The organism is Streptomyces sp. CC228A (genome assembly GCF_021390935.1).
Taxonomy (GTDB): Bacteria; Actinomycetota; Actinomycetes; order Streptomycetales; family Streptomycetaceae; genus Streptomyces.
This window is the reverse complement of sequence record NZ_JAJPUI010000009.1, coordinates 173,015-229,801: the sequence shown is the minus strand read 5'-3', so window position 1 is coordinate 229,801 and position 56,787 is coordinate 173,015. Positions and strand designations below refer to the sequence as shown.

The 56,787-nt window shown below is 70.8% G+C and carries 53 protein-coding genes and 4 pseudogenes (1 of these 57 running past the window's edge); 13 read left to right on the top strand and 44 right to left on the bottom strand.

All coding sequences use genetic code 11. The annotated features are described in order from the left end of the window. Positions 1–122: 122 nt before the first annotated feature. Positions 123–398, bottom strand: coding sequence for a hypothetical protein (locus tag L6E17_RS24560; RefSeq protein WP_236242883.1), 276 nt, complete (start codon positions 396–398; stop codon positions 123–125). A 16-nt stretch (positions 399–414) separates the two neighbouring features. Between L6E17_RS24560 and L6E17_RS24555 the strand changes: the two are divergent. Then, a pseudogene (locus L6E17_RS24555) lies at positions 415–1,380 on the top strand (tyrosine-type recombinase/integrase); the annotation flags it as partial. Between the two features lie 203 nt (positions 1,381–1,583). On the opposite strand, the gene L6E17_RS24550 reads toward L6E17_RS24555, so the two are convergent. Both L6E17_RS24550 and L6E17_RS24545 read right to left on the bottom strand, forming a co-directional pair. Next, on the bottom strand, positions 1,584–2,222 hold the full coding sequence (locus L6E17_RS24550) for a hypothetical protein (RefSeq protein WP_236242882.1): 639 nt from the start codon (positions 2,220–2,222) through the stop codon (positions 1,584–1,586). An 11-nt stretch (positions 2,223–2,233) separates the two neighbouring features. After that, positions 2,234–9,916, bottom strand: coding sequence for a ricin-type beta-trefoil lectin domain protein (locus L6E17_RS24545; RefSeq protein ID WP_236242881.1), 7,683 nt, complete (start codon positions 9,914–9,916; stop codon positions 2,234–2,236). A gap of 751 nt (positions 9,917–10,667) precedes the next feature. On the opposite strand from L6E17_RS24545, the gene L6E17_RS31185 reads away from it, so the two are divergent. From L6E17_RS31185 to coaA, 3 genes are all read left to right on the top strand, one after another. Further along, complete coding sequence (locus L6E17_RS31185; RefSeq protein ID WP_236242880.1) at positions 10,668–14,120, top strand: FG-GAP-like repeat-containing protein; 3,453 nt, start codon at positions 10,668–10,670, stop codon at positions 14,118–14,120. Positions 14,121–14,194: 74 nt separating this feature from the next. Further along, positions 14,195–14,902: a hypothetical protein gene (locus L6E17_RS24535; RefSeq protein ID WP_236242879.1), complete on the top strand. Its 708-nt coding sequence runs from the start codon at positions 14,195–14,197 to the stop codon at positions 14,900–14,902. Positions 14,903–15,369: 467 nt separating this feature from the next. After that, positions 15,370–16,392: a type I pantothenate kinase gene (gene coaA / locus L6E17_RS24530; RefSeq protein ID WP_236242878.1), complete on the top strand. Its 1,023-nt coding sequence runs from the start codon at positions 15,370–15,372 to the stop codon at positions 16,390–16,392. 107 nt (positions 16,393–16,499) lie between these two features. Here coaA and glmM read toward each other — a convergent pair whose 3' ends face one another. From glmM to L6E17_RS24510, 4 genes are all read right to left on the bottom strand, one after another. Then, positions 16,500–17,858, bottom strand: coding sequence for a phosphoglucosamine mutase (glmM, locus tag L6E17_RS24525; RefSeq protein WP_236242877.1), 1,359 nt, complete (start codon positions 17,856–17,858; stop codon positions 16,500–16,502). Between the two features lie 139 nt (positions 17,859–17,997). Beyond that, a complete protein-coding gene (rpsI, locus tag L6E17_RS24520) occupies positions 17,998–18,516 on the bottom strand; it encodes a 30S ribosomal protein S9 (protein WP_236242876.1) in 519 nt (172 codons plus the stop codon). 41 nt (positions 18,517–18,557) lie between these two features. Further along, positions 18,558–19,001 carry a 50S ribosomal protein L13 gene (gene rplM, locus L6E17_RS24515; protein WP_236242875.1) on the bottom strand — a complete coding sequence of 148 codons (444 nt, stop codon included), beginning with the start codon at positions 18,999–19,001 and terminating at the stop codon, positions 18,558–18,560. 624 nt (positions 19,002–19,625) lie between these two features. Then, a complete protein-coding gene (locus L6E17_RS24510; RefSeq protein ID WP_236242874.1) occupies positions 19,626–21,248 on the bottom strand; it encodes an ABC-F family ATP-binding cassette domain-containing protein in 1,623 nt (540 codons plus the stop codon). A 77-nt stretch (positions 21,249–21,325) separates the two neighbouring features. On the opposite strand from L6E17_RS24510, the gene L6E17_RS24505 reads away from it, so the two are divergent. Continuing rightward, on the top strand, positions 21,326–22,417 hold the full coding sequence (locus L6E17_RS24505; RefSeq protein WP_236242873.1) for a hypothetical protein: 1,092 nt from the start codon (positions 21,326–21,328) through the stop codon (positions 22,415–22,417). On the opposite strand, the gene truA is transcribed toward L6E17_RS24505, so the two are convergent. From truA to L6E17_RS24335, 34 genes are all read right to left on the bottom strand, one after another. Next, positions 22,379–23,254: a tRNA pseudouridine(38-40) synthase TruA gene (gene truA, locus L6E17_RS24500; protein ID WP_236242872.1), complete on the bottom strand. Its 876-nt coding sequence runs from the start codon at positions 23,252–23,254 to the stop codon at positions 22,379–22,381. The two genes, L6E17_RS24505 and truA, sit on opposite strands and share 39 nt — an antisense overlap. Before the next feature lie 129 nt (positions 23,255–23,383). Beyond that, positions 23,384–23,878, bottom strand: coding sequence for a 50S ribosomal protein L17 (rplQ, locus tag L6E17_RS24495; protein WP_236242871.1), 495 nt, complete (start codon positions 23,876–23,878; stop codon positions 23,384–23,386). A gap of 164 nt (positions 23,879–24,042) precedes the next feature. Beyond that, positions 24,043–25,065 (bottom strand): DNA-directed RNA polymerase subunit alpha, encoded by a 1,023-nt coding sequence (locus tag L6E17_RS24490; RefSeq protein ID WP_071273206.1) that lies wholly within the window; start codon positions 25,063–25,065, stop codon positions 24,043–24,045. 205 nt (positions 25,066–25,270) lie between these two features. Then, on the bottom strand, positions 25,271–25,675 hold the full coding sequence (gene rpsK / locus L6E17_RS24485; RefSeq protein ID WP_003956432.1) for a 30S ribosomal protein S11: 405 nt from the start codon (positions 25,673–25,675) through the stop codon (positions 25,271–25,273). Between the two features lie 73 nt (positions 25,676–25,748). Next, on the bottom strand, positions 25,749–26,129 hold the full coding sequence (rpsM, locus tag L6E17_RS24480) for a 30S ribosomal protein S13 (protein ID WP_236242870.1): 381 nt from the start codon (positions 26,127–26,129) through the stop codon (positions 25,749–25,751). Between the two features lie 192 nt (positions 26,130–26,321). After that, the gene (gene rpmJ / locus L6E17_RS24475; protein WP_071273200.1) at positions 26,322–26,435 is read right to left on the bottom strand and encodes a 50S ribosomal protein L36; all 114 of its coding nucleotides are present in this window, start codon (positions 26,433–26,435) and stop codon (positions 26,322–26,324) included. Positions 26,436–26,491: 56 nt separating this feature from the next. After that, positions 26,492–26,713: a translation initiation factor IF-1 gene (infA, locus tag L6E17_RS24470; RefSeq protein WP_003956442.1), complete on the bottom strand. Its 222-nt coding sequence runs from the start codon at positions 26,711–26,713 to the stop codon at positions 26,492–26,494. 177 nt (positions 26,714–26,890) lie between these two features. Beyond that, a complete protein-coding gene (map, locus tag L6E17_RS24465) occupies positions 26,891–27,727 on the bottom strand; it encodes a type I methionyl aminopeptidase (RefSeq protein WP_236242869.1) in 837 nt (278 codons plus the stop codon). A 125-nt stretch (positions 27,728–27,852) separates the two neighbouring features. Then, positions 27,853–28,512, bottom strand: a complete 660-nt coding sequence (locus L6E17_RS24460) for an adenylate kinase (protein ID WP_236242868.1) — start codon at positions 28,510–28,512, stop codon at positions 27,853–27,855. Next, positions 28,512–29,831: a preprotein translocase subunit SecY gene (gene secY / locus L6E17_RS24455; protein WP_236242867.1), complete on the bottom strand. Its 1,320-nt coding sequence runs from the start codon at positions 29,829–29,831 to the stop codon at positions 28,512–28,514. The genes L6E17_RS24460 and secY overlap by 1 nt, the downstream gene beginning before the upstream one ends. Positions 29,832–31,120: 1,289 nt before the next feature. Next, positions 31,121–31,576: a 50S ribosomal protein L15 gene (gene rplO, locus L6E17_RS24450; RefSeq protein ID WP_236242866.1), complete on the bottom strand. Its 456-nt coding sequence runs from the start codon at positions 31,574–31,576 to the stop codon at positions 31,121–31,123. A 2-nt stretch (positions 31,577–31,578) separates the two neighbouring features. Continuing rightward, on the bottom strand, positions 31,579–31,761 hold the full coding sequence (rpmD, locus tag L6E17_RS24445; protein ID WP_023587020.1) for a 50S ribosomal protein L30: 183 nt from the start codon (positions 31,759–31,761) through the stop codon (positions 31,579–31,581). Next, positions 31,761–32,366, bottom strand: a complete 606-nt coding sequence (gene rpsE, locus L6E17_RS24440; RefSeq protein ID WP_016645168.1) for a 30S ribosomal protein S5 — start codon at positions 32,364–32,366, stop codon at positions 31,761–31,763. The genes rpmD and rpsE overlap by 1 nt, the downstream gene beginning before the upstream one ends. A gap of 40 nt (positions 32,367–32,406) precedes the next feature. Next, positions 32,407–32,790 carry a 50S ribosomal protein L18 gene (gene rplR, locus L6E17_RS24435; RefSeq protein WP_236242865.1) on the bottom strand — a complete coding sequence of 128 codons (384 nt, stop codon included), beginning with the start codon at positions 32,788–32,790 and terminating at the stop codon, positions 32,407–32,409. A gap of 3 nt (positions 32,791–32,793) precedes the next feature. Then, the gene (rplF, locus tag L6E17_RS24430) at positions 32,794–33,333 is read right to left on the bottom strand and encodes a 50S ribosomal protein L6 (protein ID WP_071273178.1); all 540 of its coding nucleotides are present in this window, start codon (positions 33,331–33,333) and stop codon (positions 32,794–32,796) included. A gap of 21 nt (positions 33,334–33,354) precedes the next feature. Further along, positions 33,355–33,753, bottom strand: a complete 399-nt coding sequence (gene rpsH / locus L6E17_RS24425; RefSeq protein WP_071273175.1) for a 30S ribosomal protein S8 — start codon at positions 33,751–33,753, stop codon at positions 33,355–33,357. Between the two features lie 209 nt (positions 33,754–33,962). Then, on the bottom strand, positions 33,963–34,148 hold the full coding sequence (locus L6E17_RS24420; RefSeq protein WP_003948630.1) for a type Z 30S ribosomal protein S14: 186 nt from the start codon (positions 34,146–34,148) through the stop codon (positions 33,963–33,965). A 5-nt stretch (positions 34,149–34,153) separates the two neighbouring features. Beyond that, a complete protein-coding gene (gene rplE, locus L6E17_RS24415) occupies positions 34,154–34,711 on the bottom strand; it encodes a 50S ribosomal protein L5 (RefSeq protein WP_019329632.1) in 558 nt (185 codons plus the stop codon). Further along, on the bottom strand, positions 34,711–35,034 hold the full coding sequence (gene rplX / locus L6E17_RS24410; RefSeq protein WP_071273172.1) for a 50S ribosomal protein L24: 324 nt from the start codon (positions 35,032–35,034) through the stop codon (positions 34,711–34,713). Before rplX ends, rplE begins: the two co-directional genes overlap by 1 nt. 2 nt (positions 35,035–35,036) lie before the next feature. After that, a complete protein-coding gene (gene rplN / locus L6E17_RS24405; protein WP_003956455.1) occupies positions 35,037–35,405 on the bottom strand; it encodes a 50S ribosomal protein L14 in 369 nt (122 codons plus the stop codon). A 151-nt stretch (positions 35,406–35,556) separates the two neighbouring features. Beyond that, positions 35,557–35,844, bottom strand: a complete 288-nt coding sequence (gene rpsQ / locus L6E17_RS24400) for a 30S ribosomal protein S17 (RefSeq protein WP_071273169.1) — start codon at positions 35,842–35,844, stop codon at positions 35,557–35,559. Further along, positions 35,844–36,068 (bottom strand): 50S ribosomal protein L29, encoded by a 225-nt coding sequence (gene rpmC, locus L6E17_RS24395; RefSeq protein WP_071273166.1) that lies wholly within the window; start codon positions 36,066–36,068, stop codon positions 35,844–35,846. The genes rpsQ and rpmC overlap by 1 nt, the downstream gene beginning before the upstream one ends. Next, on the bottom strand, positions 36,068–36,487 hold the full coding sequence (rplP, locus tag L6E17_RS24390; RefSeq protein WP_029380975.1) for a 50S ribosomal protein L16: 420 nt from the start codon (positions 36,485–36,487) through the stop codon (positions 36,068–36,070). The genes rpmC and rplP overlap by 1 nt, the downstream gene beginning before the upstream one ends. A gap of 5 nt (positions 36,488–36,492) precedes the next feature. Continuing rightward, positions 36,493–37,320, bottom strand: a complete 828-nt coding sequence (gene rpsC, locus L6E17_RS24385) for a 30S ribosomal protein S3 (protein ID WP_071273163.1) — start codon at positions 37,318–37,320, stop codon at positions 36,493–36,495. Beyond that, positions 37,320–37,667: a 50S ribosomal protein L22 gene (gene rplV, locus L6E17_RS24380; protein ID WP_236242864.1), complete on the bottom strand. Its 348-nt coding sequence runs from the start codon at positions 37,665–37,667 to the stop codon at positions 37,320–37,322. Before rplV ends, rpsC begins: the two co-directional genes overlap by 1 nt. 44 nt (positions 37,668–37,711) lie before the next feature. Further along, complete coding sequence (gene rpsS / locus L6E17_RS24375; protein WP_071273157.1) at positions 37,712–37,993, bottom strand: 30S ribosomal protein S19; 282 nt, start codon at positions 37,991–37,993, stop codon at positions 37,712–37,714. 12 nt (positions 37,994–38,005) lie between these two features. After that, on the bottom strand, positions 38,006–38,842 hold the full coding sequence (gene rplB, locus L6E17_RS24370; protein ID WP_071273154.1) for a 50S ribosomal protein L2: 837 nt from the start codon (positions 38,840–38,842) through the stop codon (positions 38,006–38,008). 41 nt (positions 38,843–38,883) lie between these two features. Continuing rightward, positions 38,884–39,207: a 50S ribosomal protein L23 gene (gene rplW / locus L6E17_RS24365; RefSeq protein WP_071273151.1), complete on the bottom strand. Its 324-nt coding sequence runs from the start codon at positions 39,205–39,207 to the stop codon at positions 38,884–38,886. Next, positions 39,207–39,860: a 50S ribosomal protein L4 gene (rplD, locus tag L6E17_RS24360; RefSeq protein ID WP_236242863.1), complete on the bottom strand. Its 654-nt coding sequence runs from the start codon at positions 39,858–39,860 to the stop codon at positions 39,207–39,209. Before rplD ends, rplW begins: the two co-directional genes overlap by 1 nt. A gap of 8 nt (positions 39,861–39,868) precedes the next feature. Beyond that, a complete protein-coding gene (gene rplC, locus L6E17_RS24355; protein WP_071273227.1) occupies positions 39,869–40,513 on the bottom strand; it encodes a 50S ribosomal protein L3 in 645 nt (214 codons plus the stop codon). Positions 40,514–40,526: 13 nt separating this feature from the next. Next, complete coding sequence (gene rpsJ, locus L6E17_RS24350; RefSeq protein ID WP_003948644.1) at positions 40,527–40,835, bottom strand: 30S ribosomal protein S10; 309 nt, start codon at positions 40,833–40,835, stop codon at positions 40,527–40,529. A gap of 723 nt (positions 40,836–41,558) precedes the next feature. Further along, positions 41,559–42,536, bottom strand: coding sequence for a hypothetical protein (locus L6E17_RS24345; protein ID WP_236242862.1), 978 nt, complete (start codon positions 42,534–42,536; stop codon positions 41,559–41,561). Positions 42,537–42,815: 279 nt separating this feature from the next. Continuing rightward, a complete protein-coding gene (locus L6E17_RS24340) occupies positions 42,816–43,025 on the bottom strand; it encodes a DUF397 domain-containing protein (RefSeq protein ID WP_236242861.1) in 210 nt (69 codons plus the stop codon). Beyond that, the gene (locus tag L6E17_RS24335; protein WP_236242860.1) at positions 43,022–43,882 is read right to left on the bottom strand and encodes a helix-turn-helix transcriptional regulator; all 861 of its coding nucleotides are present in this window, start codon (positions 43,880–43,882) and stop codon (positions 43,022–43,024) included. Before L6E17_RS24335 ends, L6E17_RS24340 begins: the two co-directional genes overlap by 4 nt. A gap of 157 nt (positions 43,883–44,039) precedes the next feature. On the opposite strand from L6E17_RS24335, the gene L6E17_RS24330 reads away from it, so the two are divergent. From L6E17_RS24330 to L6E17_RS24305, 7 genes and pseudogenes are all read left to right on the top strand, one after another. Next, on the top strand, positions 44,040–44,594 hold the full coding sequence (locus L6E17_RS24330) for an ATP-binding protein (protein ID WP_236242859.1): 555 nt from the start codon (positions 44,040–44,042) through the stop codon (positions 44,592–44,594). A 140-nt stretch (positions 44,595–44,734) separates the two neighbouring features. Continuing rightward, complete coding sequence (locus L6E17_RS24325) at positions 44,735–45,568, top strand: helix-turn-helix domain-containing protein (RefSeq protein ID WP_236242858.1); 834 nt, start codon at positions 44,735–44,737, stop codon at positions 45,566–45,568. Next, the gene (locus L6E17_RS24320; RefSeq protein WP_374109136.1) at positions 45,568–45,870 is read left to right on the top strand and encodes a hypothetical protein; all 303 of its coding nucleotides are present in this window, start codon (positions 45,568–45,570) and stop codon (positions 45,868–45,870) included. The genes L6E17_RS24325 and L6E17_RS24320 overlap by 1 nt, the downstream gene beginning before the upstream one ends. Positions 45,871–45,880: 10 nt before the next feature. Beyond that, positions 45,881–46,765: a hypothetical protein gene (locus L6E17_RS24315; protein ID WP_236242857.1), complete on the top strand. Its 885-nt coding sequence runs from the start codon at positions 45,881–45,883 to the stop codon at positions 46,763–46,765. Further along, positions 46,659–47,423, top strand: a pseudogene (locus L6E17_RS31645) (RNA ligase family protein); the annotation flags it as partial. The gene L6E17_RS24315 and the pseudogene L6E17_RS31645, both read left to right, overlap by 107 nt. Positions 47,424–48,160: 737 nt before the next feature. Then, positions 48,161–48,607 carry an AAA family ATPase gene (locus tag L6E17_RS31640; protein WP_374109135.1) on the top strand — a complete coding sequence of 149 codons (447 nt, stop codon included), beginning with the start codon at positions 48,161–48,163 and terminating at the stop codon, positions 48,605–48,607. A 4-nt stretch (positions 48,608–48,611) separates the two neighbouring features. Next, positions 48,612–51,589: pseudogene (locus L6E17_RS24305) on the top strand (RNA repair domain-containing protein). A gap of 244 nt (positions 51,590–51,833) precedes the next feature. Here the strand turns inward: L6E17_RS24305 and L6E17_RS24295 are convergent. Beyond that, entirely contained in the window at positions 51,834–52,433 is a 600-nt protein-coding gene (locus tag L6E17_RS24295) for a MarR family winged helix-turn-helix transcriptional regulator (RefSeq protein WP_236242854.1), read from the bottom strand. Positions 52,434–52,767: 334 nt separating this feature from the next. Here L6E17_RS24295 and L6E17_RS24290 point away from each other — a divergent pair. Then, a pseudogene (locus tag L6E17_RS24290) lies at positions 52,768–54,815 on the top strand (PIG-L family deacetylase). Between the two features lie 344 nt (positions 54,816–55,159). On the opposite strand, the gene tuf reads toward L6E17_RS24290, so the two are convergent. Further along, positions 55,160–56,353 (bottom strand): elongation factor Tu, encoded by a 1,194-nt coding sequence (gene tuf, locus L6E17_RS24285; RefSeq protein WP_236242853.1) that lies wholly within the window; start codon positions 56,351–56,353, stop codon positions 55,160–55,162. Positions 56,354–56,511: 158 nt separating this feature from the next. Continuing rightward, positions 56,512–56,787: the 3' portion of an elongation factor G gene (gene fusA / locus L6E17_RS24280; RefSeq protein WP_236242852.1), read on the bottom strand. 1,851 nt of this gene lie beyond the right edge of the window; the window shows 276 of its 2,127 coding nt (coding positions 1,852–2,127); its start codon lies off the right edge, out of view; the stop codon is at positions 56,512–56,514.

Sequence of the window (56,787 nt, the reverse complement as noted above, 5' to 3'; positions counted from 1 at the left end):
TGCTTCTTCGCTGGTCAACGCGGGTATTGCGTTCCGCTGGTGTCCGTGGGTGTGCGGGGAAATCCGTGGGTGTTGCCGTCGCTACTGCCGTCACGGGAGCGGGTGGCCTGCGCGGCCCCCGGTTACTGCCAGGCGCCAGGTTCCGCGCGGAGGGTGGCGCGGGTGGTGCGGTGGTAGAAGTCGTGGCCGGTCTCGGCGCAGTGTTCGGCGATCCAGCGGGTCAGTTCGTCCTCGGTGTGGAGCTCGCCGGAGGTGGCGCCGCAGTCGTGGTCTTCGCCGGTGACGCAGACGGCCGCGAAGGTGGGCAGGGTCATGGGGTCCACGACGGCGGTCACGTGGTACTCGCGGAAGCGGTAGCGCCTGCGGACCGGGGTGCCGGTGTGTGCGGAGTCAGACATGCTCGTCCGCCTCTTCCTGGGCAAGAAGAAGCTCACCAAGCTCACGGCCAAGGACGTCCGCACCTGGCTCAACCAGCTCCGCACCACCTGCCAGTGCTGCACGCGCGGCATCGACGCCCGGTGTGATGAGCCCCGTTGCTGTGCCGTCGGGCAGTGTTGTCGCAAGCTGCTCTCCCCACTGACACTCACCTACATCCACTCCGTGCTCAAGTCCGCCCCGGGACACGGCGTCCGCGAGGAGGAGATCCCGCGCAACGTCGCCCGCAACGTCCGCACGGGCACACCCCGGCCCCGACGGTTCGAACCCCTCACTGCCGATGAGGCCCGCCAGGTCCTCACAGCCGCAGGAGGTCACCGGCTGCACGCGCTGTTCGAACTCGCCCTCAACACCGGACTACGCAAGGGCGAACTCCTCGGTCTGTGCTGGGAAGATCTCGACCTCGACACGGGCACCGCCGCAATCTGCCGCACCCTTCAGCGGACCGCCGCAGGCGGGCTCACCATGCTACCCACCAAGACCCGGGCCTCCGAACGCCGTATCGCCCTCCCCACGCGGTGTCTCCAGTCCCTGGAGCTCCACCGCGAGCAACAGCAGCGCGAACGTGAGGCCGCGGGCACCACGTGGCAGCACAGCGGGCACGTGTTCACCACCGCGCAGGGCAGAGCGATCGATCCGACCAACCTCACCCGCGCCTTCATCACGCTCCTCCGCAAGGCTGGCCTCCGCCGCATCCGCTTCCACGACCTCAGACATTCGACCGCCACCCTGCTCCTGGAACAGGGAGTCGAACTCGTCGTGATCAAGGAACTCCTCGGCCACGCCCACATCGGCGTCACCGCCACCGTCTACGCACACGTCCGACTCCGCCTCCAGCGTGACGCCATCGACGCCCTCGGCACCGCGCTCGGAAGCCCCACGATCACCGAAACAACCAACGGCGGTGGCGACGAACCGCCACCCTGCGCCGCCCTCGTCCGCTGACGTTGCCGTCAACTACTGCCGTCATGCCACGCAGAAGCCCCGCCAGGACATACCTGGCGGGGCTTCAAATTTGCGACCGCTACCCAACATGGTTTGCGTCGCCTCGGATGGCGAGGCTGCACCTCGCCCTCCAACCGACGTAGCCCCCCGGCGGCAGGTGCCGCACCGCCAGTAGGCATCAAGGGGCAGTCCGGCGGAACCCCTCAGGGCAGACGCAACCGATCCACCTTCAGCACCAACTTCATCTGCTCTGCGAGAGCAAGGTTCGCAGCCCCAGCCCGACGCATAAACCGAGTCGCGGGAAACTCGTCAGCGGGAAACTCCCCAAGGAAATCCACATCGCCCTTGGTTTCGGCTAGGGATGCTTCCCCGGCCTCGTCACCCTTCAGGAAGTACTCCACTTCGGCACTCTGATATTCCGCCAGGAATTCAGCGATCTCCGAGCGGATTTCGGCGATCGAGATCGCCGAGTTCACTGCGGACTCTGGATCTGCCTCAAGGAAGCTTGACATCGCGGACACCGATACGGAGATGGCATCCGCTGCGAAGCCGGCTGCTTCTCCGCCGACATCCTCAAGGCGAGTGATCCAGCGCTCTGCCTCCTCTCGGACCCGCGTGAGATCCGACGCCGAGGCCTGCTGGATACCGCGCAGGTCCAGCCACACCGCATCCAGTCCGTTGTTGATCCGGTAAAAGGAGTCTCCCTCTCCTGAATCATGAAGGAACGCCATGGATACCGATCGCACCTTCGTCGCACACAGAGCCGTGACGGCCAGCCGTTGGCGTGGGGTCAGCCGTGCGCACTCCACACGGACGACTTCGACGTCTTCGAGAAATCCCATCTCACTTCACCTCACGGAGTCCAAATCGCCTGTGTATCGCTGACCAGGGTCGCACCCTTGCCCTGCAGGAAACCCCGACATGCTGGGCAGAACGGTCTATTCACTGCCAGGCCTGTCGGCGTTAGGTCAAGATGGACTGCTGTCTCCCAGAGCTTGACCTCTGCATGCGGGAAGTTACCTGATGCGTCCACGCCGGTGCGTGATATCCCGAGCTCGTGAGGGAGGAGCTGTGCACGTTGAATCTGAGAGATATTCTTCCGTGCTCCAACGGCCACAACGTCGAGAGATTCCGGTCCACTGCCTACCGCGTGCATGACTCCAGTGGTCGCCCTGTCGTTCGCCTTCCCCGCCGGGATGAGCGCGTGCAGGGTGTCGGCTCGGTCTTGCAGGTTGTCAAGATCGAGAGCGCCGCCGCCGCAATTGTGAACGAGGACCGGCGCAGCCCCCGCAAGCACATAGTACGTGTGGTGGTTGGTGACGGTGAGGTTGTGGACTGCGGCACGCTGCGCGGTCCAGCGCTGGATGGAGGTGATCTGGACGTAGGTGCCGGCGCTGGTCTGGAGCCACTGGCCGTTCTTGAGGTCGGTGGCGTCGATCCATTCGCCGAATTCCGGCACCCAGAAGGGGTGGCCGTCGGTGGCGGTGACCGTGGCTGTGGCGTCGCCCTGGTCACCGTCGGTGTCGATGGTGACCTTGACCAGGTGCTTCAGGCCTTCGCCCTTGATCTCGGCGGTGACCGTTTCGGTGGTGGTCTCGCCGATCTCGGGGTCGGTGGCCAGGACCTTGTCGCCGTTCTTGACGTCCTCGATGGGCTTGGTGGTGCCGTCCGCCATCAGGACGAGCGTGCCGGGAGTGAAGCTGTTATTGACCTTGCAACCGCTGCTCCCGGCCTTCCCGGTGACCTTGTCCTTTACCTTCCGGGCGCCGCTCTTGATCTTCTCGCCGGCCTTGGAGAGGGACTTCGCCGCCTTCTGTTTCGCGTTGCCGACCTTCTTGTTGGCCGACTTCAGCGCCCTGGTGGCGGACTTCTTCGCTTTGTCGAGCTTGGCCTGAGCCGCCTTCGCCGCCGCGGCCTTCTTCGCCGCCGCTGCCTTCTTCGCGGCCTCGGCGGCCGCCTTGGCCATGGCGACGATCTGGCGGGCCTTCGCCTGGGCGGAGCGCCAGGCGCTGATCGCGTTGAAGGTCATCTCGACCGCGCGCCAGATCTTCTTGCCCTTGCTGAACACCGACGTCCATGGGATGGCGTCCATGATCAGGCTGCCGCAGGACCACAGGTCACCGCGGGAGAAGCAGCTCACGACGTCGTTCCAGCCGACGAACTCCTTGAGCACCGCCCAGCCGACGCTCATGATGATGTCGGACATGGACGTGTTCAGCTGCTTGTTGGCCCACGCCACCTCGGACGTCGACGGGCCGCCGTAGTCGCCGGTGGCGCCCGGTGCCTCGGAGGCGAGGCCGGTCGGGTCGGCGTAGGTGACCGGGTTGTTCTCGCTGTAGACGTAGCCGTTGAGCTGGACCGGGTCGTTCAGGTCCAGGACGGGGTCGGCCGACAGGAAGCGGCCCGCGTGGGGGTCGTACTCGCGGGCGCCGAGGTGGACCAGGCCCGAGCCGGCGTCGTCGTCGCCACCGACGTATCCGCGGTGTGCGCGCCAGTTGTCGTCCTGGGCGCGCTTGACACCGAACGGGTCGGTCTTGGAGATCTGTACGCCGTTGCCCTCCGCCAGCATCACGTTCGTGTACGCGGTGCCGTTCTGGTCCGCCACCTGCACGGACAGGGTCGGGGCGCCGTTGCCCAGCACATGGCGCATCACCGTCGGCGCGCCCGGCTGGGCGTAGTAGCGCTCGGTGTAGGAGGGCGCGCCGCTGCGGGTGGTCGCGACCGTGGTGTCACCCAGGTACAAGGTGTGCTCGCCGGCACTGACCGCCATCAGGCGCCCGCCCGAGGCGTCGTAGACGTACCGCGTCTCGTCCGCCGGCACCCACGACTGGGCCTCGCCGTCGGTGTCGCACGCGGCCAGCACCAGGTCCGTGCCGTTCGCCGTGGCGGCGCCGGGTACGGTCAGGCACTTGCCCGACGCTTCGTGCCGCAGCTTGCCGCCCGCGGCGACCGTCGTCCACCGCTGGTCCGCCGTGCCCGTGCAGTCGGCGATCACCACGGCGGTGCCGTCCGCCGTGGCCCCGTCCTTCGGCGTCACACAGTGGTCGAGGATCTTCAGGGCGCCCGTCGAGGAGTCGGCGGGCGTGGCGCCGTCGATCCGCAGCTTCTGCGCCTTCGTGCCGTTGCACAGGTAGAGCTGCAGGGGCGTCCCGGCGAGCGTCGAGCCCGACGACAGGTCCAGGCACTTGCCCGCCAGGCCCACCCACGCGCCGGCGCCCTTCGCGCCGAAGCCGGTGACCGTCTCCGCCTTGCCGTCCCAGGTCCAGGTCAGCGTCTGGGTGTCACCGCCGTCCTGACGGGCGACGGTGTTTCCGGACTCGTCGTACGTACGCGTCGACTCGCTGGTGACCTGGGCGCCCTCGTCCGTGACGTACGTACGTGTCATCGACGTCAGCGTGTGGGGCTGTGTGCCGTTGGGGCCGCCGTACCGGTAGCTCGTCGTGGCCTTCCTGGCCTCGTCGAGCACCGTCTTGAACCCGCTCGGCGTGCTCGCGTCCGGCGCCAGGGTGATGTGGTGCTCGGTCAGCTCCGACCGGTTGCCGGCCGCGTCGTAGCCGTACTCCTTCCAGTAGCCGCCGCCCGCCGCCGTGACGTTCAGCGTGCCGTCGTCGTACTTCGGCGCGGGCTCGGTCTTGCCGGCGGCCTGGCAGGCGCCCGGCGCCGTCCACGCCTTGGTGAGCTGGCCCAGTACGTCGTAGGTGAAGCACTGGCGGTCGGTCACCCCGTTCGAGGTGTCCGCGATCGTGGTGACGTTGCCGGCCGGGTCGTAGCCGTAGGTGCGGTGGTTGACGCGGTGGCCGGGGACCGTCGACGTGTCGCTGGTCGACTCCCGGTCGACGTAGCTCTCCTTCAGCTCGCCGGTCCGCTCGTCGAAGAGGTTCGTGGTCCACACGCGGTGCGGCTGCTCGCCGCTGACCGTGCGCAGCACCTCACCGTGGACGCTGTAGTGCGTCTCGGCGGTGTACCAGTCGAGGCCGGACGTCGAGACGGGCAGTCCGTCGTCGTTGTAGCGGGTGACGACCCGCTCGGCGGGCAGGGCGCCGGCGGCCGGCAGCGTGACGGCCTTCGGAAGACCCGTCTTCGTGTACTCGTACTGGTACGAGTAGGTCTCCTCCAGGCCGGAGGCCGACGCGATCGAGGCGGGCAGCCTGAGCCGCTTGCCCGTGGGCTGGTAGTCGCTCGTGTAGCCGGTGATCTCGGTGGTGTAGCCGAGGCCGTCGGTGTACCGGGTCGCGGCGGCCGGCAGGCCGATGCCGCCGAGCACCGAGTCGTACGTGTACGAGCTGAGGAGGGTGCCCGTGGACGAGCCGAGCCGCTGCGACGTGGGCCGCGACAGCTTGTCGTAGCCGGTCCACACGGTGACGCCCCGCGCGTCGGTCGTCGTCACCGGGCGGTCGAGCACGTCGTACGTCGTCGTGGTCGTCCCGGTGTCGGGGTCGGTCGCGGAGACCTGCCGGCCGCGCGCGTCGTACGCCCACGTCCAGGTGTTGCCCAGGTGGTCCTCGGCCTTGACCTTGTCGCCGCGCGCGTCGTACGCGTACGTCGTCGAGCGGGCGGCCGCGTCGTTGCGGGCCGCGTCCGTGAAGGTGTCGACGCGGATCGTGCGGCCGAGGGCGTCGGTCCAGCTCCGCTGGGAGGCGCCGCCCTCGGGTTCGATGACGGTCGAGTGGTCGTAGCCGTAGGCGTAGCGCGTCTGCTTCGTGAGATTGGGCGTGCCGTCCTCGACGGGGGTCTCCGCGAGGAGCCGGCCCAGGCCGTCGTACATGAAGTACGTGGCGTTCGGCACGTTGAAGTCCGAGGCCTTCTCGAACATCACCGTCCGCGGCTCGCCGGTGGCGTAGTACGCGTTGTTGGTGGTCTGGATCGTGCCGTTCGCGCTGTAGAGCACGTCCGTGATCAGGCGGCCTTCGCCGACCGCGGGGGTCTGCCGCTGGCGTTCCCGGCCGAGACCGTCGTAGAACACCACCGAGTCGCTGTACGTGCCGTCGTCGCCCAGGGTGGAGGTGACGACGGAGACCGGCGGTTCGAGGTCGTAGGTGAACGTGACGGACGGGGGCTCGCCGGCGGACTGCGAGGTCGCCCAGCCCTTCGTCGTACGGCCCAGGGCGTCGTACGCGTACACGGTCGTGCGGCCGTTGGTGTCGGTGTCCGTCAGCGTGGTGCCGCGGCCCGGCTCGATGGTGGAGGTCGCCGTGTGGCCGAGCGCGTTGGCGGACGTGAGCTGGTACACCTGCCCCGTCGACGGGGTGTAGGTGGTGGTGTCCTTGTTGCCCTGCGCGTCCGTGGTCGAGGTGGAGCGCCCGTACGCGTCGTAGGTGAGCGTGGCGTTCTGCGTCCAGCCGCCGCCGTCGCCGCTGATGTTCCAGGTGGTGGTGGCCAGGCCCTTGGCGGGCGCGGCTCCGAAGGCGCCGCCGTCGTAGGCGACGCGCGAGCCGGATATCCAGTCGGCCGGAGTGGCCGTGGCGGCCTCGGCGCAGGTGCCGGCGGTGGTGAGCGTCTCCTTGGACAGGCCGATGAGGTGGGCGCTCGTGTTGTGGACGTAGGAGAGGACCGAGCAGGTCTCGTCGCCGGTCCGGCCGGTGTCACCGAGGCTCTCGACGGTGACGGGCAGTCCGTACGTGGGCTCGTGGGTGGTGCTGGTCTCCAGGGTTCGCCAGGTCCGGGTGTCCGGCGTGCCCTGGGAGTCCTTGCCGGTGCCGGAGGAGCGGGTGACCGTGGTACTGCGGGAGGTCTGGACGCGGTACGCCTTCAGCGGGGGTATTCCGCCGTCGCGGGCGCGGGACGCCAGCTCCGTCACGGTCGGGTAGTCGACGGAGCGGGTCAGCAGGTCCCCGTTGTACCTGGTGTACATGCGGGTCTCGGCCACCCGGCCCTGGTAGGCCCGGTGGTCGGTGGCGATGACCGCTCCGTCGCCGTCCAGCACGGTGACCGAGCGCTTCTTGCCGTCGGGGAGCGGGTCGCCGTCCATGCCGCGGAAGTAGCGGGTTTCGCTCGCCGAACGCTGGGTGCTCGTGAGGTTCCGGATGTCGACGAAGTCGTCGCCGCCGACGGTGAGGACGCCGCTGAAGCCGCGCCACTGGTCGTAGGTGCGGGTCTTCTTCTTCGAGAACTCGGACTGGTTCAGTGCCCAGGCCCCGCCGTCCAGGTACTCGTACGACGTGGTGAGCGTCTGGCCGCCTGCGATGGCGGGCATCTCCTGGACCTGGTCGACGACGTACTTGTTGAACCAGTCGATGGTCTCGTCGCTCTTGTCCGGATCCGGGTGCCAGTAGGCGGGGAAGCACAGCCCGGTGTTCTCGTGTACCGCTGGGAACCCGCTGCCGGAGGCGCAGGCGCCTTCGGGCTTGCGGTAGGTGACGACGGTCTCGCCCGCGTACTCGTTGATGATGCGGGCGACGCGGAGCCGGTCGAACGTGGGGTTGGGGTCCGAGGCGCCCTTCTTCACGCGGTTGGGCATGCGCTCGGTGTTGTGGACGAACTGGACGGGCTTCAGGCTGAGCGACTTGCCGCCGGCGTCATAGCCGTACCGGGTGATGGACTCCAGCCACAGCGCGGTGCCCTCGTCGGTCTTCTCCGCGGGCAGCGACTGACTCAGCGTCCACGAGTCGACCTTCGACAGGGCCTCCGAGCCCTGGGTGCGCTGCGCCAGCGTGGTGACCTCGGCGAGGCGCTTGCGGGTCCAGAAGGTCGGGACGGGGACGAAGCACTCCTTGCCCGTCACCTCGGAGCAGTACAGGTCGGCCGGGGTGTCGTACCAGATGCGGTTCTTCGCGTGGTCGCCCGACGTGAAGTTCGCCGGGTCGCAGGTGAGGGCACCCTCCTTGAAGCACCGTTCGTCGGTCTTGAACTCCACCCGGGCGATCGGGCCGGCCGTGAAGAGGGAGTCGGCACGCTGGCCGTAGTCGATCCGGGTGAGGTAGCCGCCCCGGATGTACCTGGCCTTCTCCTTGTACTTCAGGTTCTTGCCGTAGTGGTTGTCCTCCCGGCCCCACCACAGCGACATGGCGTTGCCGTGCGTGTCGACGACGTAGTCGAGGTTCCAGCGCCATGCCTGTTCGCAGAAGGAGGCGGCGAAGGAGGAGTCGTAGCAGGGCTCTCCCGGCTGGTTGCCGGCGACCGGGGCCCACAGGACGGAGTTGGTCGTGGGGCTGCCGGCGGTCCACCCCGGGAGCTTGTGCAGTCCGAAGTGGTACTGGGTGCCGTCGCGGGTGGTGACGCGCCAGTGCTCGCCGTCCTTGTCGCCGTTGCCGAGGCTGCTGTCCTTGAGCAGCTCGACCCGGGAGCCGTCGCCGTTGGCGGTCACCCACTCGCCGGTGGTGTCGTCCTTGACGAGCTCGGTCGTCGTCCCGCCGAGCGTCAGGGTGGCGTTGTGCGAGCCCCAGCACAGGTCACCGGTCTTGCGGTCGGCGTTGTTGGCGCCGGTGCGGTCGTCGCGGCAGGCGCGGTAGCTGCGGGTGATGGACCCGGGGTTGTACTCCCAGCCGTCACCGATCCAGGACGCCTGGTTGTTGGTGGCGGAGGTACGGCCGTCAACGACCTGGGAGTTGTAGCCGAACGCGATGCTCGGCGACGGTCCGGCCGGGACGCTGGGCGTCTGCAGGTCGTAGGTGTAGGTGAAGGCGCCCGAGTTGTTGCCGGCGGCCCAGGAGCCCGCGCTGACCAGCGGCGTCGCGGAGAAGTCGCCCTTGGCTCCGCTGCCGGTGGAGGTCGCGGTGAAGACGGATGCGCCGGAGCTGACGGCCGTCTGGAGCGCGGTCGCACTGGAGGACAGCGGGCGGTACACGGCGCTGGTGACCGTTCCGCTGCTCGTGGCGGTGGCCGGGGTGGTCGTGGAGGAGCCTGAGCCGGGGTCGGTGAGCGTGGCCACGTCCACGACGGCTTCGACCCGGCGTACGCCGTCCAGGGCGCCGTCTCCGGCGACGTCGTCGGCCTGGGGCTCGACGACGTTCTGGACGTCGACCTCGGCCGGCTCGCTGCAGCCCTCGACGTCCGGGGTGGTCAGGAAGCACGCCGGGTAGCGGGTGAGCTGGAGCCGGTCGGCCCAGTTGGCGCCGTACAGCTCGGCGAACTCGGTGTAGTCGAGGGCGAGCACGGCCTCACCGGTCGCCGAGGCCGGAGGTGTCACGGTGAAGACGAGACCGGAGAAGTCCCGCTCCCCCAGGTCGGCCTGGTCGGCCAGCGCCACCTGCCAGTCGCCTTCCAGGGCCGTGGCGTCCTCGGCCGTGGCCGTCTCGGGTGCGCCCACCTCGACGGGCAGGGTGCCCACCCGGACCGTCTCGCCCGCGGTCAGCCCCGTCACGGTCTCCGTGGCGGAAGCACCGGGCGGAGCCGTCGTCTTGGTGGGCTCGTACTCCACCGTGCGCGGCACCTCGCCGGTCAGGGTGTCGGCGAGACGTCCGCCGTTCTGGCCCTCCGCCGGGGTCTGCGCGGGCAGATCGACCAGCTCGACCTCGGCCCGGTCCTCGCCGCCCGGCGGCGCCGCGTAGGCCGTGGGCAGCAGCCCCGCGGTGAGTGCGACGGTGAGCGCGGCGACCACACCGGTCCGGTGACGCGCGCGTCTGCGCCGCTCGGCTCTGGAGCCGGGCAGACGTCCCCGGCCGCTCCACGACAGCGATCCCCACACGACGGCCGAAGCCCCCCCAAGTTGATTTGGTGTCAGCCGCCGAGATGCCTGTCGGGATACGGCTTCTGACTCGCCTGACGGGCGCATGTTCATTCATTTCTCACAGATCCGTCAAACACCGATCACAGGGAGTGGTCTTGATCACGCCGCATCTCGGCGTGAATTGGCCTATGAGAAACAACCAGAAGGAAAGAGCCCAATAGTGCAGGAAGTACTGCATTACCAAAGGATTCTGACCACCTGGCGTGAGATCGCCGCATAGGAGGTCCAGGAGGCTGGGACTTCACCGCATTCGTACCGGTTTGACAGTCCCCATCGGGTCGCTGATGTGCAGATTCCGGTTCTCCCGCCACGAATAGCACCCTCAGAGCGGGGCGTCGGGGCAAACCTTGTCCGGGTGGAGGGCGCGGCCCTCATCAGTCATGCTTCTGCCGCACCTCCACCCACCGTGACGCCCAATCCGAGAGAAACGGTTCCGGGCGACACCGGCGGAGGTCGGGGGGTTCGGCAGCAAGGTGACGGCATTCCTCGACTCGGAAGTCCACGTGAGCCGTTTCGGCGCCCGCGTGGCAACTTCCGGTCAACGCAATGCCGTTGAGGGAGGGAGACCAGCACCGTGGACCGGCGTCGTATACGGGGGCTGCCCCGGCGTACCACGGCAGGAGTGGCGGCGCTCGTCGCCGCCGCGCTCGGCATCACGCTGCTGGGCCCCGAATGGGGAGGGACGGGTCCGGCGAACACCCCCCGTCCCGCGCGGTCGGGCGAGCCTCTCGACGAGGACGCCGCCGTCGCGAAGGCCAGGCACAGCGGGAAACGCGTCGAGGTCACGGCGCTGCGCAGCATCAGCTCCACCACGTACGCCCTGCCCGACGGCAGCTTCGAGCTGACCGCGCACGGCGCGCCGATCCGCGCCCAGGTGGACGGCGTCTGGAAGCCCATCGACACCACGCTGCGGCGCACCGCACACGGGTGGGCGCCGGAGGCGACCGTCGACCCCGTGACCTTCTCGTCCGGCGACGGCAAGCCGACCCGGGGCAGCGGCGGGCGAGCGAGCGGGCCCACCTCCGCCCGGCACGCGGTCCACACCGTGTCCCGCACGGGCCGCGGCGATGTCTCGACGGTCGCGGACGACAACGTCCAGTACACCGATCTGGCCACCTTCAGCTCCCAGGGGCACCAGGTCACGCTCCAGTGGCCGGGGACGCTCCCCGCGCCGGCCATCGACGGGGACCGCGCTCTCTACCGCAACGTGTTCCCGGACGTGGACCTGGTGCTGACCGCACGGGACAGCGGCTTCAGCCACGTCCTGGTCGTGCACACCCCCGAAGCCGCCGCCGGAGCGGAGCTGGCGACGCTGCGCTACCGCCTGACCTCCCCGGACCTGACGTTCCACCTCGACCCGGTCACGCGTGTGGTCACCGCGAAGGACAAGGCGGGCAACGAGACGGCCGTCTCCCCGACCCCGTACATGTGGGACTCGGCCGGCACCCCGGCCGAGACCCAGGGCGACGACCCGCAGCCCGTCGAGCCGCCCCCGAGCGTCCCCTCGCCCTCGTACTCGGAGGAGCCGGGAGAGCCCCCGGCCCCGGCCCCGACGGACGGGCCCGGAGAGGACACGGCAGCACCGGAGCCCGTGGAGCCCGACCAGTCCACCCAGCCCTCGGAACCCGGCCCGGCCGCCTCGGCCGATCCGGCTCCCTCGCCGACCGACCCGGTGGACAGCCCCAGCGGGGACAGCACGGCGCAGCAGTCCGCGTACCGCGCGGGCTCCACGACGGCGGGCAGCGGGGTGCGCCACGCCGCCGCCTTCGCCCGGACCGGCGCGAGCGCCGTCACCGACGCCCAGGTCTTCGCGCTGCCCGCACTGGCAAGCCCCAGGCTGGGCGCGCACACCGCTGTCGGTGACGCCGCCCTCGCGGGACACGGCAGCTCCGAGGCCACGCTGACCGTCACCCCGAACCGGGCGATGCTCACCGGTGACGAGACCGTCTGGCCCCTCTTCATCGACCCGTCCCTCACCGGCAAGACCCACAACTGGACCACCGTCTACGAGAAGTACCCCAACTCCAGCTTCTACGACGGAGCGAATTACAACTCCGGCACCAACGAGGCCCGGGTCGGCTATGAGGCGAGCACCTGGGGGCTGTCTCGCTCCCTGTTCCGTCTCGGCTGGTCCTCCAGTTTCAAGGGCGCCATCGTGACCTCGGCCGAGATCAGGGTGCTGGAGACCTACTCCTGGTCGTGCTCGGCGCGCGAGATGGAGGTCTGGCACACGGACGGCATCTCCGCCTCCCACACATGGAACAACCAGCCCAAGTGGCGGACGAAGCTCGACAGCAAGTCCTTCGCCCACGGCTACAACTCGTCCTGCCCCGACGCCTACGTCACCTTCGACGGCAAGGCCATGGCCCAGGTCGCCGCGGACACCGGAGCGACCAGCGTCAACATCGGTTTGAAGGCCCTGGACGAGAGCAAGACCTCGTCGGGGGCGTACTCCTGGAAGAAGTTCCGCGCCGAGGGCGAGGCCGCCCCGAAGATCATCATCAACTACAACCGTCGACCGCTCGTGCCGACCGGCCTCACCATGACTCCCGGCCCGGACTGCGACACCACGAGTCCGTACGGCTCCGTCGGGAAGAGCGACCTGACGTTCGCCGCAAGCGGCGCCGACCACGACGGCGACCTGAAGTACCTGCACTTCGAGGTGTGGATCGACGGCACCGCCACCAAGATCGTCGACTCCCACCGCACCCCCCTCAGCACGGGGTACGCCGACGTCACCATCCTCGGCAGCAAGTTCGCCAACGGAAAGACCTACGGCTGGCGTGTGCGTTCCATCGACTCCTCAGGGGCCGCGTCCGCCTACGCTCCGGCCGGCGCCCTGTGCCGGTTCGTCTACGACTCCAGTCGGCCGAACGCTCCGGAGGTCTCTTCCGCCGAGTTCCCGCGCAGTGACCAGAACGGCGAGAACTGGTCCACGGTGCCCTTCGGCCAGACCGGCCAGTTCACCTTCAGCCCCGGCGGAAGTACGGACGTCGTCCAGTTCCAGTACTCCTTCAACACGAACACCTACAGCAAGAGTGTGAGCGTCGCTGCCGGCAAGAGCGCCACCGTCAGCCTGGCGCCCCCGGTCTCCGGAGCGAACGTGCTGTATGCCCGCTCGGTGGACAGCGCGGGCAACGCGTCCGAGGGCGAGAAGTACCTCTTCTACGTCACGCCGCGGGACACCGCTGACGCCCCGGGAGACATGGCGGGAGACGGCCGGCCAGACCTCTTCATGATCAACCCCTCGGGCGACCTGCGGCTCTTCTCCTCCACCAAGGCTGGTGACCTGCACACCTCGCTGCCCGGCGCCCACGCCGACGGCACCAACCTGGAGACGCTCGACGGCTACGCCGGGTACTGGACGGGCGAGGACGGCAGCCCCGCGCTCATCACCCACAACGGAGACTTCCTCCCGGGCGACGGAATCCAGGACCTTCTCGCCCGCATGCCCGACGGCAAGCTCTACCTGTACCGGGGCGACGGCTACGGCAGCGTCGACATCGAGCAGCGGCTGGCGGTGGAGCTGCCGTCCGGCGCCCCGGCGCCCTCCACATACACCCAGGTCCTCGCGGTCGGTGACATCAACAAGGACCGCAGGCCGGATGTGTTCGTGACGTCGGGCTCCGAGCTGTGGGCACTGCTCGGTTACACGGGCGGCTCGTTCACCAGCGCGACGAAGCTCTCCTCCACCGGCTGGGACCAGCGCGACCTGGTGAATGTCGGTGACGTCAACCAGGACGGCGCCGTGGACCTCGTGTACCGCGACTTCACGGACTCCCGGCTGCTGCTGCGCCTGGGCAAGCCGGACGCGGTCACCGGCACCAGCCTCACCTCATTGGGGAGTGCCGCGGCGTCGCTGAACGGCACCGACGCCCAGTACGGCACCGGCTGGAGCACCACGAACATCCGGCTGATGATGGGCACGCCCGATGTCACCGGTGACAGGATCCCCGACATCTGGGCCATCGCCTCCGACGGCACGATCCGCTTCTACACCTGCACCAGCACCTCGGGCGGCAGCGCCGTCACGGTCACCGGCGGCGGTTGGAGCAGCACCAAGGCCTTCGGCTGAGGAGTGAGCGTATGGCCATGCCACGGGCCCACCGCCACCAGCGCCGAACCGACACCGGAAGGAATCGATCCGACATGAGGGTGACCCGCACCGGCTCCGCCGGCGTCCGTGTGGTGGCGGTGGTCGGGCTCGTCCTTCTGGCCGGGTGCACCGCGGTCGGCAGCGGCGGGGGCCTTGAGCCGGCCGGACCCCGTCTCCGGGCGCAGGCTGAGCCCAGCCAGGAGGCGGTCTCCACGGCCGGGCTGGGCGCGCTCGCCCTGGCTGGGGGTGACGTGGCCGGGCACACTGTGCGGGAGCCCGCACCCGACGAGCGGGTGGAGCAGCGGGACGTCGAGGCCGAAGGGCCGTGCAGGGCCCTCGCCTACGTGCTGGCGGGTACCGCGGCAGGTACGCCGTCGGCCACGACGGCGCGCCGGGTGGTGGGGAGCGGCACGACGACGAGCGTGCTCCTCGCCGCCCAGGAAGGGCAGGACGTGAATGCCGCGCAGGCGGCTGTGGCGGCCGTCAACCAGGCCGCCGACGACTGCGCCGGCGGGTTCGCCTACCGTCTCCGCGGTCAGGAGCAGCGGATCGCCGGGGTCACCCGTGAGGTGGCGCCCCGGGGCGCCGACCAGGCCGTCGCGTTCGGCGTGCGGGTGGAGCAGGACGGTACACGTGGGTACGGAAGAGTGATCGTCCTGCGCAAGGGGAGCAGCATCGCCTACCTCAGCGCCCTCGGCACTGGAGGGAACGCCGCGGTTCCGGCCGAGGTCGTCGAGGCTCAGTTGGTCAAGCTGAGCTGAGGAGCGAGCAGGGCAGCAACGCCCCGTAGCGTGCGCCTCGCCGCAGAAGTGCGCCAGGTCCTCGGACCCGAGCGACGGGAGGAGGGCGGCACGATGCGAGAAGAGCCTTCCGCTCCCGGCCTGGCACTTCCGCGTTCCGCGTGAGACGGGATGCATCCGTCAGGCCGCCCCGGGAAGCAGCCGGACGGCCCGGCTTCACGGGGCCGACCCCGGGAAACGCTTCCCAGAGCCGCCGGACCCGACAAGGAAGAACGCACCCGGCATCCGCCCGTCGTCGTGACTCCCGCGCCACTCCGTCGCCCAGGGCATCCGGCACTCCCTGGAATGGGCGAAGATCCGCGACAAGGTCCTCGCCGGGTAGCACGGCGGGCACGCCGCGTACGGGCCCGCGTGCCCCGGCCGCAAGGGTGCGCCCACGTGACCGACCCCACCCCCCGCGCCGCGGCCGTACGCCCGACAATGGTTGTGTGATCACTTCGCCGCCACGGAGCAGCACACCGCCGCCGCCCCCGGAGCCGGGCACGGGCAACGGGTCCGCGCGCCCCAGGGCCGAGTCGACGCCGTACGTCGACCTCACCCGGGAGCAGTGGAGCGCGCTGCGCGACAAGACGCCGCTGCCGCTCACCGCGGACGAGGTGGAGCGGCTGCGGGGGCTCGGCGACGTCATCGACCTCGACGAGGTGCGGGACATCTACCTCCCGCTCTCCCGGCTCCTCAACCTCTACGTGGGCGCCACCGCGAACCTGCGCGGGGCGCTCAACACGTTCCTGGGGGAGAAGGGCGCCCAGCGGGGCACGCCCTTCGTGATAGGCGTCGCCGGGTCGGTGGCCGTCGGCAAGTCGACGGTGGCCCGGCTCCTCCAGGCGCTGCTGGCCCGCTGGCCCGAGCACCCGCGGGTGGAGCGGGTCACCACCGACGGGTTCCTGCTGCCGATGAAGGAGCTGCAGGCGCGGGGGCTGATGTCGCGCAAGGGCTTCCCCGAGTCGTACGACCGCAGGGCGCTCACCCGTTTCGTGGCCGACATCAAGGCGGGCAAGGAGGAGGTGACGGCGCCGGTCTACTCGCACCTGATCTACGACATCGTGCCGGGGCAGCGGCTGACCGTGCGGCGCCCGGACATCCTCATTGTGGAGGGCCTCAACGTCCTCCAGCCGGCCCTGCCCGGCCAGGACGGCCGCACCCGCGTCGGCCTGGCGGACTACTTCGACTTCTCCGTGTACGTGGACGCCCGCGCCGAGGACATCGAGCTCTGGTACCTGAATCGTTTCCGCAAGCTGCGCGAGACCGCGTTCCAGGACCCGTCCTCGTACTTCCGCAAGTACACGCAGGTCAGCGAGGACGAGGCCCTCGACTACGCCCGCACGATGTGGCGCACCATCAACAAGGTGAACCTGCTGGAGAACGTGGCGCCCACCCGCGGCCGCGCCACCCTGGTCGTCCGCAAGGGCCCGGACCACAAGGTGCAGCGGCTCTCCCTGCGCAAGCTCTGAGCCCGCGGCCCCTTCCGCGCCAGGGCCCGGAGCGGGTACGGGAACGGGGGTGCCCCGCAGGTCCGGTCGCGGACCCGCGGGGCACCCCCGTCACGTGCGGGCGGCGGTCAGCCGAGCGCGGCCTTCACCACGTCGGCGAGCTGCCCGGCCACCGCGCGGGCCTGCTCCAGGTCGGCGGCCTCCACCATGACCCGTACCAGCGGCTCCGTGCCGGACGGGCGCAGCAGGACGCGGCCGGTGGCGCCGAGGCCGCGCTCGGCCTCCGCGACGGCGGTGGCCAGCTCCGGGGAGGTCTTCACCCGGGACTTGTCGACGTCCTTGACGTTGATGAGGACCTGCGGCAGCCGCTCCATGGCGCCGGCCAGGTCGGCGAGGCGCCGCCCGGTGGCCGCCACCCGGGCCGCGAGCAGCAGACCGGTGAGGGTGCCGTCGCCGGTGGTGGCGTGGTCGAGGACGATGACGTGCCCGGACTGCTCGCCGCCCAGCGCGTAGCCCTTGTCCTTCATCTCCTCCAGCACGTACCGGTCGCCGACCGCCGTCTGGACGAGCCGCAGCCCTTCGCGCTCCATGGCGAGCTTGAAGCCGAGGTTCGACATCACGGTGGCGACAACGGTGTCACCGCGCAGCGTGCCCGCCTCGCGCATGGCGAGCGCCAGGACGGCGAGGATCTGGTCGCCGTCGACCTCTGCGCCCGTGTGGTCCACGGCCAGGCACCGGTCGGCGTCGCCGTCGTGGGCGATGCCCAGGTCGGCGCCGTGCTCCAGGACGGCGGCGCGCAGCATGTCGAGGTGGGTGGAACCGCAGCCGTCGTTGATGTTGAGCCCGTCGGGCCGGGCCCCGATCGTGACGACCTCCGCCCCGGCCTGCTCGAACGCGGCGGGCGACACCCGGGAGGCCGCGCCGTGCGCCTCGTCCAGGACGACCTTCAGCCCGTCGAGCCGGTTCGGCAGGACGGACAGCAGGTGCGCCACGTACTCGTCGCCGCCCTGCGCGTAGTCCGTGACGCGCCCCACGCCCGCGCCGGTCGGGCGGTCCCACGGCTCACCGCGCCGGTGCTCCTCGTACACGGCCTCGATGCGGTCCTCGAGGTCGTCGGGCAGCTTGTGGCCGCCGCGCGCGAAGAACTTGATGCCGTTGTCGGGCATGGCGTTGTGCGAGGCGGACAGCATGACGCCCAGGTCGGCGCCGAGGAACCCGGTCAGGTACGCCACCGCGGGGGTGGGCAGCACCCCGACCCGCAGCACGTCGACACCGGCGCTGGCGAGGCCCGCGACGACCGCGGCCTCAAGGAACTCCCCTGACGCCCGCGGATCCCTGCCGACCACCGCGGTCGGCCGATGGCCCTCGAAGGTGCCGGCCTCGGCGAGCACGTGCGCCGCCGCCACCGACAGGCCGAGCGCCAGCTCGGCCGTCAGGTCCGCGTTGGCGACACCGCGCACGCCGTCCGTGCCGAAGAGTCGTCCCACAGCTGTCCTCCATTGCGTTCCACGGCCGTCCCCAGCGACGCCCGCCATCGGCCCCTGAAAGGGGCGCGCCCCGGCGGCACACGAATGTGCCACCGGGGCGTACCTTACGAGCAGACCGAGCAGCTCGCGCAGGCGCGGCTTAGCGCTTGCTGTACTGCGGAGCCTTACGGGCCTTCTTCAGACCGGCCTTCTTGCGCTCGACCGCACGGTCGTCGCGGCGCAGGAAGCCCGCCTTCTTCAGCGCGCCGCGGTTGTTGTCGACGTCCGCCTCGTTCAGCGCACGGGCGACACCCAGGCGGAGCGCACCGGCCTGGCCGGAGACACCGCCACCCGCGATGCGGGCGACGACGTCGTAGCGGCCTTCGAGCTCCAGCACCTTGAAGGGCTCGTTGACTTCCTGCTGGTGCACCTTGTTCGGGAAGTAGTCCTCGAGGGTGCGACCGTTGATCTTCCACTTGCCGGTGCCCGGAACGATCCGGACGCGGGCGATGGCGTTCTTGCGGCGACCCAGGCCGGCGGCCGGCTGCGGCTCGCCGAAGCGGGAGGCGAGGGACTCGGACGTGTAGTCGCCCTCGACGGTCTCGGTCTCGGTCTCGGTGGTGTACTCCTCGACGCCCTCGAACTCGTCGACGGGGGTCTCAGGGGTGGTCTCGGCCACGATTCTCCTCAGATTCTTTTCGTCTTAGGGGGTGGCCGGACTTACTGCGCGACCTGGGTGATCTCGAACGGGACCGGCTGCTGAGCAGCGTGCGGGTGGTTCTCACCCGCGTAGACCTTCAGCTTCGAGAGCATCTGGCGGCCCAGGGAGTTCTTGGGGAGCATGCCCTTGACGGCCTTCTCGATGGCCTTCTCGGGGTTCTTCTCCAGCAGCTCGTCGTAGCGGACGGAGCGCAGACCACCCGGGTAGCCGGAGTGGCGGTAGGCCATCTTCTGGGTCCGCTTGTTGCCGGACAGGTGCACCTTGTCAGCGTTGATGATGATGACGAAGTCACCGGTGTCAACGTGCGGCGCGTAGATCGCCTTGTGCTTGCCCCGCAGGAGGCTGGCGGCAGTGGATGCCAGGCGACCCAGGACGATGTCCTGGGCGTCGATCACGTGCCACTGGCGAGTCACATCGCCGGGCTTGGGGCTGTACGTACGCACGGTCGTAGCCTTCGCTTCTTCAGTGAGTGGGTCCTGTCAAGGCCACCACGGACGATCACGACAGCCAAGAACCGCACGTCGGTGACGCAAACCGCGTGCTGGTCGCTGGTCATCGGCCCGGTGGACCGGCGTAACGGCCTCTCACGTGAGATCGAGCAAGCCAATACGCATAACGAACCAAGAGAATACGCGTGTCCCCCACCCGGGTCAAAACGACCCCGCGCCGACGCTGCGCGGCACACGCCCGTAGCCCCTGCACCGCCGTCCCGGGGCGCACCTCGCACTCCGTGCCCCACCGCCCCACTGCACACCCCGCGCACCGTGCACCGCCGTCCCACTGCACACCCCGCACCCCCCGCGCACCACCGCCCCGGGCACATCCCGTATCGCGGCGCGCACCGCCGCCCCGGGGCGCCCCGCACCCCTGCACCGCCGCCCAGGGGCCCCTGCCCCCGTGCACCGCCGCCCCGCCTACGCACCCCGGCACCTCCGTACGGCCCCCGCGCCACGGCCACCGCCGCGCCCACGAGCCGCGCCCACGAGGGGCGCCGCTCGCACACCGCCCCGCGGACCTGCGGTGACGCGGGCCACACCGAGCCGTGCCGCGCCCCACCGCCCCGCCCCTCACCGTGCCCGCTGCACCCTCCGCTCGTCCCACACGGGCTCCGACGTCTCCCGTACGACTCCGTCCGCGCCGAACACCAGGAACCGGTCGAAGGAGCGGGCGAACCAGCGGTCGTGCGTCACCGCCAGCACCGTCCCCTCGTACGCCTCCAACCCGGCCTGGAGCGCCTCCGCCGACTCCAGGTCCAGGTTGTCCGTCGGCTCGTCCAGCAGCAGCGCCGTCGTCCCGGACAGCTCCAGCAGCAGGATCTGGAACCGCGCCTGCTGCCCGCCGGACAGCCGGTCGAAGCCCTGGTCGCCCTGGCGCTCCAGCTCGTACCTGCGCAGCGCCGACATCGCGCCGCCCCGGTCCTTGGCGTGCTCGGTCCACAGGATGTCGACGAGTGTGCGGCCCTCCAGCTCGGGGTGCGCGTGGGTCTGCGCGAAGTGGCCGGGCACGACGCGCGCGCCCAGCTTCCAGTGCCCCGTGTGGGCGACGGACGGGTCGCCGGCCAGCAGCCGCAGGAAGTGCGACTTGCCCGACCCGTTCGAGCCCAGTACGGCGACCCGCTCGCCGTAGAAGACCTCCAGGTCGAAGGGGCGCATCAGGCCGGTGAGCTCCAGCCGCTCGCAGGTCACCGCGCGCAGCCCGGTGCGCCCGCCGCGCAGCCGCATCCGGATGTCCTGCTCGCGCGGCGGCTCCGGCGGCGGCCCCGCCTCCTCGAACTTCCGCAGCCGCGTCTGCGCCGCCGCGTACCGGGACGCCATCTCGTGGCTGACGGAGGCGGCCTGCCGCAGGGTGGCCACGAGCTTCTTCAGCTGGGCGTGCTTCTCCTCCCAGCGCCGCTTGAGCTCCTCGAACCGGGCGAACCGCTCCCGCCGCGCCTCGTGGAAGGTGTCGAAACCTCCGCCGTGCACCCACACGTCCGACCCGGCGGGGCCCGGCTCCACGGCCACGATCTTCTGCGCGGCCCGGGCCAGCAGCTCCCGGTCGTGGGAGATGAACAGCACGGTCTTGCGGGTCTCCGCGAGCCGCTCCTCCAGCCACCGCTTGCCGGGCACGTCCAGGTAGTTGTCCGGCTCGTCCAGCAGCAGCACCTGGTCGGGGCCGCGCAGCAGCGCCTCCAGCACCAGCCGCTTCTGCTCGCCGCCGCTGAGGGTGCGCACCTGCCGCCACTGGGCCTTCTCGTACGGCACGCCCAGCGCGGCCGTCGTGCACACGTCCCAGAGGGTCTCGGACTCGTACCCGCGCACCTCGGCCCAGTCGCTGAGTGCCTGCGCGTACCGCAGCTGCGCGGCCTCGTCGTCCACGGTCATGACGAGGTGCTCGGCCTCGTCGACCTCCCGCGCGGCCGCGCGGATCCCCGGCGGCGCCACCGACACCAGCAGGTCCCGCACCGTCCGCTCGTCCCGTACGGACCCCACGAACTGCGGCATCACCCCGAGGCCGCCGCTCACCGACACCGAGCCGCCGTGCGGCTGCAACTCCCCTGCGATCAGCCGCAGGAGCGTCGTCTTCCCCGCGCCGTTGGCCCCGACGAGGGCCACGACAGCCCCCTCGCCGACCCGGAACGACGCGTCGGCGAGCAGCGCCCGTCCGTCCGGCAGGTAGTACTCCAGATGCGCGACCTCGACATGCCCCATGGCGCGCATTCTCCCCGGCCCGGCGGCCGTCGGCCCAACGGATTTCCGACCGGTCCGCCCGGTCTAGGATGCGCGGCATGAGCTTTGGGGGACCGCAGTGGCCGCAGGAGCCGCAGCAGCAGGGCGGGCAGGGCTTCGGCCCGCCGCCGCACGGACAGCAGCCGGGGGGACAGTACGGCGGGCCGTACGGCGACCCGTACGGCGGTCAGTCGGCCGACCCGTACGGCGGGCAGCAGCCCGCGGAGCCGTACGGCGCACCGTACGGGCAGCAGCCCGCGCAGCCCTTCGGAAGCGGGGGCAGCAGCCCCTTCGGCAGCGGGAGCGGCCCCTTCGGCGCGGCGGCCTCCGACGCGCACACCCCGGACTGGGGCGCCCTCGCCGATGCCTCCGCGGCCCGGCAGCGCCGCAAGCGCCTCATGCTGGCCGGCGGCGGCCTCCTTGCCGTCGCCGCCATCGGCACCATCGTCGCGGTCGCCGTGACCGCGGCGAACAAGGACACCACCGCGCAGGCCCCCGCCGGCAGCGCCGCGACCGCCCCCGGCGGCCCCGAGATCCCCGCGGAGACGGCCGGACCCGCGCCGTCGTTCTCCTCGGTCGCGCCCGCTCCCCCACCGGACCCGATGGACTTCCTCACCACCGCGGAGAAGGACCGGGCGCCGCTCGCACCGGAGGACCTGTTCCCCGGCAAGAAGCTCACCATGGAGGACCGCGTCTACCGGAAGGGCGCCGTCGCCTCCACGACGAACTGCGCGGGCGCCGGCAAGGACGGTCTCGGCGCCGTCCTCCAGAAGCACGGCTGCACCCGCGTGATCCGCGCCACCTACGAGCGGGACGGGGTCGCCGTCACTGTCGGTGTCGCCCTCTTCAAGGACCAGGCCGCGGCCCTCAAGGCCAAGCAGGACGCCAAGGGCGGCATCGCGCCCCTGGCCGGCGACGGCGTCGACGGCTTCTGCCGCGCCACGGTCTGCCTGCGCCGCTCGAACGCGCTCGGCCGCTACGCCTACTTCACACAGGCCGGCTTCACCGACGGCCGCAAGGTCACCCAGCAGGACGCCGCCGTCTTCAAGACCAGCGACGACCTGGGCGCCTTCACCTTCAACCAGATCTACGCCCGGGGCCGCGCCCAGGCGTCAGCAGCAGCCACCGCCCCCGCCTCCGGCGGTCAGTGACGGCAGGGAGCGCTTGTTGCGGGCCTCCCGGCTGCGGGCGGCCAGCAGCTCGTCCGCCGGGTAGCCGACCTCCTCCAGCGTGAGCCCGTGGGGCCGTACGACGTGGACGGCGGAGTCCCGCACCCGCGCGGCCAGCACCTTCGCGGGCCACTCCGCGCCCCGGTGCCCGTCGCCGACGAACAGCATCGCCCCGACGAGCGAGCGCACCATGTTGTGGCAGAAGGCGTCGGCCCGCACGGTGGCCTCCAGGACGCCGCTGGGCAGCCGCTCCCACCGCAGCTCCTGGAGCGTGCGGATGGTGGTGGCCCCGTCGCGCCGCTTGCAGTACGCGGCGAAGTCGTGCTCGCCGAGCAGCGTCTCGGCGGCGGCGTTCATGGCGTCGACGTCGAGCGGCCAGTCGTGCCAGAGGACGTGGCCGCGCAGCAGCGGGTCGACGCCGCCGGGGTCGTCGGTGACGCGGTAGGCGTAGCGCCGCCAGATCGCGGAGAACCGGGCGTTGAACCCCGGGGGCGCCTCCTCCACGCGCCAGATCCGCACGTCGTGCGGCAGCCGCCCGGCGAGCCGCCGCAGCAGCTTCTCCCGGTGCGCGTCCCACACGGCCTGCGGCAGGTCGACGTGCGCGACCTGGCCGCGGGCGTGCACCCCGGCGTCGGTCCGCCCGGCGACGGTCAGCTCGTACGTCTCCGAGGACCGCGTCACCGTGCGCAGCGCGTCCTCGATCTCGCCCTGCACGGTGCGCTGCCCGCCGGCCTGCTTGGCCCAGCCGTGGAAGTCCCTGCCGTCGTACGACAGGTCCAGCCGCACCCGTACGAAACCGGGCTCCGCCTCATCGCTCACGCCACGATCCTCTCAGACCCCACCTCACACGGAACGGGCCCGTCCCAGGGGGACGGGCCCGTCAGAGCCGTAGCTCGGGAGGCCCTCCGGCCTCCGGTCCACCCCCGCTCACGCCGGAGGGGAGGAGGCTCAGGCCTCCTTGGTCTCCTCGGCCGGAGCCTCGGCGGCCTCGTCGGCCTTGGCCTCGGTGGCCTTGGCCTCGTCGGCCTCCTTCACCGCACGCTTGGTCGCGGCCTCGGCCTCGGCGACGGTCGCCTTCTTGGCGATCTCGCCCTCGACCAGCTCGATGACCGCCATCGGGGCGTTGTCGCCACGACGGTTGCCGATCTTCGTGATGCGGGTGTAGCCACCCGGGCGCTCGGCGTAGCGCGGGGCGATCTCGGTGAAGAGCGTGTGGACGACGCCCTTGTCCGTGATCGTCTGCAGCACCAGGCGACGGTTGTGGATGTCGCCCTTCTTCGCCTTGGTGATCAGGCGCTCGGCGACGGGGCGCAGGCGGCGGGCCTTGGCCTCGGTGGTGGTGATGCGGCCGTGCTCGAAGAGCGACTTCGCGAGGTTCGCGAGGAGCAGCTTCTCGTGCGCAGCGCTGCCGCCCAGACGGGCGCCCTTGGCGGGCTTCGGCATGGTGTTTCTCCTTGTGATCTGCACCGGCCGTGTCAGGTACCGGTGTCAGGACCCCGCAGGCGGGTGCCTGCGGGCAGCAATCGCGTGAGCGCGGGGGCTCGGTGGTGCCGGTGCCGGCCGGGGCGGTCCGCTGGGGGCCGCCCCGGTCGGTCGGTACCGCTCGGTCAGTACTGCTCGGTCTCGACGAAGCCGGAGTCGGCGTCGTCGTCCGCGCCGAAGGTGTCGGCGGCGGAGGTCGGGTCGAATCCGGGCGGGCTGTCCTTGAGGGCCAGGCCCATGCCGGCCAGCTTCGCCTTGACCTCGTCGATCGACTTCGCACCGAAGTTGCGGATGTCGAGCAGGTCGGCCTCGGAGCGGGCGACGAGCTCGCCCACGGAGTGGATGCCCTCGCGCTTGAGGCAGTTGTAGGAGCGGACGGTGAGCTCCAGCTCCTCGATGGGCAGCGCCAGGTCGGCGGCCAGGGCGGCGTCCGTGGGGGACGGGCCCATGTCGATGCCCTCGGCGTCGATGTTCAGCTCGCGGGCGAGACCGAACAGCTCGACCAGCGTCTTGCCCGCGGACGCCATGGCGTCGCGCGGCCGCATGGCCTGCTTGGTCTCGACGTCGACGATCAGCTTGTCGAAGTCGGTGCGCTGCTCGACTCGGGTGGCCTCGACCTTGTAGGTCACCTTCAGGACGGGCGAGTAGATGGAGTCGACCGGGATGCGGCCGATCTCCTGGCCCACCTGCTTGTTCTGCACCGCGGAGACGTAGCCGCGACCGCGCTCGACGGTCAGCTCCATCTCCAGCTTGCCCTTGCTGTTGAGCGTGGCGAGGACGAGGTCGGGGTTGTGCACCTCGACACCGGCCGGGGGCGCGATGTCGGCGGCGGTGACCAGACCCGGGCCCTGCTTGCGCAGGTACATCACGACGGGCTCGTCGTGCTCCGAGGAGACGACGAGCTGCTTGATGTTGAGGATCAGGTCGGTGACGTCCTCCTTGACGCCCGGCACGGTGGTGAACTCGTGCAGGACCCCGTCGATGCGGATGCTGGTGACAGCGGCACCGGGGATGGAGGAGAGGAGGGTGCGACGGAGGGAGTTGCCGAGCGTGTAGCCGAAGCCGGGCTCCAGCGGCTCGATGACGAACCGCGAGCGGTACTCGTCGACAACCTCTTCGGTCAGCGAGGGACGCTGAGCGATCAGCATGGTGATGTGTCCTTCAGTCGTGGACGCCCGCTATTTGACGTCCTCGGCCACCGGGCGGCTGCCCGGTGCTGTTACTTAGCAAGGGTACGGGCGGCACGCCGGAAAAGAGGCGTACCGCCCGGACCTCAAGCGATGCGGAGCGCGCAGTGTCGGACGCGGCGGCGCGGGTCACCTCCGCTCACACGGAGACCGCGCCGCACCCACGTCAGACGCGGCGGCGCTTCGGCGGGCGGCAGCCGTTGTGCGGGGTCGGCGTGACGTCCTGGATGGAGCCGACCTCAAGGCCGGTGGCCTGGAGGGAGCGGATCGCGGTCTCACGACCGGAGCCCGGGCCCTTGACGAAGACGTCGACCTTGCGCATGCCGTGCTCCTGGGCGCGACGCGCGGCGGACTCGGCGGCCATCTGCGCGGCGAACGGGGTCGACTTGCGCGAGCCCTTGAAGCCGACGTGGCCAGCGGAGGCCCAGGAGATCACGTTGCCGGACGGGTCCGTGATCGAGACGATCGTGTTGTTGAACGTGCTCTTGATGTGCGCGTGGCCGTGAGCGACGTTCTTCTTTTCCTTGCGGCGCACCTTCTTGGCAGCGCCCTGACGTCCCTTGGGGGGCATCTCTTAACTCCTACGGGAGGTGGTCGGTCCTACAGCGAAGAGCGAAGACCGTGGACGGTTCGTCCGCTGCGGACTACTTCTTGCCCGGCTTCTTCTTACCGGCGATGGCGCGACGCGGGCCCTTGCGGGTACGAGCGTTCGTGCTGGTGCGCTGACCGCGGACCGGCAGACCACGGCGGTGGCGCAGACCCTGGTAGCAGCCGATCTCGACCTTGCGGCGGATGTCGGCCTGGATCTCGCGGCGGAGGTCACCCTCGGTCTTGATGTTGTTGTCCACGTACTCGCGGATCTTGACCAGGTCCTCTTCGGACAGGTCGCGAACGCGGGTGTTCGGGTTCACACCAGTGGCGGCGAGGGTCTCCTGCGCCAGGGTGCGGCCAATGCCGAAGACGTAGGTGAGTGCGACCTCCACGCGCTTGTCGCGCGGGATGTCGACACCGGAAACGCGTGCCATTCAATGGCTCCTGTGTTCTCGGGGGTCTTCCGCAGTGCCGTTCCCGGCCGCCGTACGAGGTACGTTCCGGGTCCCCGGCCCCCGCCGGAGGTGTCGCCAACCGGGTGCAACCCCGGTCCGGCGGGCACTGCGTATGTACTGAAAAACGTTGCGTCGCGCGTGAACTGCGGAGTGCAGGTCGGTCGGCGTGCGTCAGCCCTGGCGCTGCTTGTGGCGCAGGTTTTCGCAGATGACCATGACCCGGCCGTGACGGCGGATCACCTTGCACTTGTCGCAGATCGTCTTGACGCTCGGCTTGACCTTCATGGGTGAGGTTCTCCGGGTCAGTGCCAGCGCCCCGCGGAATGGGGCACGGACAAGATCTACTTGTATCGGTAGACGATCCGGCCACGCGTCAGGTCGTACGGAGACAGCTCCACGACGACCCGGTCATCCGGGAGGATACGGATGTAGTGCATCCGCATCTTGCCGCTGATGTGCGCGAGGACCTTGTGACCGTTCTGGAGCTCCACCTTGAACATCGCGTTCGGCAGGGACTCGATCACGGTGCCCTCAATTTCGATGGCACCTTGCTTCTTGGCCACGCTTCGCCCTTCGAATCGGCTACCTTGATCGACTCCCGCATCCGTGTGCGGACACACGGGTACACGAGAGCCGACGCGTCAGTCTACGCCACGCCCCGCGGAAAGACGAATTCTGCCCACCCCCGATGATCCCTACGCGCGCTGGGGGCGCGGGTTCGCGCGCGGGGACCGGGGGTCCTAGCCGAGCGGGTCGGGGGCCGCGGTGACGCCGAGTTCCGCGAGCCGGGCCTTGCCGCCGTCGGGGGCCGTCAGGACGAGCGGCCCGTCCTCGGTGAGGGCGACCGAGTGCTCCCAGTGCGAGGACCAGGTGCCGTCGGTCGTGATGACGGTCCAGTCGTCCTCCAGGACCTCGGTCCTGGGCGTCCCGAGCGACACCATCGGCTCGATCGCCAGGCAGAAGCCGGGCACCAGCTTCGGGCCCTTGCCGCGCTTGCGGGTGACGTAGTTCAGCAGGTGCGGGTCCATGTGCATCTCGGAGCCGATGCCGTGGCCGCCGTAGTCCTCGATGATCCCGTACGTGCCGCCGCCCGGCTTCGGCTGGCGGCGGATGTAGGTCTCGATGGCCCGGGAGATGTCCACCAGGCGGTTGCCGTTCTTCATCGCGGCGATGCCGGCCCACATGGACGCCTCGGTGACCCGGGACAGCTCGATCAGCTCGGGGGCGTGCCCGGAGCCGACGAACGCGGTGTACGCGGCGTCGCCGTGCCAGCCGTCGACGATGGCGCCGGCGTCGACGGAGATGATGTCGCCGTCCTTGAGGACGACGTCGTCGCTGGGGATGCCGTGGACGACGACCTCGTTGACCGAGGTGCAGATGGTCGCGGGGAAGCCGCCGTAGCCGAGGAAGTTCGACTTGGCGCCGTGCTCGGCGATGACCTTCCGGGCCGCCTCGTCGAGGTCCTTGGTGGTGGCCCCGGGGACGGCCGCCTCACGCGTCGCCTGGTGGATGGCGGCGACGACCAGCCCCGCCTCGCGCATTTTCGCGATCTGCTCCGGGGTCTTGATCTGCACCATGTCGGCTGACGCCTTTCTCGGACGGACGAAGGGACTGCAGTACCACCATACGGGCGCGCGCCCGACGACAACGCCTCGGCCGCGGCACCCAGCGGGCACCGCGGCCGAGACGACGGAGAGGAGGGTTACGCGGCCTGCTCGCCCCGCAGGGCGCCCATGGCGCGGTCGGTGACCTCGTTCACCTTGCCGAGCGCGGAGATCGTCACGACCAGGCCCTGGCCCTTGTAGTGGTCGATGATCGGCTCGGTCTGCGTGTGGTAGACGTCCAGCCGCGTGCGGACGGTCTCCTCGGAGTCGTCGTCGCGCTGGTAGAGCTCGCCGCCGCAGACGTCGCAGACGCCGTCCTGCTTCGGCGGGGTGTACGACACGTGGAAGACGTGCGCGCTGTCGTTGCGGCAGATGCGGCGGCCCGCGATCCGCTTCACGACCTCGTCCTCGGGGACCTCCAGGTCGAGCACCGCGTCCAGCTTCATGCCCTCGGCCTCCAGCATGGCGTCGAGCGCCTGGGCCTGGGCCACGTTGCGGGGGAAGCCGTCGAGCAGGAAGCCACCGGTGGCGTCCGGCTGGGACATGCGGTCCTTGGCCATCCCGATGGTGACCTCGTCGGGGACCAGCTGGCCGGCGTCCATGAACGCCTTCGCCTGCTTGCCCAGCTCGGTGCCCTGGCTGATGTTGGCTCGGAACAGGTCGCCCGTGGAGATGTGCGGGATCGACAGGTTCTTGGCGAGGAACGCGGCTTGCGTACCCTTGCCTGCACCGGGCGGCCCGACGAGGACGATTCGCATCAGCGGAGGAACCCTTCGTAGTTGCGCTGCTGGAGCTGGCTCTCGATCTGCTTCACGGTCTCCAGCCCCACACCCACGATGATCAGGATGCTCGTCCCGCCGAACGGGAAGTTCTGGTTCGCACCGCCGAAGCCCGCCAACGCCATTGTCGGCACGAGAGCGATCAGACCCAGGTACAGCGAGCCCGGCCAAGTGATCCGGTTCAGCACGTAGCTCAGGTACTCAGCAGTAGGTCGACCAGCCCGGATGCCCGGGATGAAGCCACCATACTTCTTCATGTTGTCGGCCACTTCCTCGGGGTTGAAGGAGATGGCCACGTAGAAGAAGGCGAAGAACACGATCAGGAAGAAGTAGACGACCGTGTGGATGGGCTTGCCATCGACCATATGCTGCTGAATCCACGCAGACCACCCGGTGTTGGCGTTGCCTGCGAACTGGACGATCAGGATCGGGATGTACAGCAGCGACGAGGCGAAGATGACGGGAATCACACCCGCCTGGTTCACCTTGAGCGGGATGTACGTCGAGGTGCCGCCGTAGGACCGGCGGCCGATCATGCGCTTCGCGTACTGGACCGGGATGCGGCGCTGGGCCTGCTCGACGAAGACGACCAGGGCGACCATCACGAAGCCGATCAGGATGACGGTGCCGAACTCGATCCAGCCCTTGGCGAGCTTGCCGCTCTCCTTGATGGCCCAGAGGGAGCCGGGGAAGCCGGCGGCGATCGAGATGAACATCAGGATCGACATGCCGTTGCCGATGCCGCGGTCGGTGACGAGCTCACCGAGCCACATGACGAGGGCGGTACCGGCGGTCATCGTGATGACCATGACGATGATCGTGAAGATCGTCGGGTTGTGCACGATCTGGGTGCCCACGGTGCAGCCGGTGAACAGCGCACCGCTCTTGGCGGTGGCGACCAGGCCGGTGCCCTGGAGGATGGCGAGCGCGACGGTCAGGTAGCGCGTGTACTGCGTGATCTTCGCCTGGCCGGTCTGCCCCTCCTTCTTGAGGGCTTCCAGCCGCGGGATGACCACGGTCAGCAGCTGAAGGATGATGCTCGCCGTGATGTACGGCATGATGCCGAGCGCGAAGATGGTGATCTGCAGCAGGGCACCACCGCTGAACATGTTCACGAGACCGAGCAGGTTGTTGTTGCCCTGCTGTGCCTGGTTGACACAGATCTGGACGTTCTCGTAGTTCACACCGGGAACGGGGATGTGCGCACCGAGCCGGTAGATCACGATGATGCCGAACGTGAAGAGCAGCTTCTTACGCAGGTCGGGCGTCTTGAACGCCCGGGCGAACGCGGTGAGCACGGTGCCTCCTGCGACCCCCGAGCTAGCGCGTCAGAGGCGACGGGTTAAAGAATCAGCGGTTACCTGGCAGGGCGGCACTGTGCGCGCACAGTCCGCCCGAAGATTAATGGCGCCACCCTACCCGCCCTTGCGTGCCACGGGAAACATCTGCGGGGGCCCGTAGGCCGGGACGCCCCTGCTGAACGGGGGTCCGGGGCCTCCCGCTCCCCCCGCCCGCCATTCACCCGCAAGCGCGACCCCCCGGCCCCGGTTTCCGTGGAGCTCGCCCGGCCCGGCGGCCGGACCGGCACGGCGGCGGGCAGCCCGGCCTCGCCGCCGGGCGGGCGGAACGGGCAGGAGCCCAGGTCCGGACGGTGGCAGGGCCTCGGGGTGTGCCGTGCCCCGGCGCCTCGGAGGGCACGGCGGCGGCAGTGAACCGGGGGCAGGGGAGGCGGCCGCGGGACGGTGCGCACGCGGGTGCGGCGGCGCCGGGGGCCGTGCGGCACGTGCGGGAGGTTCGCTGCGGGCGCAGAGCTTCGACGGCTGTGCGGTACGGCGCTCCCCGTACCGGACGCCGACCGCCGCCGTGCGGCCCGACGGCTCGCGGTACGGCAGTTCCCGTCACGGCCGCCGGGCGCCACAGCGGCCCGAGGCTCAGGGCCGGGACCCCGGGAGCCCGGGAGCCCGCGCCGCCAGGCGGTGTGCGGGCGCGCCGGCCGCCGGGGCCGCCGTCCAGGCGGGCGCCCGGGTCCGGGGTCCGCTGCCGGGCGGGGCACGGTCGCGGCGCCAGCGGACCGTACCGGCCCTCAGGCGGGCCCGGAGCCCGGCCCCCTCGGCCGGTGTCCCCCCGCACGCCCCGCCACCACCGACGAGCCGCCCGCCGCATCCGTACGGAAGGCGGCGCCCAGGCAGCGGCCGCCGCACCGCACACCTCCGAGGCGGCCGCCGCCCCGGGGTGCCACGGAGCCGCGCCGACGCCCGCACCGGCTACCGGGAGGCCCGCCGGCTCGAAGTGTGAGAGGCCGAAGGCCCGCCGTCACAGCCCGGTCCCGGCTGCCGCCCCTGCGGCGCGACGTGTCGGCGCGGGCCTGCCCCGCCAGGCCCTGCACCTTGCCCGGCCCACCGTCGCGGGCCGCCGCACCCCGCCCGGCGGAGTCGGCGGTTCGCTGCGGAGGGCACGTGCCAGGACCGGCACCCGGGCCGAACGCGGCCCGACCGGCCCAGCGCCCGGAGCGCCCCGGGAAACGCCGCGGCCCGGGTGACCGCCCTCAAGGGGCGGCCACCCGGGCCGTGAAGCGTCAGCGCGAGGCTCAGACGAGCTCGGTGACCGTACCGCCGGCGGCGGTGATCTTCTCCTTGGCGGAGCCGGAGACGGCGTCGACCGTCACCTGCAGCGCCACGGAGATCTCGCCCTGGCCGAGCACCTTGACGAGCTGGTTCTTGCGAACCGCGCCCTTGGCGACCAGGTCGTCGACCGTGACCTCGCCACCCTCGGGGTAGAGGGACGCGAGCTTGTCCAGGTTCACGACCTGGTACTCGGTCTTGAAGGGGTTCTTGAAGCCCTTGAGCTTCGGGAGACGCATGTGGAGGGGCATCTGGCCACCCTCGAAGCGCTCCGGAACCTGGTAACGGGCCTTGGTGCCCTTGGTACCACGACCGGCCGTCTTACCCTTCGACGCCTCACCACGACCCACACGGGTCTTGGCGGTCTTCGCGCCCGGGGCGGGACGGAGGTTGTGGATCTTCAGCGGGTTCTGCTCCGCCATGATCAGTCGACCTCCTCGACCGTCACGAGGTGGCGGACGGTGTGCACCATGCCGCGGAACTCGGGGCGGTCCTCCTTGACGACCACGTCACCCAGGCGCTTGAGGCCCAGGGTCCGCAGAGTGTCACGGTGGTTCTGCTTGCTGCCGATGTACGACTTCGTCTGCGTGATCTTGAGGCGAGCCATTACGCACCCGCTCCCGCACGCGCACGCAGCAGGGCCGCGGGGGCGACGTCCTCCAGCGGCAGACCGCGGCGGGCCGCGATCTCCTCGGGACGCTGCAGGCCCTTCAGGGCCGCCACGGTCGCGTGCACGATGTTGATCGCGTTGTCGGAGCCGAGCGACTTCGACAGGATGTCGTGGACGCCGGCGCACTCCAGGACGGCGCGCACCGGGCCACCGGCGATCACACCGGTACCGGGGGAAGCAGGCTTGAGCAGGACGACGCCCGCGGCCTTCTCACCCTGGATGGGGTGCGGGATGGTGCCCTGGATGCGGGGGACCTTGAAGAAGTGCTTCTTGGCCTCCTCCACGCCCTTGGCGATCGCGGCCGGCACCTCCTTGGCCTTGCCGTAACCGACACCCACGGTGCCGTCACCGTCGCCCACCACGACCAGCGCGGTGAAGCTGAAGCGACGACCACCCTTCACAACCTTGGCAACACGGTTGATCGCGACGACGCGCTCAACGTACGCGGTCTTCTCGGCGGCAGCAGCGCCGCCGTCACGGCCCTTCCGGTCCCGCCGCTCGCCGCCACCGGCGCCGCCACCGCGGCGCTGGGGTCCAGCCATTGGAATTACCTCTCTCTTCTCCGCTAGCTACGGAAGCGGCTCAGAACTTGAGTCCGGCTTCGCGGGCGGCGTCCGCCAGGGCGGCGATGCGCCCCGCGTACCTGTTGCCACCGCGGTCGAACACGACGGTCTCGACGCCGGCGGCCTTGGCACGCTCGGCCACGAGCTGGCCGACCTGCTTCGCCTTCGCCGACTTGTCGCCCTCGCCACCGCGGATGGACGCGTCCAGGTGCGACGCCGAAGCGACCGTGCGGCCGGCGATGTCGTCGATGACCTGGGCGGTGATGCCACGGTTGGAGCGCGTCACGACCAGACGCGGACGGTCCGCCGTACCCGCGATCTTCTTGCGGATGCGGATGTGGCGACGCTTCAGAGCAGCGCCCTTGTAGGCCTTGCCCTTGGCAATCTTCACGCCGTATGCCATGGCTTACTTACCAGCCTTTCCGACCTTGCGGCGGATGACCTCGCCCGCGTACTTCACGCCCTTGGCCTTGTACGGGTCGGGCTTGCGCAGCTTGCGGATGTTCGCGGCGACCTCGCCGACCTTCTGCTTGTCGATGCCCTCGACCGAGAACTTGGTCGGCGACTCGACCTTGAAGGAGATGCCCTCGGGGGCCTCCACCAGGATCGGGTGGCTGTATCCGAGCTGGAACTCCAGGTTGGAGCCCTTGGCGGCGACGCGGTAACCGACACCGCTGATCTCGAGCGCCTTCGTGTACCCCTGGGTCACGCCGGTGATCATGTTCGCCACCAGCGTGCGGGACAGGCCGTGCAGGGCCTTGTTCTGACGCTCGTCGTTCGGGCGGGTGACACGCAGGGTGCCGTCCTCGTCCCTAGCGATCTCGATCGGCGCGGCGACGGTGTGGCTCAGGGTGCCCTTGGGGCCCTTCACCTGCACCGTGCGGCCGTCGATGGTGACGTCCACACCAGCGGGAACCGAGATGGGGAGCTTGCCGATACGCGACATTGGCTATTCCTCCGTTCCCGATTACCAGACGTAGGCGAGGACTTCCCCACCCACGCCCTTCTTCTGCGCCTGCTGGCCGGTCAGGAGGCCGTGCGACGTGGAGATGATCGCCACGCCGAGACCGCCGAGGACCTTCGGCAGGTTCGTGGACTTCGCGTAGACCCGGAGACCGGGCTTCGAGATCCGCTTGATGCCCGCGATGGAGCGCTCGCGGTTCGGACCGTACTTGAGCTCGAGGACGAGGTTCTTGCCGACCTCTGCGTCCTCGACCTTCCAGTCCGTGATGAAGCCCTCCTGCTTGAGGATCTCCGCGATGTGAGACTTGATCTTGCTGTGCGGCATCGACACGGAGTCGTGGTACGCCGAGTTCGCGTTGCGCAGACGCGTGAGCATGTCTGCGATCGGATCAGTCATGGTCATGAATTGGCCTTGGGCCTCTCTCGCCGGGGTTTCCTGTATGCGCCATCCCTCTCCCCGCTCAGGGGCGGGACGGGTGCGGCGCGGGGACCTACGGCGTAGTAAGTCGTATGGGCGGCAGGCGCCCAACCCCGCAAGCCTACGGCATGGGGAGAAGGGCGACTGCCGGCCAGAGTGCTTACCGAGAGCCTGGCATCAACCGAAGTCGGTTGTTACCAGGAGCTCTTGGTGACGCCCGGCAGCTCGCCGCGGTGAGCCATCTCACGAAGGCACACACGGCACAGGCCGAACTTGCGGTACACGGAGTGCGGACGACCGCAGCGCTGGCAACGGGTGTAGCCACGCACACCGAACTTGGGCTTGCGAGCAGCCTTCGCGATCAGAGCCTTCTTCGCCATCTCGCTCACGCCTCCTTGAACGGGAAGCCGAGGTGACGGAGGAGCGCGCGGCCCTCAGCGTCGTTGGTCGCCGTGGTCACCACGGTGATGTCCATACCCCGGACGCGGTCGATCTTGTCCTGGTCGATCTCGTGGAACATGACCTGCTCCGTGAGACCGAAGGTGTAGTTGCCACGGCCGTCGAACTGCTTGGGGGACAGGCCGCGGAAGTCGCGGATGCGCGGGAGCGCGAGCGACAGGGTGCGGTCGAGGAACTCCCACATGCGGTCGCCACGGAGCGTGACGTGGGCACCGATCGGCTGACCCTCACGCAGCTTGAACTGCGCGATGGACTTGCGGGCCTTGGTGACGGCCGGCTTCTGACCGGTGATCGTGGTGAGGTCGCGGATGGCGCCCTCGATCAGCTTGGAGTCGCGGGCGGCGTCGCCCACACCCATGTTGACCACGATCTTGACGAGGCCGGGAACCTGCATGACGTTCTCGTACGAGAACTCCTCACGCAGCTTGCCCGCGATCTCCTCGCGGTACTTCGTCTTCAGACGCGGAGTGGTGGTGGTAGCCATCAGATGTCCTCACCCGTCCGCTTGGCAACGCGGATCTTGTTGCCGTTCTCGTCGAAGCGGTAACCGACGCGGGTCACGACCTTCTGGCCGTCCTTCTCCACGACGAGCTGAACGTTGCTCACGTGGACCGGGGCCTCGACCGTGACGATGCCGCCGGCCTGGGAGGCGCGGCCCGGCTGGTTCGCCTTGACGTGCTTCTTGACCCGGTTGACACCCTCGACCAGGACGCGGTCCTCGCGGGGGTAGGCCGCGATGACCTTGCCCTGCTTGCCCTTGTCCTTACCGGTGATGACCTGGACCAGGTCGCCCTTCTTGATCTTCATGCTTACAGCACCTCCGGCGCGAGCGAGATGATCTTCATGAACTTCTTCTCGCGCAGCTCACGGCCCACGGGGCCGAAGATACGGGTGCCGCGAGGGTCGCCGTCGTTCTTCAGAATGACGGCGGCGTTCTCGTCGAAGCGGATGTACGAGCCGTCCTGGCGGCGGCGCTCCTTGACGGTGCGAACGATGACCGCCTTGACGACGTCACCCTTCTTCACGTTGCCACCGGGGATCGCGTCCTTGACGGTGGCGACGATGACGTCACCGATGCCCGCGTAGCGGCGACCGGAGCCACCGAGCACACGGATGCAAAGGATCTCCTTCGCACCAGTGTTGTCGGCGACCCGAAGTCGCGACTCCTGCTGGATCACGTCTATCTCCTGATCGTCTGCCGGTTCCCCGCCGGGGGCTGGTCTCCCAGCCCCCGGCGGAGCCTGGCGGAACTAAGTGCTGGGGCGTGCCCCAGCGGGGGCTTGCGGGGACGGCCCGCCTCGTGGTCCACGAGGCGGTGCCCCCGCACTCTTACTTGGCCTTCTCGAGGATCTCGACGACGCGCCAGTGCTTCGTGGCGGACAGCTTCCGGGTCTCCATCAGGAGGACGCGGTCGCCGACGCCGGCAGCGTTCTGCTCGTCGTGCGCCTTGAGCTTGTTCGTACGGCGGATGACCTTGCCGTACAGCGCGTGCTTCACGCGGTCCTCGACGGCGACGACGACGGTCTTGTCCATCTTGTCGCTGACGACGTAACCCTCACGGGTCTTGCGCGCGTTGCGCTCGGTCTTCTGCTGCTCAGTCACGTTGCTCTCGCTCATCAGGCGCTCTCCACCGTCTCGATACCGAGCTCGCGCTCGCGCATCAGGGTGTAGATCCGGGCGATGTCCTTACGGACCGCCTTCAGACGGCCGTGGTTCTCGAGCTGACCGGTCGCCGCCTGGAAGCGGAGGTTGAACAGCTCTTCCTTGGCCTCGCGGAGCTTGCCGACAAGCTCCTCGTTGCCCAGCTCGCGCAGCTCGGACGCCTTGGTACCGGCCGACATCACGCCTCACCTGCTTCGCGCTTAACGATCCGGCACTTCATCGGCAGCTTGTGGGCCGCACGAGTGAGGGCCTCACGCGCGATCTTCTCGTTCGGGTAGGACAGCTCGAACATGACCCGACCGGGCTTGACGTTCGCGACCCACCACTCCGGGGAACCCTTACCGGAACCCATGCGGGTCTCGGCAGGCTTCTTGGTCAGCGGGCGGTCCGGGTAGATGTTGATCCAGACCTTGCCGCCACGCTTGATGTGGCGGGTCATCGCGATACGGGCCGCCTCGATCTGGCGGTTGGTCACGTACGCCGGGGTGAGGGCCTGAATGCCGTACTCGCCGAACGCAACCTGCGTACCACCCTTGGACATACCGTTCCGCTTGGGGTGGTGCTGCTTGCGGTGCTTGACCCTACGGGGGATCAGCATGTCGGTCAGGCCTCCGTTCCGGTGCTCTCAGCCGGAGCAGCGGCAGCGGCCTCGGCCTTGGGGGCCTCGGCGGCGGCGTTCTGCTGCTGCGGCTTGCGGCCGCGACCGCCGCGCTCGCCGCGGCCACCGCGGGCCGGGCGGTCGGCACCGCCGCGGGCCGGGCGGTTGCCGGCGCGGGCGGCGGCGTTCTCGGCGCGAACCTCGGCGATGTTCTTGACGTCGCCCTTGTAGATCCACACCTTCACGCCGATGCGGCCGAAGGTGGTCTTGGCCTCGAAGAAGCCGTACTCGACGTTCGCGCGGAGGGTGTGCAGCGGCACACGGCCCTCGCGGTAGAACTCCGAGCGGGACATCTCGGCGCCGCCGAGGCGGCCACCGCACTGGATCTTGATGCCCTTGGCGCCCGCCTTCATGGCCGACTGCATGCTCTTGCGCATGGCACGGCGGAAGGAGACGCGGGAGGACAGCTGCTCGGCGACGGCCTGGGCCACGAGCTGAGCGTCGACCTCGGGGTTCTTGACCTCGAGGATGTTCAGCTGGACCTGCTTGCCGGTGAGCTTCTCCAGGTCGCCGCGGATGCGGTCGGCCTCGGCGCCGCGGCGGCCGATGACGATGCCCGGGCGAGCGGTGTGGATGTCCACGCGGACGCGGTCACGGGTGCGCTCGATCTCGACCTTGGAGATGCCGGCGCGCTCCATGCCGGACGTCATCATCCGACGGATGGCGACGTCTTCCTTGACGTAGTCCTTGTACAGCTTGTCGGCGTACCAGCGCGACTTGAAGTCGGTGGTGATGCCGAGCCGGAACCCGTGCGGGTTTACCTTCTGGCCCATTACCGGGTTCCTTCCTTGCTGCTGACGACCACAGTGATGTGGCTGGTCCGCTTACGGATCCGGTAGGCGCGGCCCTGGGCGCGCGGACGGAACCGCTTCAGGGTCGGACCCTCGTCCACGTACGCCTCGCTGATGAACAGCGTGGAGGCGTCCGTGTGGTTGTTGTTGTGCGCGGCGTTGGCGATGGCGCTGTCCAGCACCTTCTTGACCGGCACGCTCGCGGCCTGCGGGGCGAAACGCAGGACCGCCTGAGCCTCCGTGGCATCCATGCCACGGATGAGGTCCACCACGCGGCGGGCCTTCATGGGCGTGACGCGGATGTACCGCGCCTGGGCCCTGGCTTCCATGGTTGTCCCTTCGGTGTAAGTCATCAGTCGTTCACACCCCGCCTTTAGCGGCGCTTCGACTTCCGGTCTTCCTTGACGTGGCCGCGGAAGGTGCGGGTCGGCGAGAACTCGCCGAGCTTGTGGCCGACCATCGACTCGGTGACGAACACCGGGACGTGGGTCTTACCGTTGTGCACCGCGATCGTGTGGCCGAGCATGGCCGGGACGATCATCGAGCGACGGGACCAGGTCTTGATGACGTTCTTGGTGCCTGCTTCGTTCTGCGTGTCCACCTTCTTGATCAGGTGGTCGTCGACGAAGGGCCCCTTCTTGAGACTACGCGGCATCTAAACCCGCTCCTAGCGCTTCTTGTTCGTCTTGCGGCGGCGGACGATGTACTTGTTGCTCGCCTTCTTGGGAGAACGCGTACGACCCTCCTTCTGACCCCAGGGGGAGACCGGGTGGCGACCACCGGAGGTCTTGCCCTCACCACCACCGTGCGGGTGGTCAACCGGGTTCATCGCCACACCGCGGACGGTCGGGCGAACGCCCAGCCAGCGCTTGCGGCCGGCCTTGCCCCAGTTGATGTTCGACTGCTCGGCGTTGCCGACCTCGCCGATGGTGGCGCGGCAGCGGACGTCGACCAGGCGGATCTCACCGGACGGCATGCGGAGGTGGGCCATGGAGCCCTCCTTCGCGAGCAGCTGCACGGAGGCGCCGGCGGACCGGGCGAACTTGGCACCGCCACCGGGACGGAGCTCGATCGCGTGGATCGTGGTACCGACCGGGATGTTGCGGAGGGCCAGGTTGTTGCCGGGCTTGATGTCGGCGCCGGGGCCGTTCTCGATCCGGTCGCCCTGGTGGAGGCCCTTGGGGGCGATGATGTAGCGCTTCTCGCCGTCCGCGTAGTGCAGGAGCGCGATGCGCGCGGTGCGGTTCGGGTCGTACTCGATGTGAGCGACCTTCGCCGGGACGCCGTCCTTGTCGTGACGACGGAAGTCGATCACGCGGTAGGCGCGCTTGTGTCCGCCACCCTGGTGGCGAACGGTCACACGACCGGTGTTGTTACGGCCGCCCTTGCTGTGCAGGGGGCGGACCAGCGACTTCTCCGGCGTGGACCGCGTGATCTCGACGAAGTCGGCGACGCTGGCGCCACGACGGCCAGGAGTCGTCGGCTTGTACTTGCGGATACCCATTTCTCAGTCCTCGTCCGATATTCGGACGATCCAGACCGCCCTTAGGCGGTCGGACCGCCGAAGATGTCGATACGGTTGCCCTCGGCAAGGGTCACGATCGCGCGCTTGGTGTTGGCGCGCTTGCCGAAGCCCGTGCGGGTGCGCTTGCGCTTGCCCTGCCGGTTGATCGTGTTGACCCCGGTGACCTTGACCGAGAAGACCGCCTCGACGGCCTGCTTGATCTGGGTCTTGTTCGCGCGCGGGTCGACGACGAACGTGTACTTGTTCTCGTCCAGCAGCGCGTAGCTCTTCTCGGAGACAACCGGCTTGACGAGGATGTCACGCGGGTCCGTGAAGGTCTTGCTGGTGACGGTCGCCTCGGACATCAGGCGTCGCTCCCTTCGGTCTCAACGGCCTTGGGGCCAGACACGAAGGACTCGAAGGCGGCCTTGGTGAAGACCACGTCGTCGGATCGCATCACGTCGTACGTGTTCAGCTGGCCCGGCTCCAGGATGTGCACCTGGGGCAGGTTGCGGGCGGAGAGCCACGCGGCCTCGTCGGCCCGGTCGACGATCAGGAGCAGGTTCTTGCGCTCGCTGATCTTGCCGAACAGGGTCCTGGCGGCCTTGGTGGACGGCGCCTCGCCCTCGATCACGCCGGTGACGACGTGGATGCGGGAGTTGCGCGCCCGGTCGGTGAGGGCACCGCGGAGGGCGGCGGCCTTCATCTTCTTCGGGGTGCGCTGCGAGTAGTCACGCGGCACGGGGCCGTGGACGACGCCACCGCCGGCGAACTGCGGCGCGCGGGTCGAACCCTGGCGGGCGCGACCGGTGCCCTTCTGGCGGTACGGCTTCTTGCCACCGCCACGGACCTCGCCGCGGGTCTTGGTCTTGTGCGTGCCCTGACGGGCAGCGGCCAGCTGGGCGACGACGACCTGGTGGATCAGCGGGACGCTGACCTTCGCGTCGAAGATCTCCGCGGGGAGCTCGACGGTCCCGGCCTTCTCGCCAGCCGGCGAAAGGATGTCAATGGTGCTCATCGGTTACCTCAGGCCCCCTTGGCCGCGGTACGGACCAGGACGAGGCCGCCGTTCGGACCGGGAACCGCGCCCTTGATGAGCAGCAGACCCTTCTCCGCGTCAACGGCGTGGACGGTCAGGTTCTGGGTGGTGACCCGCTCGTTGCCCATGCGGCCCGCCATGCGGAGGCCCTTGAACACGCGGCCCGGGGTGGCGCAGCCACCGATGGAACCGGGCGAGCGGTGCTTGCGCTGGGTGCCGTGACCGGCGCCCAGGCCACGGAAGTTGTGGCGCTTCATGACACCGGCGAAGCCCTTGCCCTTGCTCTTGCCGGTGACGTCGACCTTCACGCCGGCCTCGAAGACCTCGGCGGTGACTTCCTGGCCGAGCGTGTACTCGGAGGCGTCAGCGGTGCGGATCTCGACAAGGTGGCGGCGCGGGGTGACGTCGGCCTTGGCGAAGTGGCCCTTGAGGGGCTTGTTCACCTTGCGCGGGTCGATCTCGCCGAAGGCGATCTGGACCGCCTCGTAGCCGTCGGTGTCGTTGGTGCGGACCTGGGTGACGACGCAGGGACCGGCCTTGACGACGGTGACCGGGACGACGCGGTTGTTCTCGTCCCAGACCTGCGTCATGCCGAGCTTCTCGCCCAGGACGCCCTTAATGTTCTTAGCCATCTCGCGCGTCACCTCAGAGCTTGATCTCGATGTCGACGCCGGCCGGCAGGTCGAGACGCATGAGCGAGTCGACCGTCTTCGGCGTGGGGTCGAGGATGTCGATGAGGCGCTTGTGCGTACGCATCTCGAAGTGCTCGCGCGAGTCCTTGTACTTGTGCGGCGACTTGATGACGCAGTACACGTTCTTCTCAGTGGGCAGCGGCACCGGGCCCGCGACCGACGCACCGGTACGGGTCACCGTCTCGACGATCTTCTTCGCCGAGGAGTCGATGACCTCGTGGTCGTAGGCCTTGAGCCGGATGCGGATCTTCTGTCCCGCCATGGCTACTCAGTAGTCCTGTCTCTCGTAACGCTCCGGAACCTGGTGGGCGACCCCTGGTCCTCCGACCCCCGCGGTCGGGCGTGTCGCGCCCCCTCTACGCAGATCTCCCATAAAGGAGATCCCAACCAAGGGGGAACGGACCCGGGCCCGCGGTGCCGGGGGAACCGCATGATCCGTACGGATCCGCGGCGGAGCCCACCGGGTGCCTGGTGAGGGCCCCGCCCACGCTTCCCGAAAGATTCCCGTACGTCCGCCCCACGCAGGGGCGACGAGTACTGTGGGACTCGCTTCCGGTCCTCCCGGCGGGAGGCGCGCAGCATCGGCACTCAACCGAGCAACCCGGACAGTCTGCCATACGGGGCAGCCTGTCCGCCAATCGAGCCGAAGAGCTTACCCCGAGGCCGGGACCGATCAAACCGGGGCGCGAGCGCGATGCGCGCCGGGCCCGCGGGCGGGCCGTTGCCGACCCCTTTCGGACCGCCCCCTCACCGCCCTGCGGGCGCCGCGGGGCGGGGGTGGGCGGTTCCCTGCGGGCGCTGGGGGCACGGATACGGCTGCGCGCGGCCCCGGCCGTCCGCCGGGGAACGGGGCGCGGACTGCGGGTGGTGCCAGGTGCGCCCGTACGGGGAGGCGCCGGGCCCCGCCCGCGCGGGCCGTCGCCACCGCCGCCGCACCGGCCGGGCGTGACGGGACGCACCGGCCGGGTGTCCCGGACGGGCCGGGTCAGCCGCGGGTGGTCTCGGCGCACTCCTGCGGCATGTCGTCCAGGGACTTGCTGCGGTCGTACGGGTCGACCGCCTCGCCGGAAGGCGCGGCGGACGCGTCCGGCCGGGCGATGCGGTCCGAGGGGAACGTCGGGTGCAGGAAGCCGTCCGGGGCGCGGTTGCAGTCGTCGTTGCCCGAGGACATCGCCCACTCGACCATGAACAGCTTGCCGGGGGTCGTCTCGTACTCCTCGGGGTCGTACAGCGCGAACGTCAGCTCGCGACGGATGACGGACCGGTCGACCTCCCGCTCGCCCGTCTTGACCTTGACCACCGGGTAGACGAACGAGAAGTCGGCGCGGATCAGCAGCTCCCCGTCGCTCTCCCCCTTCTCGTACGTGATGCGGCCCCGGGTCTTGACCAGGTCCCGCAGCACGCGGGTCTCGGTCGGGTCGAAGCGGCTGAACAGCATGACGGGGTCGGCGTCCTTGGTGGGCTTGCGCAGGCCGCCCTCCATGAGCCCGCGCCCGTCCTTCTGCAGCGGGTCGAGCAGGTCGAGCGCCGCCTTGGGGTGCTCGCCGCGCAGGGTGGCGGGCGTGATGTTGGCCTCGACCAGCAGCTCCTTGACGGCGGCCAGGGCGTGGGCGACCTGCTTCGGGGAGAAGCTGCCGACCGCCTTGGCCTCCGGCACCTCGATCCCGGCGGCGCCGTCGGCCCAGCGGAGGGCGGGCGAGCCGCGGAAGGGCTCCTTCACCGTGGGCGCGTCCGGGAAGACCTCCTCCGGCGGCGCGCTGCCGGGACGGGCCGTCTCCGGAGGCAGGGACGCGGCGGCCGGGCGGTCACCGGACCCGCCGCCGAGGAGTCCGCAGCCGCTGACGGTGAGACCGAGCGCGACCAGCACGCCGACGGCGGCGGTGCGGCTCCGCCGCAGGGCCGCGGTGCGGCTCCGCCGCAGGGCCGCGGGTGCGGAGGGGCTCTGAACGTGGTCCGACGGCATGGGTCCTCGCCTGGTCTGCTGCTGCGGGTGTTGACCTGGGCATTTCACGTACGGACGGGGCGGTGCGCAAGCGAGGTGGTGGAAACGTGACGATCACGTGACCGGGCGCCGAGCGGGATGGCGCGGCGGCGGCTCGCTCAGGGCTGCGGGGCGCGGCGTCGGCACGCCGGCTCCCTCACCGGCCGGGTTACGAGGTCGGGGGTTCCGGCGCGCCTTGCCGAGCAGCCCGGTACTGCCGGCCTGCGCGGTCGACGGCCCCACCTGTACGGCGTGCCCTTATCAGGGCTTCCGGGCGTAGCCGAGGAAGCGGGCCCAGGCGTGCGGGGCGACGGACAGGCGCGGGCCGCTGGTGTTCTTGGAGTCGCGGATGTGGACGGTGGTGGGGGTGGCGGCGACCTCGACGCAGTCGCTCTCGTTGCCGCTGTCGCTGTAGCTGCTCTTGAACCACACCAGCGAGAAGCCACGTTCAGCGGGTGCCGTGCGCATCATGCCTCTCCCAGCACTTGCTTGATGAAGGTCAGAGACTCCCGAGGCGTGAGAGCCTGGGCCCGGATCATGCCATAGCGAAGTTCCAGGATTCGAACATGCTTCGGATCGGACACCGCGCGACCGTTGAACGCTCCCTCGGAACGCCCGATAGCTGTGCCGTCTCCGAACTTCAGTACCTGGATCCCGCCATCGAGCCCAGGATGGGCCTCGACGTGCGTCGGCATCACCTGAAGCGAGACGTTCCGCAACTCACCCAATTCAAGAAGGCGTTGGAGCTGCCGACGCCATTCCATTCTGCCTCCGATCGGACGTCGCAGCGCAGCCTCTTCCTGGACGAAGCTCAGCGACGGCGCAGGTGATCTCCCAAAGATGGAGTGTCTGGCCATACGCCCTGCCACGCCACGCTCGACCTCGTCCTGCGAATACGGCGGCTGTCGAGCCTCCAGCAGCGCCCGAGCGTGACCCTCCGTTTGCAGCAGCCCATAGATGCCGTGGCTGGCGTACACCCCGATCTCCACCGCTTGCGCCTGCAGCTTGGCCAGTTCCCGCACCTTCTTGGGATAGCGGACCTCCTCCACGTCCTTCTTCATCGCGGCGACGAGGCCGCCCGCCATCAAGACCTTGTCGGCCTTGTCCAGGTACTCGGGGCGGGGAATCCGCCTGCCCGCCTCCACCTTGTAGACCAGGTCCTCGCCGTACCCGATGGCGTCCGCGAACTGCGCCACCTTCAGGCCCGAAGCCTCCCGGCGCAGCTTGAGTTGGCGCCCCACGGTCGCCACGACCGCCGCACCGGACTCGTCGTCCGGGTCGACCTCCCAGCCCGGCTCGTCCGCGTCGCCCTTCAGATCTGTCGTCAACCGCGCCACCTCCCGACGTGTCACCGCACCCGTGCACTGGATAGCCGTACGCCCCGCCGGACAGGCCGGACACGGTCGGACAGCCAGTGGACAGTGACTGTACGCAACCGTGGAAACACTGGTGGCCACAGAGGCTCCTCCCCCACGATCCCGTGACATGAGTCACAAGACCCTCCAAGAGGTTGCCGACGAGCGGCAGTTCAGCCTCCGCGTGCACCCCTCGCGTCCGGGCGCCCGGCTCGCGCGCGAGCTCGCCGCCTGGTGGTTGGGGCGCAGGGACCTGCCCCGCCCCGCGACGGAGGCGGCGGTCCAGATCGTGGCGGAGCTCGCCGCCAACGCGGCGCTGCACGGGCGGGTGCCGGGGCGGGACGCCCTGCTGAAGCTGCACCTCGCGGACGGCGGCCGCACGCTCCGCGTCGAGGTGACCGACACGCGGGGCGACCGGATCCCGTCCACCCACCCGCAGCCGCCTGCTGGCGACGCGGAGTCGGGGCGCGGGCTGCTGATCGTCGACGGACTGGCCTGCCGGTGGGGCGTGACCGCGGGGCCGCCGCCGCGCAAGACGGTGTGGGCCGAGCTGGACTTCGCACCGGAACCCGGAGAACCGTGCTCCGGTGGGCTCGGCGGTCCTTCCAAGGAACGAACGGAAGGAAAGGACCCCTCCAAACCCCGCCCCTCCCCCCGCTCAGGGCAAGCTCACCCTCTCGGGTGAAAAAGGTCAATTGGGCTGGCGCTGGGGCGGGTTGGGCGTTCTAGGCTCACCCTGCATATACCGCAGACATACGTCGGCCCCCGCCCGGGCTAGCACCCCGGGGCGAGGGCCTGGCCACCCAGGAAGCAAGGACCTTCCCGATGGATACGCAGTACCCTAGCGCGCCCTTACGGACCTCGCGCCCCGTTACCAGGAAGCCGGCCCGACACCACTCGTCCGGGGTCGTCCACGTCAACACCCGGCACACCAGCCGCTTCACCGTGATCGGCAACCACCTGGCCCAGCACCGCGAGCTGTCGCTGCTGGCCATCGGGCTCGCTGTCCACATCCAGTCGCTGCCCACCGGCACCTCCGTGGACATCAGGACGCTCACGGCCCGGTTCCCCGAGAGCGCCGCCCGCATCGCCGCCGCCCTGCGCGAGCTGGAGGCGCACGGCTACTTCCGCCGGGTACGGGAGCGCGGGCCGGACGGCCGCCTCAGGACCCGCACGTACTCCTGCAACCAGCCGGGCGCGGGCGACCAGGACCCGGAGCCCGCGGCGGAGGCCGGGCCAGCCGCCGAGCCGCCCGCAGCAGACCCCGTGCCCAGCACAGCGCCCACCACCGAGCCCGCCCCGCACAGCGCGGAGCCGCCCGCAGCAGGCGCCGCCCCCAGCGCAGAGCCCACCGCCGAGCCTGCGGCGAAGCCCACCGAAGAACCCGCAGAGCCCACCGGGCCGCCCGCGCCGGGGCCCGTACCGCCCGCGGGGAAACCCCCGCCCCGCAGACCGCGCACCCCACGACAGAGCCCGTCCCGCCCGCAGGGAGGCCCGCCGAGCCCCCGGCCGCGTGCCCGTGCGCCTCCGCGCCCGCGCGGCCGCCCCGGCGGCAGCCCGCGCCCCTGCGCGTACCGCAGCCCGCCTTCCCCGCGGCGGTACTCCTCCAGACCGCGGCCGACCTGCTGGCCGGGCTGCGCCGCGAGGAACCGCGGCTGATGCTGTCGGCCCGCGACATCGAGCAGCTCGCCCCCGGGGTCGCCGCGTGGCTGGAACGCGACACGAGCCCCGAGGGCGTACGCCACGCCCTCACCGCCCACCTGCCGCCGGAGCCCCTGCGCCGCCCGGCCGCCTTCCTGGCCCACCGGCTCACCGACGCCCTGCCGCCGCCCAGCACCAAGCCGATCCGCACGGACCCGCTGCAGAACTGCGACCTCTGCGACCACGCGTTCCGCGCCCCCGCACCAGGCCGGTGCGGAGCCTGCCGCACTGCGCCCCGAACCGACGCCTCACTCATCTGAAAGGAGCCTTGTGGTCAGCTCACCGCACGAGGCGATGCACCGCATCTTCCAGGAGTTCCCGGAGCTCTTCTCCCGGGTCTCCAAAGTGCTCGGCATCGACTTCCCTCAACCCACATCCATCACGGTCATGCCGACCGACCTCACCGAGACCAAGCCCGTCGAACGCCGCGTCGACACTCTGCTGCGCTTTGAGACGGAGTCGGCCGGCGCGTTCCTGGTCGCCGTCGAAGCGCAGGGCAGGAAGGATCTCGCGAAGCCCGGAAGCTGGGCCTACTACTGCTCGTACCTGCACGAGAAGTACGGGCTGCCGCCGTTGCTGCTGGTCATCTGCCAGGACCGGGCCACGGCCGAGTGGGCGGCGGAGCCCTTCCACTTCGGTCACGACGCGTGGACGACGTTCAGCTTGTACCCGCTCGTCGTAGGCCCCCACAACATGCCCGTGATCACCGATCCGGCAGAGGCGCGTGAGGATCTCGTCCTCGCCACTCTGTCGGCCATCACCCACGCGGCCCATCCGGAGGTCGCCGTGATACTGAAGGCGTTGTCCACCGCACTGCGGGGCATGCCCGAAGACCTCGTCAACCCCGTCGTCGAATTCACCGCACAGGGCCTGGGCAACCGCCCGGCCTCTCACATCTGGAGCAAACTGGTGGCCGTGGACCTTTCCTTCTACAAGTCGCCTCTGTCCGAAGAGATCCGAGAGCAGGGCCGCGAGCAGGGCGAAGTGCAGCGCGGCGCCAGGGACGTGCTGACCGTCCTGGAGCAGCGGGGGCTCGAAGTGTCCGCCCATGTGCGCGAGCGCATCACGAGTTGTGAAGACCCCGACGAGCTGCACAACTGGCTCGTGCGGGCCCTCACCGCCACCACCGCGGAAGAGATCTTCGGCGACGCCTAACCGCCGCCACCGGCGCCGGGCCGGACCCGCAGCCCGTGGGTGGGCCCGGCGCCGCGACGGCCGCACGGCGGGAGCGGCGGCCCGCACCGGACCGTTAATCGGTCGAACCGCACTCCCCCGCTCCCTACAGTGGCCGGGCACCACATGCCGTCCCGGGGGGCCTTCCGTCATGCGTACGCACTACCCGCGCACCCCGCACCTGCCGTGGTCCCCGGGCGCGACCCGGGACGACGTGCGGGTCGCGGACCTCGCCGGGTTCACCGGGCGGGAGGTCGTGGTCACCGAGAAGCTCGACGGCGAGAACACCACCCTGTACGCGGACGGCCTGCACGCCCGCTCGCTGGATTCCGCGCACCACCCCTCGCGGGCCTGGGTGAAGGCGCTCCACGGGCGGATCGGGCCGCACATCCCCGAGGGGTGGCGGGTGTGCGGCGAGAACCTGTACGCCCGGCATTCCCTCCCGTACGAGGACCTGGACGGCTACTTCTACGGCTTCTCCGTGTGGGACGAGCTCCACTGGTGCCCCGGGTGGGACTTCACCGTGGACTTCCTGCGGAAGCTGGGGATCCCCACGCCGCGCGTGCTGTGGCGCGGCGTCTTCGACGAGCGGGCGCTGCGGCGGCTGACGGTGGACACCGCGCGGCAGGAGGGGTACGTCGTACGGACCGCCGACGGCTTCATGGCCGGCGACTTCGGGCGGCACGTGGCCAAATGGGTGCGGCCGGGGCACGTGCAGACCGGTACGCACTGGATGCACACCGCGGTGACCCCCAACCGGCTCGGGCCCCGCGCCGCGCTCTGGGACGTACGCTCCGGGGGCGCGCCCGACGCCGGGGCGCTGCTCGCCGCCGTCGGCCTGGAGGACGGGGACGCGGCGGCCGCAGCGGAGGTGGGCGCGGCGGCCGGGGCGCGGCTCGGTGACGCGCGGCTGGCCGGGGTGCTGGCCGGGCTCCTGCACCGGGAGCCGCGCGGCACGCTGGCGGGCCGGCTCGCGCCCGCGCTGGGGCTGCCCCTCGCCCGCCGGGTCGCGGACCTCGTCGGGCTGCACGCCGGACTGCACCGGCCGTACCCGGACGAGGAGCGCCGGGCCGGGCTCGTCCGGATGGCGTACGCCGTGGACCTGGACGTCCTGCACGCCGTCGCCTGGGCCGCGGCCCCGGACGCCGCGGCGCGCGAGCAGGTCGACTGGTCGGCGCTGCTGGCCGAGGACGCGCGGCTGCTCGGGAGCGGCCCCCGTCGTTCGGGCGGGTCTTCGCCGACCTGGCGCCCGAAGCCGCCGCACGCTGCCGGGGCGAGGCCCGCCTCGCGTACGCGGACGGGCGCATCACGACCGAGGAGGAAGCCGTCGCCGCGACCTGGCGGTGGCGGGACGGGGCGTTTCCGCGGCTGGTCCACATGGTGGGGCCGTCCGGGAGCGGGAAGAGCGCGTTCGCCCGGGAGCTGCCCGGCGTCAGCGCGTACGTGTCCCTCGACGAACTGCGGGAGGAGCGCGGCGGCCGGGCCGACCAGCGCGGCAACGCCGACGTGCTGCGGGCGGGGCTGGCCCGGCTCGACACCGCGCTGGCCGCCGGGAACGGCACCGTTGTGTGGGACGCCACGTCGCTGAACCGGCACCAGCGCTCCCTGGTCCACGCCGTCGCCCGCCGCCGCGACGCGCTGGTCACGCACGCCGTGCTGCTCGTCGACGCGCAGGAGCTCACGCGGCGCAACGCCGCCCGGCAGCACCCCGTGCCGCCCGGCGTGCCGGCGGGCCAGCTGCGCAGGTTCGTGCCGCCGTACCCGGGCGAGGCGCACCGCACCTGGTACATCGGGGCCGGTGGGACCGTGGAAGAGGAGGCGTAGAGCCGTGCGTACGAGTGAGGAGATCTACCACCGAGTGCGGTGGGACGGCCGTTTCGACCCGGCGCGGTTCGTGGTCGGCGTCATGCAGCGCGGGGCGGAGCCCAAGCGCGTGCCGCTGCCCGCGTTCGTGCCGGGCGGGGAGATCCCGTGGCACCGGGTGCTGTTCATCGAGGCGGACGGCGAGGTGGTCTGGGACCGCCGGGCGGGCGTCGACCGGATCGACGACACCGACGCGGGCCGGGTGCAGGAGGCCCGGCTGCTGCGGGCGCCGTTCTTCACGGCCCGCCCGACGTACGCGTGGGACGGGCGCTGGCAGCCCGCGGCTGCCGGGCCTGAGGCGCCCGCCGCGGGTGCGCTGCGCGTGCTGACGTGGAACACGCTGTGGGACCGGTACGACAGCGACCGCATCGACACCGCCCGGCGGCGGCCCGTCCTGCTGGAGGCCCTGCGGGACGCGGACGCCGACGTCATCGCGCTCCAGGAGGTCGAGCCGGAGCTGCTGCGGCTGCTGCTGGAGGCCGACTGGGTGCGCGGGCAGTACGCCGTCGCCACCGACCCGGCCGCGCAGGACGTGGCGGACACGGGTCTGCTGCTGCTCAGCCGCCTGCCCGTGCGGGAGGCGGGCGTGCACGCGCTGGGCCCGCACAAGGCGGTGGCGGCCGTGGCCGTCGACACCGCGACGGGCCCGCTCGTGGTGGCGGTCACCCACCTGAGCAGCGACCACTCGCAGGACGGCGCAGCGCGTCGGGACGCCGAACTGGCCCGGCTCGCCGAGGGACTGGCGGGCGTCGAGGCCGACGTGGTGCTGGTCGGCGACTTCAACGACGGCGGCGACCTCCCGCAGACCGCGCTCGGCATGCGCGACGCGTGGACCGAGGCGCACGGGCCGGACGACGGGACCCCGACGTTCGACCCGGCCGCCAACCCGCTCGCCGCGGTCGCCTCGCTGACCGGCCGCGCCGCGCGCCTCGACCGGGTGCTGCTGCGCGCGGACGGGGCCCGCGTGGACGCCGCCGTCCTGGTGGGCGACCGGCCCGCGGAGCCGGGCGGCCTGTACGCCTCCGACCACTACGGAGTGGCGGTGGACCTGGGCCTCGACGGGGCCGGGCCCGCGGGCGTGCTGGACGCCGAGCCGTCCGTGCGGACGGCCCTGGCGTGGCTGCCGCCGGACGAACTGTGGCCGCCGGTGCAGGCCATCCGCCGGGACCACGACCCGCAGATCCGCCGCTGGCCGCCGCACGTGAACCTGCTGTACGGGTTCGTCCCCGAGGCGCGGTTCGCGCGCGCGGCCGAACTGGTGGCCGCGGCCGTGCGCGGTGTGGCGCCGTTCGACGCGCTGCTGGACGGGGTGCACAGCTTCGGGCACCGCGAGTACGCGACGGTGTGGCTGGACCCGGCGGCCGGCGGCTCGGGGCCGTGGGCGGAGCTGCGCCGGGCGCTGGAGCAGCGGTTCCCGCGCTGCCGAGGCCACCGGCACGCATTCACCCCGCACCTGAGCCTGGGCCGCACGGCGGAGCCACTGGCCGTCACCGCGGAGTGCGAGGCCCGGCTGGGCGGGCCGCTGGAGGCCCGCGTGGGCGAGGTCGCGCTGCTGTCGCGGCGCGGCGACGAGCCGATGCGGGTCCGGGCGACGGTGGCCCTGGGCACGGGCGAGGTGCGGTGGCTGGACGCACCCGACCAGCCGACGGACCGGGGCCCGCGCCTGCCGGGGGACGCGGCGGGGCCGGCGCAGGCAGCGGGACCGGGGCCGGCGGCGGGGCCGGCGCACCCTGCCGGGTCGGCACACCCGGCGGGGCCCCTGCCCGCGAAGGGGCAGGAGGGGCAGGAGGGGCCGGGGCCGGAACGCGTGGCGGGGCCCGAGCAGCAGGCGGAGGAGGCGGTCCGCACCGCGGCCCGCGTCGCCGCCCCGTACGGAGGCGTGCTGCACGTGGTCGGTTCGCGCCGCATGGGGTGCGCGCTGCCCGGAGCGGATCTCGACCTGGTGGCAGTCGTCCCCGGGGAGGCCGACCTGCCCCCGATGCGGGACCGGATCGCCGCAGGGCTGCCGGACGCCGCCGAGCTGCGCGAGGTCGTCGGGGCACGCGTCCCCGGGCTGCGGTTCCGGACCGGCGGCCTCGGCGTGGACCTCGCCGTCGTGGCGACGGGCGCCCTGCCGCCCCGGGAGGCGGTGGCCCGGCGCGCCGAGCTGGGCGACGCGGCGGCGGTCGCGCTGAGCGCGGTGAGCGACGCGGACGCGATCGTGGCCCACGTGGGCGACCGGCAGGCGGCGTTCACGGCGCTGGCCCGGCAGGTCAAGCGGTGGGCGCGGGCCCGGGGCTGGACGCGGCGCCGTTCGGCGGGCTGCCGGGCCTGGCGTGGACGGTGCTGGCGGCCCGTACCGTACGGGACGTGAAGGACACCGCCGTCCTGCGGCCCGCGCCGCTGCTGAGCGCCTTCTTCGGGACCTGGGCGGCATGGGACTGGCGGCGGCCGGTCGGTCTGACCGGTGACGGCCCGGCGCCCTCCCCCGCCCCCGTCACCGTCCTGACGCCGACCGCGCCCGTCCGCTCCTGCACCGCCCAGGTCGGCGCAGGGATGCGGGACCTGCTGGTGCAGGAGCTGTACCGGGCGTGGGAGCTGCTGGAGGAGTCCCGCCCCGAGCGGCTCCTCGACGCGCCGCCGCTGCACCGCCGCCACGCGGCGTGGGCCGTGCTGACCGTGCCCGCCGGTGCGGCGGAGGGGCGCGCCCGGGGACGTATGCGTGCCCTGCTCACCGCGCTGGAGGAGGCGGGGGCCATGGACGCGCACGCCTGGCCCCGGCCGATCACCACCGGCGCCGACACGGCCGCGGCCCGGGCCGGAGCCGTCCGGTACGCCATCGGCCTCGGTGCCGCGCCACCCGACCGCACCACCCTCACGCGTCTCGGCGACGGCTGGCTGCGCGGCCTGCCGGACACCTCCCTGACCTGGGCGGACGGAGGAGCGGTGCCGACACTCGGCTGAGGGCGGCGCCCCGGCACGCCCCGGGGAGGAGGCGGAGCCCCGGGGGGCTCAGCGGAAGCGGGCGTCAGCGGAAGCGGGCGTCAGGGGGTGGCGGGGGGCCTCAGCGGAGAACGGGGCTCAAGCGGAGGCCCCGGACCTCAGGAGAACCAGGGCTCACGTGGAGACGGGCCCTCAGCGGAAACCGGGCTCAGCGGAGGCGGGTGGGCCTGAGGAGACAGCGGGGGCCTCAGGAGACAGCGAGGCCTCAGGAGGCGGCGGACGGTTCCGGGCGCAGGGCCGCGGCGGACGGCACCGGTGAGGACGCCGCCGCGACCGCCCGCGCGTTGGCCATCATCCTGCGCAGCACCTTCAGCGCCGCCACGTACTCCTCGTCCGAGACGCCCTCGTGCACCCGGGCGCGCAGGTCGGTGACCATGCGCTTGACGCCGGCGTGGCCCTCCCGTCCCGCGTCGGTGAGGCGCAGCGAGCCGTCCGCGCCCGCGGTGGCCCATCCGCGGTGGAGCAGCTGGTCGATGACGCGCGGCACCGTGTACGGGTCGTCGGCGACCTCCGAGAGCTGAGCCGCCACCGCCTCCCGGGTCGTGCCCTGCTCGCCCGCGGCGAGGATCCGGTTCAGCGCCCACCACATGGGCTGGGTCACGTCGAGCCGGGCCATCTCGTCGCGCAGCAGGCCGACCACCACCCGGCCGGTCATGCCCGCCCAGTAGCCGATGGGCTGGGTGGCGAGTTCGGCGTCCGTCGCCTGCGGGTCGGCGGTCGCCGGGGAGACCGCCGCCTGCGGAGCGCCGGCGGTGGCCGCGGTCGTGGCCGTGGTCCCGGTCATGTCCGTGATCGTCTTCGTCATGCCGCCGACGCTAGGACCTCGACTCGGCTTGAGGTCAAGGCACACGACCCCGGTAACGATTCGGATGTCACACCCCTTCGCACACAACCCCCCGTATCGAAAGTCGGTCTTGCTGGTCGCGGAGCACGGCTGTGACCAGGGGTGTTCTGCCGCACAGCCAGCTCCACACTCTCGCCACGGGGACCACGTGTACGACTCAAGGGGAACCGAGCTCCGCCCTGCCCTCGTCCGGGGCGAGCGGAGCACCCAGGCCGCTCCGAACCGGCCCGCCCGCTTCCGGACCTTCCGCGCCTTCGACGCCTTCCGTACCTTCCGTCCCGGTCGGCGCCGCTTCCTGGCGTCCGCGACCGCCGCCGCGGCCGGTGTCACCGCGGCCGCCGCCGGTCTCGGCGGCTGCACCGTGCCCGCCCCGCGGCGTACCGGCCCGACCGCGGACCCGGCCCCGGGCATGCCCATCATGAGCTCGCGCCGGGCGCAGCTCATGCAGATCATGGCGCACCCGGACGACGACCTGTACTTCATGAACCCCGACTGCCAGCAGATGGTGGACTCCGGGGTGCCGCTGGTCTGCGTCTACGTGACCGCGGGCGAGCACAACGGCCTCAACCGCGTCCCCGGGGCGCGCACGGCCCCGCCCGAGGACCGGCCGGGCTACTCGTCCGCCCGCCACCAGGGCCTGCGCCAGGCGTACGCCGCCATGCTGGGCCTCGACATGTTCACGCCGTGGCAGAAGGGCGTGATGACGCTGCGCGGCGACCGGCAGGCCGAGGTCGACACGCTGACCCACGGCAACCGCCGCGTGGAGCTGGTCTTCCTGAACCTGGCGATGCACGAGCCGCGCCAGTACTACGCGCTGCCCTCGCTGTGGGGCGAGCGGGCGGCGACGGTCCGTACCGTCGTCGCGTCCGACTCGCCGGTGCGCCGGTCGTCCGAGTACGACCACGACGGGCTGATCGACGTGCTGGTGGGGCTGATGGAGCGCTACCAGCCCACCGTGGTGCACACGCTGGACCCCGATCCGGACCTCCAGCACAGCGACGAGGAGACCCGCAAGAAGGACTCCGAGCAGCCCGGCTACTCCGACCACGCCGACCACACCGCCGCCGCGTCGTTCAGCTGGGCGGCCCTGGTCCGCTGGGCCGCCGAGGCCAGCAGGGACGGCGGCGCGATACCCGGCTTCGTCGCCACGTCCTTCCGCGGGTACTACAACCGCCACTGGCCCAAGAACCTCCCCGAGTCGGTCCTCAAGCGGAAGGCCGCCAACCTCGTCCCGTACGGCGGCGACCCGGACTGGCAGTGCGGCAACCCGAGCGGCTGCGGCGACTACATGGTGGGCGGCAGGCGGCCGCTCACCAACAAGAAGGGCTGGGTCCGCGCCACCCACCACCGCTACGCCGGGGCGGGCCCCGTCGTGACCAGCGACCCGGACGGGCGGCTCGTCGTGTACGGGGTGCTGGGGCTGCGCGCGGTCCGCTGGCGGGAGACGGAGGCCGGCAGCGGCCAGTGGGAGCGGCCGGACGACCTGGGCGGCGGCCCCCTCGCGCCGGGCCTCGGTGCGGCGACGCTGCCGGACGGCCGCCGGCTGCTGTTCGGCCTGCGGTTTTCGGCGCTCGCCGGGCACCGGGCCGCGAACGACCGGGAGATCGTGGTGCTGGAACAGCGCTCCCCGGCGGCCCGTTCCTCGCGTGGAGCGGGCTCGGCAACCCGGAGCGCACCGACGACCGGGGCCGGCGCATCGGGGTGCCGGTGGCGGTCACCGCCCCGGACGGTCGGGTCCACCTGTTCGTGCGGAACGCCGACAAGGCCGTCAGCAGCCGTGTGCGGGAGACGGACGGCACCTGGGGCCCGTGGCGCGACCTGGGCGGCGGCGACATCCAGGACGGGCTGACCGCCGTCGTCGACGGCCGCGGCCTGGTGCACCTGTTCGCGGCGGGGCGCCGCACCGTGCACCACTGGGCGCAGAGCGCCCACGGGCAGCCGGTCGCGTGGCGGCCCGTCCCCGGGCTGCCCGCGCCGGACGGCCCGGTGGCCGCGGCGACGGCACCCGACGGGACGCTGGAGCTGTACTACCGGCGCCCCACCAGCAAGGAACTGACCGCGGTACGGATCCAGGGGACCGCTGCCCGGTCCTCCTCCGGCCCCGTGTTCCACGGGTACGGCCGGACCGACGCGGCCGGCACGCCGCAGGGCCCGGTGCTGCTCGGCCGCGACCTGCGCGGCCGGATGCAGCTGTACGTAGGAGGGCGCCGGGCCACCCGGGCGCACGGGGTGGTCCCGGTGGGGGCGGCCTCGCTGCACCTCGGCCCGCAGGGCGCGCTCGCGGTGGGCATCGGGGCGGACGGCTACCCGTGGTCGTGGGCCTCCCACAGCGACGCGGCCTGACCAACGCCGACGCGGCCACCCCCGGCGACACCGCCGCCCCCTCCCCTCGGGTTCTTTCCCATGGGGAGTACCGAGCCCCCGTACGCACGTGTACGGGGGCTCCGCCCGCAGAGGGACGGCCCTGTACGGCGGCCCGCGCCCCTGCGCCCCCCACGCCCCCGGCCCGTGGGGCGGCGACGCGCCGCGTGGACACGCCCGCCCTTCCGCGATCCCCGCACCGCGTGGGCGGGGCTCCGCGCACGGCAAAGGGCCCCGCACCGAAAGGTGCGGGGCCCTCGCTGATGCTCCAGGTGCTCCTGGGAGCTACCAGGTCAGCCGTTCAGGCCGTCAGAGAGTCCGGGGACTCACTTGACGATCTTGGTGACCTGGCCGGCGCCGACGGTCCGGCCACCCTCACGGATGGCGAACTTGAGGCCCTCCTCCATGGCGACCGGCTGGATCAGCGAGACCGACATGGTGGTGTTGTCGCCCGGCATGACCATCTCGGTGCCCTCGGGGAGGGTCACGACGCCGGTCACGTCCGTGGTACGGAAGTAGAACTGCGGGCGGTAGTTGTTGAAGAACGGCGTGTGACGGCCACCCTCGTCCTTGGACAGGATGTAGGCCTGCGCCTCGAACTCGGTGTGCGGGGTGACCGAGCCCGGCTTGATGATGACCTGGCCGCGCTCGACGTCCTCGCGCTTGATGCCGCGGAGCAGCAGACCGACGTTCTCACCGGCCTGGCCCTCGTCGAGCAGCTTGCGGAACATCTCGATACCGGTGACCGTGGTGGTGGTCTTCTCGGTCTTGATGCCGATGATGTCGACGGTCTCGTTGACCTTCAGGACACCACGCTCGATACGGCCGGTGACGACCGTACCGCGACCGGTGATCGTGAAGACGTCCTCGATCGGCATGAGGAACGGCTTGTCGACGTCGCGCTCCGGCTGCGGGATGGCCTCGTCGACGGCGTTCATCAGGTTGACGACCGACTCGGCCCACTCCGGGTCGCCCTCGAGCGCCTTCAGAGCGGAGACCTTGACGACCGGGACGTCGTCGCCCGGGAACTCGTACTCGGAGAGGAGCTCACGCACCTCGAGCTCGACGAGCTCCAGGATCTCCTCGTCGTCCACCATGTCGGCCTTGTTCAGGGCGACGACGATGTACGGAACGCCGACCTGGCGGGCCAGGAGCACGTGCTCCTTGGTCTGCGGCATCGGGCCGTCGGTGGCGGCGACCACGAGGATGGCGCCGTCCATCTGCGCGGCACCGGTGATCATGTTCTTGATGTAGTCCGCGTGACCCGGGCAGTCGACGTGCGCGTAGTGACGCGACTCGGTCTGGTACTCGACGTGCGCGATCGAGATGGTGATACCGCGCTGACGCTCCTCAGGAGCCTTGTCGATCTGGTCGAAGGCCGAAGCCTCGTTCAGGTCCGGGTACTTGTCGTGCAGCACCTTGGTAATGGCGGCCGTGAGGGTCGTCTTACCGTGGTCGATGTGACCGATGGTGCCGATGTTGACGTGCGGCTTAGTCCGCTCGAACTTCGCCTTCGCCACTGGGGTCCTCCTGTGGAGTGGTTCTGTACGCCTTACTCATCGGCGCCAGGTGATCTTTGCTGGGATGCCGGCCCCGGGGCGCGCGCCGCTCTTCGCGAGAATCGCGGCGAACGCCCCGGTGTATCCGGTGACAAGCCTAAAGCGTGAACTCGGTGGAGTTACTCGCCCTTGGCCTTCGCGATGATCTCCTCGGCGACGTTCCGCGGAACCTCGGCGTAGGAGTCGAACTGCATCGAGTAGCTTGCGCGACCCGAGGTCTTGCTGCGGAGGTCGCCGACGTAGCCGAACATCTCCGACAGCGGCACCAGGCCCTTGACGACACGGGCGCCGGCACGCTCCTCCATGGCCTGGATCTGGCCACGGCGGGAGTTGATGTCACCGATGACTTCACCCATGTAGTCCTCGGGCGTGGTGACCTCGACGGCCATCATCGG

Coding starts and splice junctions, on each gene's coding strand:
- L6E17_RS24460 (WP_236242868.1), bottom strand. CDS start 28,512: ATGCGAATCGTCCTCGTCGGGCCGCCCGGTGCAGGCAAGGGTACGCAA.
- map (WP_236242869.1), bottom strand. CDS start 27,727: ATGGTGCAGATCAAGACCCCGGAGCAGATCGCGAAAATGCGCGAGGCG.
- L6E17_RS24505 (WP_236242873.1), top strand. CDS start 21,326: ATGAGCTTTGGGGGACCGCAGTGGCCGCAGGAGCCGCAGCAGCAGGGC.
- L6E17_RS24325 (WP_236242858.1), top strand. CDS start 44,735: ATGGATACGCAGTACCCTAGCGCGCCCTTACGGACCTCGCGCCCCGTT.
- rpsM (WP_236242870.1), bottom strand. CDS start 26,129: ATGGCACGCGTTTCCGGTGTCGACATCCCGCGCGACAAGCGCGTGGAG.
- rplE (WP_019329632.1), bottom strand. CDS start 34,711: ATGGCTACCACCACCACTCCGCGTCTGAAGACGAAGTACCGCGAGGAG.
- rplV (WP_236242864.1), bottom strand. CDS start 37,667: ATGGAAGCCAGGGCCCAGGCGCGGTACATCCGCGTCACGCCCATGAAG.
- rpsK (WP_003956432.1), bottom strand. CDS start 25,675: ATGCCCCCCAAGGGACGTCAGGGCGCTGCCAAGAAGGTGCGCCGCAAG.
- L6E17_RS24535 (WP_236242879.1), top strand. CDS start 14,195: ATGAGGGTGACCCGCACCGGCTCCGCCGGCGTCCGTGTGGTGGCGGTG.
- L6E17_RS24320 (WP_374109136.1), top strand. CDS start 45,568: ATGCTGTCGGCCCGCGACATCGAGCAGCTCGCCCCCGGGGTCGCCGCG.
- rpsC (WP_071273163.1), bottom strand. CDS start 37,320: ATGGGCCAGAAGGTAAACCCGCACGGGTTCCGGCTCGGCATCACCACC.
- rplR (WP_236242865.1), bottom strand. CDS start 32,790: ATGGCATACGGCGTGAAGATTGCCAAGGGCAAGGCCTACAAGGGCGCT.
- rpmC (WP_071273166.1), bottom strand. CDS start 36,068: ATGTCGGCCGGTACCAAGGCGTCCGAGCTGCGCGAGCTGGGCAACGAG.
- rpsH (WP_071273175.1), bottom strand. CDS start 33,753: ATGACCATGACTGATCCGATCGCAGACATGCTCACGCGTCTGCGCAAC.
- rpsS (WP_071273157.1), bottom strand. CDS start 37,993: ATGCCGCGTAGTCTCAAGAAGGGGCCCTTCGTCGACGACCACCTGATC.
- L6E17_RS24295 (WP_236242854.1), bottom strand. CDS start 52,433: ATGACGAAGACGATCACGGACATGACCGGGACCACGGCCACGACCGCG.
- rplW (WP_071273151.1), bottom strand. CDS start 39,207: ATGTCCGAGGCGACCGTCACCAGCAAGACCTTCACGGACCCGCGTGAC.
- rpmJ (WP_071273200.1), bottom strand. CDS start 26,435: ATGAAGGTCAAGCCGAGCGTCAAGACGATCTGCGACAAGTGCAAGGTG.
- L6E17_RS24420 (WP_003948630.1), bottom strand. CDS start 34,148: ATGGCGAAGAAGGCTCTGATCGCGAAGGCTGCTCGCAAGCCCAAGTTC.
- rpsJ (WP_003948644.1), bottom strand. CDS start 40,835: ATGGCGGGACAGAAGATCCGCATCCGGCTCAAGGCCTACGACCACGAG.
- rplC (WP_071273227.1), bottom strand. CDS start 40,513: ATGGCTAAGAACATTAAGGGCGTCCTGGGCGAGAAGCTCGGCATGACG.
- rplP (WP_029380975.1), bottom strand. CDS start 36,487: ATGCTGATCCCCCGTAGGGTCAAGCACCGCAAGCAGCACCACCCCAAG.
- L6E17_RS24560 (WP_236242883.1), bottom strand. CDS start 398: ATGTCTGACTCCGCACACACCGGCACCCCGGTCCGCAGGCGCTACCGC.
- L6E17_RS24490 (WP_071273206.1), bottom strand. CDS start 25,065: ATGCTGATCGCTCAGCGTCCCTCGCTGACCGAAGAGGTTGTCGACGAG.
- rplX (WP_071273172.1), bottom strand. CDS start 35,034: ATGAAGATCAAGAAGGGCGACCTGGTCCAGGTCATCACCGGTAAGGAC.
- rpsQ (WP_071273169.1), bottom strand. CDS start 35,844: ATGAGCGAGAGCAACGTGACTGAGCAGCAGAAGACCGAGCGCAACGCG.
- rpmD (WP_023587020.1), bottom strand. CDS start 31,761: ATGGCTCGCCTCAAGATCACGCAGACGAAGTCGTACATCGGCAGCAAG.
- L6E17_RS24345 (WP_236242862.1), bottom strand. CDS start 42,536: ATGCCGTCGGACCACGTTCAGAGCCCCTCCGCACCCGCGGCCCTGCGG.
- L6E17_RS24550 (WP_236242882.1), bottom strand. CDS start 2,222: ATGGGATTTCTCGAAGACGTCGAAGTCGTCCGTGTGGAGTGCGCACGG.
- rplF (WP_071273178.1), bottom strand. CDS start 33,333: ATGTCGCGTATCGGCAAGCTCCCCATCTCGGTTCCCGCTGGTGTGGAC.
- rplB (WP_071273154.1), bottom strand. CDS start 38,842: ATGGGTATCCGCAAGTACAAGCCGACGACTCCTGGCCGTCGTGGCGCC.
- rplQ (WP_236242871.1), bottom strand. CDS start 23,878: ATGCCGAAGCCCGCCAAGGGCGCCCGTCTGGGCGGCAGCGCTGCGCAC.
- rpsE (WP_016645168.1), bottom strand. CDS start 32,366: ATGGCTGGACCCCAGCGCCGCGGTGGCGGCGCCGGTGGCGGCGAGCGG.
- L6E17_RS24340 (WP_236242861.1), bottom strand. CDS start 43,025: ATGATGCGCACGGCACCCGCTGAACGTGGCTTCTCGCTGGTGTGGTTC.
- L6E17_RS24330 (WP_236242859.1), top strand. CDS start 44,040: ATGAGTCACAAGACCCTCCAAGAGGTTGCCGACGAGCGGCAGTTCAGC.
- L6E17_RS24510 (WP_236242874.1), bottom strand. CDS start 21,248: ATGGGGCATGTCGAGGTCGCGCATCTGGAGTACTACCTGCCGGACGGA.
- rplO (WP_236242866.1), bottom strand. CDS start 31,576: ATGGCGGAGCAGAACCCGCTGAAGATCCACAACCTCCGTCCCGCCCCG.
- rplD (WP_236242863.1), bottom strand. CDS start 39,860: ATGAGCACCATTGACATCCTTTCGCCGGCTGGCGAGAAGGCCGGGACC.
- L6E17_RS31640 (WP_374109135.1), top strand. CDS start 48,161: ATGGTGGGGCCGTCCGGGAGCGGGAAGAGCGCGTTCGCCCGGGAGCTG.